This window comes from Pseudomonas sp. TE3895, from assembly GCF_056278855.1.
The window spans coordinates 2,071,991-2,129,661 of record NZ_JBWBQE010000001.1; the positions used below are offsets into that span (position 1 = coordinate 2,071,991).

Annotated in this window: 47 protein-coding genes (2 of these 47 running past the window's edge); 25 read left to right on the forward strand and 22 right to left on the reverse strand. The window is 63.2% G+C overall.

What is annotated here, in order from left to right; genetic code table 11:
* On the reverse strand, positions 1-869 hold the 5' portion of the coding sequence (xseA, locus tag ACZ889_RS09350) for an exodeoxyribonuclease VII large subunit (RefSeq protein ID WP_476257325.1). It extends 511 nt beyond the left edge of the window; 869 of the gene's 1,380 nt are visible here — the first part of the coding sequence; the start codon lies at positions 867-869; the stop codon falls past the left edge of the window.
* A 205-nt stretch (positions 870-1,074) separates the two neighbouring features.
* Positions 1,075-1,953 (reverse strand): LysR family transcriptional regulator, encoded by an 879-nt coding sequence (locus ACZ889_RS09355; RefSeq protein WP_476257326.1) that lies wholly within the window; start codon positions 1,951-1,953, stop codon positions 1,075-1,077.
* Between the two features lie 97 nt (positions 1,954-2,050).
* On the opposite strand from ACZ889_RS09355, the gene ACZ889_RS09360 reads away from it, so the two are divergent.
* The 4 genes from ACZ889_RS09360 to guaA all read left to right on the forward strand — a co-directional run bounded on the left by ACZ889_RS09360 (position 2,051) and on the right by guaA (position 6,623).
* Positions 2,051-2,806, forward strand: a complete 756-nt coding sequence (locus ACZ889_RS09360) for a sulfite exporter TauE/SafE family protein (RefSeq protein WP_180688768.1) — start codon at positions 2,051-2,053, stop codon at positions 2,804-2,806.
* 47 nt (positions 2,807-2,853) lie between these two features.
* A complete protein-coding gene (locus ACZ889_RS09365) occupies positions 2,854-3,411 on the forward strand; it encodes a hypothetical protein (protein ID WP_020193644.1) in 558 nt (185 codons plus the stop codon).
* An 86-nt stretch (positions 3,412-3,497) separates the two neighbouring features.
* Positions 3,498-4,967 (forward strand): IMP dehydrogenase, encoded by a 1,470-nt coding sequence (gene guaB / locus ACZ889_RS09370; RefSeq protein ID WP_180688767.1) that lies wholly within the window; start codon positions 3,498-3,500, stop codon positions 4,965-4,967.
* Between the two features lie 78 nt (positions 4,968-5,045).
* A complete protein-coding gene (gene guaA, locus ACZ889_RS09375) occupies positions 5,046-6,623 on the forward strand; it encodes a glutamine-hydrolyzing GMP synthase (RefSeq protein ID WP_003255024.1) in 1,578 nt (525 codons plus the stop codon).
* 93 nt (positions 6,624-6,716) lie between these two features.
* Here the strand turns inward: guaA and ACZ889_RS09380 are convergent, their stop codons facing one another.
* Positions 6,717-8,597 (reverse strand): LTA synthase family protein, encoded by a 1,881-nt coding sequence (locus ACZ889_RS09380; RefSeq protein ID WP_476258015.1) that lies wholly within the window; start codon positions 8,595-8,597, stop codon positions 6,717-6,719.
* A gap of 300 nt (positions 8,598-8,897) precedes the next feature.
* Here ACZ889_RS09380 and ACZ889_RS09385 point away from each other — a divergent pair, with 300 nt between their 5' ends.
* Together ACZ889_RS09385 and tadA are read left to right on the forward strand one after the other, a co-directional pair.
* Positions 8,898-10,277, forward strand: a complete 1,380-nt coding sequence (locus ACZ889_RS09385; protein ID WP_047605020.1) for a multicopper oxidase family protein — start codon at positions 8,898-8,900, stop codon at positions 10,275-10,277.
* On the forward strand, positions 10,277-10,756 hold the full coding sequence (gene tadA / locus ACZ889_RS09390) for a tRNA adenosine(34) deaminase TadA (protein ID WP_012051365.1): 480 nt from the start codon (positions 10,277-10,279) through the stop codon (positions 10,754-10,756). Before ACZ889_RS09385 ends, tadA begins: the two co-directional genes overlap by 1 nt.
* 93 nt (positions 10,757-10,849) lie before the next feature.
* Here the strand turns inward: tadA and mltF are convergent, their stop codons facing one another.
* Entirely contained in the window at positions 10,850-12,307 is a 1,458-nt protein-coding gene (gene mltF, locus ACZ889_RS09395; RefSeq protein WP_180688766.1) for a membrane-bound lytic murein transglycosylase MltF, read from the reverse strand.
* Positions 12,308-13,149: 842 nt separating this feature from the next.
* Between mltF and purL the strand changes: the two genes are divergently transcribed.
* Both purL and ACZ889_RS09405 read left to right on the forward strand, forming a co-directional pair.
* The gene (gene purL / locus ACZ889_RS09400) at positions 13,150-17,049 is read left to right on the forward strand and encodes a phosphoribosylformylglycinamidine synthase (RefSeq protein ID WP_012051367.1); all 3,900 of its coding nucleotides are present in this window, start codon (positions 13,150-13,152) and stop codon (positions 17,047-17,049) included.
* Positions 17,050-17,052: 3 nt separating this feature from the next.
* Complete coding sequence (locus tag ACZ889_RS09405; RefSeq protein ID WP_003255016.1) at positions 17,053-17,364, forward strand: YqfO family protein; 312 nt, start codon at positions 17,053-17,055, stop codon at positions 17,362-17,364.
* A gap of 41 nt (positions 17,365-17,405) precedes the next feature.
* Here the strand turns inward: ACZ889_RS09405 and tatC are convergent, their stop codons facing one another.
* The 3 genes from tatC to tatA are packed head-to-tail and all read right to left on the reverse strand — an operon-like array spanning position 17,406 to position 18,687.
* Positions 17,406-18,167, reverse strand: coding sequence for a twin-arginine translocase subunit TatC (tatC, locus tag ACZ889_RS09410; RefSeq protein ID WP_003255015.1), 762 nt, complete (start codon positions 18,165-18,167; stop codon positions 17,406-17,408).
* Positions 18,164-18,454, reverse strand: a complete 291-nt coding sequence (gene tatB / locus ACZ889_RS09415) for a Sec-independent protein translocase protein TatB (protein WP_003255013.1) — start codon at positions 18,452-18,454, stop codon at positions 18,164-18,166. Before tatB ends, tatC begins: the two co-directional genes overlap by 4 nt.
* Positions 18,454-18,687: a twin-arginine translocase TatA/TatE family subunit gene (gene tatA / locus ACZ889_RS09420; RefSeq protein WP_003255011.1), complete on the reverse strand. Its 234-nt coding sequence runs from the start codon at positions 18,685-18,687 to the stop codon at positions 18,454-18,456. Before tatA ends, tatB begins: the two co-directional genes overlap by 1 nt.
* 145 nt (positions 18,688-18,832) lie before the next feature.
* On the opposite strand from tatA, the gene gspK reads away from it, so the two are divergent.
* Complete coding sequence (gene gspK / locus ACZ889_RS09425; RefSeq protein WP_004575684.1) at positions 18,833-19,798, forward strand: type II secretion system minor pseudopilin GspK; 966 nt, start codon at positions 18,833-18,835, stop codon at positions 19,796-19,798.
* 304 nt (positions 19,799-20,102) lie between these two features.
* Here the strand turns inward: gspK and ACZ889_RS09430 are convergent, their stop codons facing one another.
* Together ACZ889_RS09430 and ACZ889_RS09435 are read right to left on the reverse strand one after the other, a co-directional pair.
* On the reverse strand, positions 20,103-21,059 hold the full coding sequence (locus tag ACZ889_RS09430; protein ID WP_476257327.1) for an RHS repeat-associated core domain-containing protein: 957 nt from the start codon (positions 21,057-21,059) through the stop codon (positions 20,103-20,105).
* 251 nt (positions 21,060-21,310) lie between these two features.
* On the reverse strand, positions 21,311-23,386 hold the full coding sequence (locus ACZ889_RS09435; protein WP_180688763.1) for a PhoX family protein: 2,076 nt from the start codon (positions 23,384-23,386) through the stop codon (positions 21,311-21,313).
* Positions 23,387-23,609: 223 nt separating this feature from the next.
* Here ACZ889_RS09435 and ACZ889_RS09440 point away from each other — a divergent pair, with 223 nt between their 5' ends.
* Genes ACZ889_RS09440 through ACZ889_RS09495 form a run of 12 tightly spaced genes read left to right on the forward strand, consistent with a single transcriptional unit; the run spans position 23,610 to position 34,037 of the window.
* Positions 23,610-25,250 carry a bifunctional UDP-sugar hydrolase/5'-nucleotidase gene (locus tag ACZ889_RS09440; RefSeq protein WP_476257328.1) on the forward strand — a complete coding sequence of 547 codons (1,641 nt, stop codon included), beginning with the start codon at positions 23,610-23,612 and terminating at the stop codon, positions 25,248-25,250.
* Positions 25,250-25,672 (forward strand): pilus assembly protein PilZ, encoded by a 423-nt coding sequence (locus ACZ889_RS09445; protein WP_070095972.1) that lies wholly within the window; start codon positions 25,250-25,252, stop codon positions 25,670-25,672. Before ACZ889_RS09440 ends, ACZ889_RS09445 begins: the two co-directional genes overlap by 1 nt.
* Positions 25,673-25,693: 21 nt before the next feature.
* Complete coding sequence (gene gspD / locus ACZ889_RS09450; protein WP_476258016.1) at positions 25,694-27,430, forward strand: type II secretion system secretin GspD; 1,737 nt, start codon at positions 25,694-25,696, stop codon at positions 27,428-27,430.
* A complete protein-coding gene (locus ACZ889_RS09455) occupies positions 27,430-28,878 on the forward strand; it encodes a GspE/PulE family protein (protein ID WP_004575679.1) in 1,449 nt (482 codons plus the stop codon). The genes gspD and ACZ889_RS09455 overlap by 1 nt, the downstream gene beginning before the upstream one ends.
* A gap of 3 nt (positions 28,879-28,881) precedes the next feature.
* On the forward strand, positions 28,882-30,084 hold the full coding sequence (gspF, locus tag ACZ889_RS09460; RefSeq protein WP_104886617.1) for a type II secretion system inner membrane protein GspF: 1,203 nt from the start codon (positions 28,882-28,884) through the stop codon (positions 30,082-30,084).
* A 17-nt stretch (positions 30,085-30,101) separates the two neighbouring features.
* On the forward strand, positions 30,102-30,536 hold the full coding sequence (gene gspG / locus ACZ889_RS09465; RefSeq protein WP_003254997.1) for a type II secretion system major pseudopilin GspG: 435 nt from the start codon (positions 30,102-30,104) through the stop codon (positions 30,534-30,536).
* Between the two features lie 2 nt (positions 30,537-30,538).
* The gene (gene gspH / locus ACZ889_RS09470; protein ID WP_180688761.1) at positions 30,539-30,970 is read left to right on the forward strand and encodes a type II secretion system minor pseudopilin GspH; all 432 of its coding nucleotides are present in this window, start codon (positions 30,539-30,541) and stop codon (positions 30,968-30,970) included.
* On the forward strand, positions 30,967-31,335 hold the full coding sequence (locus ACZ889_RS09475; RefSeq protein WP_014589890.1) for a type II secretion system protein GspI: 369 nt from the start codon (positions 30,967-30,969) through the stop codon (positions 31,333-31,335). The genes gspH and ACZ889_RS09475 overlap by 4 nt, the downstream gene beginning before the upstream one ends.
* Complete coding sequence (locus tag ACZ889_RS09480; protein ID WP_180688760.1) at positions 31,332-31,922, forward strand: type II secretion system protein; 591 nt, start codon at positions 31,332-31,334, stop codon at positions 31,920-31,922. The genes ACZ889_RS09475 and ACZ889_RS09480 overlap by 4 nt, the downstream gene beginning before the upstream one ends.
* Positions 31,919-32,995, forward strand: coding sequence for a type II secretion system protein GspL (gspL, locus tag ACZ889_RS09485; protein ID WP_257645125.1), 1,077 nt, complete (start codon positions 31,919-31,921; stop codon positions 32,993-32,995). The genes ACZ889_RS09480 and gspL overlap by 4 nt, the downstream gene beginning before the upstream one ends.
* Positions 32,992-33,378, forward strand: a complete 387-nt coding sequence (gene gspM, locus ACZ889_RS09490; protein WP_014859960.1) for a type II secretion system protein GspM — start codon at positions 32,992-32,994, stop codon at positions 33,376-33,378. Before gspL ends, gspM begins: the two co-directional genes overlap by 4 nt.
* Entirely contained in the window at positions 33,375-34,037 is a 663-nt protein-coding gene (locus tag ACZ889_RS09495) for a hypothetical protein (RefSeq protein WP_476257329.1), read from the forward strand. Before gspM ends, ACZ889_RS09495 begins: the two co-directional genes overlap by 4 nt.
* Positions 34,038-34,330: 293 nt before the next feature.
* On the opposite strand, the gene ACZ889_RS09500 is transcribed toward ACZ889_RS09495, so the two are convergent.
* The 3 genes from ACZ889_RS09500 to ACZ889_RS09510 form a co-directional block, all read right to left on the reverse strand.
* Positions 34,331-35,092 (reverse strand): siderophore-interacting protein, encoded by a 762-nt coding sequence (locus ACZ889_RS09500; protein ID WP_019750592.1) that lies wholly within the window; start codon positions 35,090-35,092, stop codon positions 34,331-34,333.
* Positions 35,085-35,630, reverse strand: coding sequence for a PadR family transcriptional regulator (locus tag ACZ889_RS09505; RefSeq protein WP_003254989.1), 546 nt, complete (start codon positions 35,628-35,630; stop codon positions 35,085-35,087). Before ACZ889_RS09505 ends, ACZ889_RS09500 begins: the two co-directional genes overlap by 8 nt.
* A gap of 89 nt (positions 35,631-35,719) precedes the next feature.
* Positions 35,720-38,869, reverse strand: coding sequence for a transglycosylase domain-containing protein (locus ACZ889_RS09510; RefSeq protein WP_476257330.1), 3,150 nt, complete (start codon positions 38,867-38,869; stop codon positions 35,720-35,722).
* 391 nt (positions 38,870-39,260) lie between these two features.
* Between ACZ889_RS09510 and ACZ889_RS09515 the strand changes: the two genes are divergently transcribed.
* Positions 39,261-40,679 carry an amino acid permease gene (locus ACZ889_RS09515; RefSeq protein ID WP_180688756.1) on the forward strand — a complete coding sequence of 473 codons (1,419 nt, stop codon included), beginning with the start codon at positions 39,261-39,263 and terminating at the stop codon, positions 40,677-40,679.
* 36 nt (positions 40,680-40,715) lie between these two features.
* Here ACZ889_RS09515 and ACZ889_RS09520 read toward each other — a convergent pair whose 3' ends face one another.
* The gene (locus ACZ889_RS09520) at positions 40,716-42,335 is read right to left on the reverse strand and encodes an FMN-binding glutamate synthase family protein (RefSeq protein ID WP_004575669.1); all 1,620 of its coding nucleotides are present in this window, start codon (positions 42,333-42,335) and stop codon (positions 40,716-40,718) included.
* 285 nt (positions 42,336-42,620) lie between these two features.
* Positions 42,621-46,901, reverse strand: a complete 4,281-nt coding sequence (locus tag ACZ889_RS09525; protein ID WP_476257331.1) for a DEAD/DEAH box helicase — start codon at positions 46,899-46,901, stop codon at positions 42,621-42,623.
* 136 nt (positions 46,902-47,037) lie between these two features.
* On the opposite strand from ACZ889_RS09525, the gene ACZ889_RS09530 reads away from it, so the two are divergent.
* A complete protein-coding gene (locus tag ACZ889_RS09530; RefSeq protein WP_476257332.1) occupies positions 47,038-47,451 on the forward strand; it encodes an NUDIX hydrolase in 414 nt (137 codons plus the stop codon).
* On the opposite strand, the gene metR is transcribed toward ACZ889_RS09530, so the two are convergent.
* Positions 47,435-48,352, reverse strand: coding sequence for a transcriptional regulator MetR (metR, locus tag ACZ889_RS09535; protein ID WP_003254981.1), 918 nt, complete (start codon positions 48,350-48,352; stop codon positions 47,435-47,437). The two genes, ACZ889_RS09530 and metR, sit on opposite strands and share 17 nt — an antisense overlap.
* Positions 48,353-48,547: 195 nt before the next feature.
* Here metR and ACZ889_RS09540 point away from each other — a divergent pair, with 195 nt between their 5' ends.
* Positions 48,548-49,543: an alpha/beta fold hydrolase gene (locus tag ACZ889_RS09540; protein ID WP_180688754.1), complete on the forward strand. Its 996-nt coding sequence runs from the start codon at positions 48,548-48,550 to the stop codon at positions 49,541-49,543.
* 17 nt (positions 49,544-49,560) lie between these two features.
* Here ACZ889_RS09540 and ACZ889_RS09545 read toward each other — a convergent pair whose 3' ends face one another.
* The 7 genes from ACZ889_RS09545 to ACZ889_RS09575 form a co-directional block, all read right to left on the reverse strand.
* On the reverse strand, positions 49,561-49,896 hold the full coding sequence (locus ACZ889_RS09545; RefSeq protein ID WP_010952237.1) for a GlpM family protein: 336 nt from the start codon (positions 49,894-49,896) through the stop codon (positions 49,561-49,563).
* 24 nt (positions 49,897-49,920) lie between these two features.
* Positions 49,921-51,249 carry a two-component response regulator AauR gene (gene aauR, locus ACZ889_RS09550; protein WP_003254975.1) on the reverse strand — a complete coding sequence of 443 codons (1,329 nt, stop codon included), beginning with the start codon at positions 51,247-51,249 and terminating at the stop codon, positions 49,921-49,923.
* Positions 51,246-53,150: a two-component sensor histidine kinase AauS gene (aauS, locus tag ACZ889_RS09555; protein WP_179052734.1), complete on the reverse strand. Its 1,905-nt coding sequence runs from the start codon at positions 53,148-53,150 to the stop codon at positions 51,246-51,248. Before aauS ends, aauR begins: the two co-directional genes overlap by 4 nt.
* A 68-nt stretch (positions 53,151-53,218) precedes the next feature.
* Entirely contained in the window at positions 53,219-53,953 is a 735-nt protein-coding gene (locus tag ACZ889_RS09560; RefSeq protein ID WP_020190711.1) for an amino acid ABC transporter ATP-binding protein, read from the reverse strand.
* On the reverse strand, positions 53,950-54,621 hold the full coding sequence (locus tag ACZ889_RS09565) for an amino acid ABC transporter permease (protein WP_003254970.1): 672 nt from the start codon (positions 54,619-54,621) through the stop codon (positions 53,950-53,952). The genes ACZ889_RS09560 and ACZ889_RS09565 overlap by 4 nt, the downstream gene beginning before the upstream one ends.
* A complete protein-coding gene (locus tag ACZ889_RS09570) occupies positions 54,622-55,368 on the reverse strand; it encodes an amino acid ABC transporter permease (protein WP_016488794.1) in 747 nt (248 codons plus the stop codon). It abuts the gene before it with no gap.
* Positions 55,369-55,513: 145 nt separating this feature from the next.
* Positions 55,514-56,431 carry a glutamate/aspartate ABC transporter substrate-binding protein gene (locus ACZ889_RS09575; protein WP_003254967.1) on the reverse strand — a complete coding sequence of 306 codons (918 nt, stop codon included), beginning with the start codon at positions 56,429-56,431 and terminating at the stop codon, positions 55,514-55,516.
* A gap of 332 nt (positions 56,432-56,763) precedes the next feature.
* Between ACZ889_RS09575 and ACZ889_RS09580 the strand changes: the two genes are divergently transcribed.
* Positions 56,764-57,671, forward strand: partial view of an NEL-type E3 ubiquitin ligase domain-containing protein gene (locus ACZ889_RS09580; RefSeq protein ID WP_476257333.1) — the 5' portion only. It continues 3,415 nt past the right edge of the window; only the first 908 of its 4,323 coding nucleotides appear in the window; it begins with the start codon at positions 56,764-56,766; the stop codon falls past the right edge of the window.

The following is a 57,671-nucleotide window of genomic DNA, read 5'->3' on the forward strand; positions in this document are numbered from 1 at the left end:
ATGCGCAGCAGCAGGCGCCGTTGCAGGCCATCCAGGCGTTGCCGAAGGCCGCTGTTGTCAGGGGCCAGCAGCTCGGCGGCAGCTGACGGGGTGGGCGCGCGCACGTCAGCCACGAAGTCGCTGATCGACACGTCGGTTTCATGGCCCACGGCGCTGACAATCGGCGTGACGCAGGCGGCCACGGCACGCGCCACGGCTTCCTCGTTGAAACACCACAGGTCTTCCAGCGAACCACCACCCCGCGCCAGAATCAGCGCATCGAAACCGAGGCTGTCGGCCAGGCGGATGGCGCGTACGATCTGCGCGATGGCTTCGCGGCCCTGTACCGCCGTAGGGATCAGGTTCAGCTCCACCTGCGGGGCACGGCGGCCGAACACGCTGATGATGTCGCGGATCACCGCGCCAGTGGGCGAGGTGATGATGCCGATGCGCTGTGGGTGAGCCGGCAGTGGCTTCTTTCGTTCGGTGCTGAACAGCCCCTCGGTACCGAGCTTTTCCTTCAGGGCCTCGAAAGCCAGGCGCAGCGCGCCATCACCGGCGGGCTCGACGGTGTCGAGAATCAGCTGGTAGTCGCCACGTCCCTCGAACAGCGAAACCTTGCCGCGCACCCGCACCGCCAGGCCATCGCGCAGCGCCTGGCGTACCCGCGTGGCGTTCTGCCGGAACAACGCGCAACGCACCTGGGCGCCGCTGTCCTTGAGGGTGAAGTACATGTGGCCGGACGCCGGGCGGGCGAGGTTGGAGATTTCGCCTTCCACCCACACGCTGCGGAAAACGTCTTCCAGCAGCACGCGGGCGCGGCCGTTGAGTTGGCTGACGGTAAGGACCTCGCGGTCCAGCCCGAGTCGTTCGAAAGGGTCTTTGATCATGGCTGGCATCATAAATGACATCGGCCCCGGTTGTCTGTCTTGCCCCTATTGTCAGCCTTGACCCGATCCTTGTGGGAGCGGCCTTGCGTCGCGAAAGGGCCGCAACGCGGCCCCGGCACTTCATGCGGCGAAGCTGAAAACCTGGGGCCGCATCGCAGCCCTTTCGCGACGCAAGGCCGCTCCCACAAGACCGCAACCGGTGCCTTCAGCCCTGCATCGTCGCCACGAACTGCCGCACCAGTTGCCCCGCATCACGGCGACAGGCCAGTGCCACTGTGCTCTGGCAATCACCCTCCAGCGCTACGAAGCTGACTGAAGCCGGGGCAATCTCGCACATGCACCGCGGCAACAACGCCACCCCAAACCCCGCCTGTATCAGCTGCAACTGCGTAGTCTTGCGCGACAGTACCTGCGCCGCCTGCGGGAAGAACCCTGCCCCCATGCACAACGAGGCAGACAGGTAGCTCAAGCCACCGCGATCCCGGTGCGGGATGGAAATGAAGCGTTCTTCCTTCAATTGTTCCAGTTGCACGTGCTGAGTACCCGCCAAGGGGTGCCCAGCGGCGACGGCCAGCAACAAGGGTTCGTCGAACAGTTCATGCAGCACCACGCCTTCATGCTGGCGCAGCACCGGCAAGCGCAACAGGCCGATATCCAGCCGTCCGGCAGCAATGTCTTCCAGTTGTGCCTCCGACGACTGCTGCGCAATCTCCAGCGAAACCCCTGGGTTGTGCTTCAGGTAGTTCCCAAGGCGAGCCAGAAGCCCGCCGGTCAGCGGCACGGTGCTGGAATGGTTCAGGCGCAAGCTGCCTTGCAACCCTTGGCCAATGTCACGGGTAACCCGCTCCGCCTGTGCCAGGTCAGCCAGCAAGCGTCGTGCCCGTTCAAGAAAGGCCTGACCGGCCAGCGTCAGGCGAGGCAGGCGCGCCGTGCGTTCGAACAGCGGCGTGCCCAGTTGCTGCTCCAGCTCCTTGATCTGCCGGCTAAGGGCCGACTGGGCGACGTACAGTCGCTCGGCTGCACTGCTGAAACTGCCGCACTCGGCGATCTCCACGAAGTAACGCAGCTGTCGGATTGACGTCATGTCATGCCTTTTCGAGATGGCTTTTGGGATAAAGGCATATTAGTCGGCATGGCTCATGGCTGGCTAACCTTTGCCTGTCTTCCCAGGAACTGCTGCCATGCTTGCCCAACTGTCGTTTTCCGGCCTTGACTGGCTGCCGATCCTGTTCGCCATTGCCGCGGCCTACGTCGTCTTCGGCATCGCCGGCTTCGGTACTGCACTGGTGGCGGGGCCGGTGCTGATTCACTTCATGCCGTTGTCACGCATCATCCCGTTGCTGGTGCTGCTGGATTTCGTGGCCGCGTTCGGCAACCTGCTGCCGTCGCGCCGGGATGTGGTACGCAGTGAATTGCTGCGGCTGCTGCCCTTCATGGCCTTGGGTTGTACGTTGGGCGTGGTGTTCCTGCTGCAACTGAAGTCCGACCTGTTGCTGCTGTTGATGGGGGTATTCGTGACTGCCTATGCAGTTTACGGGCTGGCAGTGAAAGTGAGGCCAGCCAGCCTGTCCGGCTTCTGGGCGGTGCCGATGGGCACGGCAGGCGGGTTGTTCGGGGCTTTGTTCGGCAGCGGCGGGTTTCTTTATGCTCTTTACCTGAGCGCACGGCTGGAGGTGAAGGAACAGGTACGCGCCACCCAGAGCGCGCTGATCAGCTGCAGTACGATAGTGCGTCTGTCGCTGTTCCTGATCGCCGGTGTCTATGCCGACCAAAGCCTGCTGCTGCTCGCCGCCTGTCTGCTGCCTGTCATGTTCATTGGCCTTTGGGTAGGGCGTCGGTTGACCAACCGGTTGTCCCGCGAAGCGTTCGTGCGCCTGGTGACCTGGCTGGTGCTGGCCAGTGGGCTGGCGTTGATTGGTCGCTACCTGAGCGCCTGAGCGGTAGAATTGCGTCATTACCGGCGTTTCTCAGGCTTGTCCCGTTCATGAACACCCAGAGCATCATCGTTCCAAAGCTGTCTACCGTCCCGGTGCATGAAGCCCGTGCCCGCGCCATCCTGCGCTGGCTGGTGCGCGAAAAGGTCGTCGAGGAGCAGCTGACCACCTGTGGCCGCACCGGTAACCGCATGGGCCATGCCCTGGCGGCAGGGGCGCGCAAAGTGGCCCTGCACCCGGAAAAACTGCCCTTCGACGAACCGGTCAACGGCCTGGAAGTGATGCTCAAGCGCTGCATCTATACCCCCACCGAAGGCTTCCTCGAAGAAGCCGGTTGCCCGGAGTGCCGGCGCGAGGTAGGCGAGCCGTTGTTCGAAAGCCTGGAAGAGTGGATGCCGGCAGTGAGCGACAACTTTACCTGCCCACTGTGCGGCTTCGAAGATGACATCAATGGCTTCATTTACCTGCAGCCATGTGCCTTTTCCAACCTGGGGTTCATCTTCAACAACTGGGGCGAGGCCGGGTTCACCCAGGCCTTTCTCGACAGCTTCGCCGACTGGCTCGACCAGCCGGTGGCCGTGGTGCAGGTAAAACTGCCACAAGCCTGACCGAAGGCCCTTATTTTGCATTGAGCGGCGCGCCATGCATGAGTATAATGGCGCGCTTCCATTTTTCCCGCCCGGGAGCCCCCGCGATGCTGCGTATCAGCCAAGAAGCCCTGACCTTCGACGATATCCTCCTTGTACCTGGCTATTCCGAGGTACTGCCCAATGAAGTCAGTCTCAAGACCCGTTTGACCCGTGGCATCGAGCTGAACATTCCGCTGGTTTCCGCTGCCATGGATACCGTGACCGAAGCGCGTCTGGCCATTGCCATGGCTCAGGAAGGCGGTATCGGCATCATCCACAAGAACATGACCATCGAACAACAGGCCAGCGAAGTGCGCAAGGTCAAGAAGTTCGAGGCTGGCGTGGTCAAGGACCCGATCACCATCGACGCCGATGCCACTGTGCGCGACCTGTTCGAGCTGACCCGCCTGAACAACATCTCCGGCGTGCCGGTACTGGCGAACGGCGACCTGGTCGGCATCGTCACCTCCCGTGACGTGCGCTTCGAAAATCGCCTGGACGCCAAGGTTCGCGACGTGATGACGCCGAAAGAGCGCCTGGTCACCGTCCGCGAAGGCGCCGACAAGAACGAAGTTCGCGAGCTGCTGCACAAGCATCGTCTGGAAAAAGTCCTGATCGTTGACGACAAGTTCAACCTCAAGGGCATGATGACCGTCAAGGACATCGAAAAGGCCAAGGCTTACCCGCTGGCCAGCAAGGACGACCAGGGTCGCCTGCGCGTCGGCGCCGCTGTCGGCACCGGCAAGGACACCGGCGAGCGCGTTGCTGCCCTGGTGGCGGCTGGCGTTGATGTCGTCGTCGTCGACACTGCCCACGGCCACTCCAAAGGTGTGATCGACCGCGTACGCTGGGTGAAAGAAACCTACCCGCAAGTGCAGGTGATCGGCGGCAACATCGCCACCGGCGCTGCCGCCAAGGCCCTGGCCGAAGCAGGTGCCGATGCGGTCAAGGTCGGTATCGGCCCTGGCTCTATCTGCACCACCCGTATCGTTGCCGGTGTCGGCGTGCCGCAAATCAGCGCCATCGCCAACGTCGCAGCAGCACTGGAAGGCACTGGTGTGCCACTGATCGCTGACGGCGGTATCCGCTTCTCCGGTGACCTGTCCAAGGCCATCGTTGCCGGTGCTTCCTGCGTGATGATGGGTTCGATGTTCGCCGGTACCGAAGAGGCCCCGGGTGAAGTCGAGCTGTTCCAGGGCCGTTCCTACAAGGCCTACCGCGGCATGGGCTCGCTGGGTGCCATGGCACAGGCGCAAGGCTCGTCCGACCGTTACTTCCAGGACTCCTCGGCCGGCGCCGAGAAGCTGGTACCGGAAGGCATCGAAGGCCGCGTTCCTTACAAAGGCGCCCTGGCCGCGATCATCCACCAGCTGATGGGCGGCCTGCGTTCGTCCATGGGCTACACCGGCAGCGCAACCATCGAAGAAATGCGCACCAAGCCGGAGTTCGTGCGCATCACCGGTGCCGGCATGGCCGAATCCCACGTGCACGACGTGCAAATCACCAAAGAAGCCCCTAACTACCGCGTAGGCTGAGGCTTCCAGCTACAACATAAAGCGGGGCTGTCATGACAGCCCCGCGTCGTTTCCGATTTCCACTGACGAGATTGAGTCATGGCCCTCGACATTCACGCTCACCGCATCCTGATCCTCGATTTCGGTTCCCAGTACACCCAGCTGATCGCCCGCCGCGTGCGCGAAATCGGCGTGTACTGCGAACTGCACCCGTTCGACATGGACGATGAAGCGATCCGCGAATTCAACCCGCGCGGCATCATCCTTGCCGGCGGCCCCGAGTCGGTCCACGAAGCCAACAGCCCGCGCGCTCCGCAAGCCGTGTTTGACCTGAATGTGCCTGTGCTGGGTATTTGCTACGGCATGCAGACCATGGCCGAGCAGATGGGCGGCAAGGTAGAAGGTTCCGACCTGCGTGAGTTCGGTTATGCCCGCGTGGACGTTGTCGGCAAGAGCCGCCTGCTCGACGGCATCGAAGACCACGTTGACGACGACGGCGTGCTGGGCCTGGACGTGTGGATGAGCCACGGTGACAAGGTCACCCAGATGCCTGGCAACTTCAACATTCTGGCCAGCACCCCAAGCTGCCCGATCGCTGGCATGTACGACGACGTCCGCGGCTACTACGGCGTGCAGTTCCACCCTGAAGTGACCCACACCAAGCAAGGGGGTCGCATCCTGTCCCGCTTCGTGCAGGACATCTGCGGCTGTGAAGCCCTGTGGACGGCGTCCAACATCGTCGAAGACGCCATCGCCCAGGTGCGTGCGCAAGTCGGTTCGGCCAACGTCCTGCTGGGCCTGTCCGGCGGCGTTGACAGCTCGGTAGTTGCCGCGCTGCTGCACCGCGCCATCGGCGACCAGTTGACCTGCGTATTCGTCGACAACGGCCTGCTGCGCCTGCACGAAGGTGACCAGGTGATGGCCATGTTCAAAGAGAACATGGGCGTCAAGGTGATCCGCGCCGACGCTGAAAAGCAGTTCCTGGACAACCTGGCCGGCGAAGCCGACCCTGAGAAGAAGCGCAAGATCATCGGCCGCACCTTCATCGACGTGTTCGATGCCGAAGCCAGCAAGCTGGAGAACATCCAGTTCCTCGCCCAGGGCACCATCTACCCGGACGTGATCGAGTCAGCTGGCGCCAAGAGCGGCAAGGCTCACGTGATCAAGTCGCACCACAACGTTGGTGGCCTGCCGGAGGAGATGAACCTCAAGCTGGTCGAGCCGCTGCGTGAACTGTTCAAGGACGAAGTGCGCAAGATCGGCCTGGAGCTGGGCCTGCCGTACGACATGGTCTACCGTCACCCGTTCCCGGGCCCGGGCCTGGGCGTGCGTATCCTCGGTGAAGTGAAGAAGGAATACGCCGACATCCTGCGTCGCGCCGACCACATCTTCATCGAAGAGCTGCGCAAGGCCGACTGGTACCACAAGACCAGCCAGGCGTTCGTGGTGTTCCAGCCGGTCAAGTCGGTCGGCGTCGTCGGCGACGGCCGTCGCTACGCCTGGGTCGTGGCCCTGCGTGCCGTCGAGACCGTGGACTTCATGACCGCGCGTTGGGCACACCTGCCGTACGAGCTGCTGGAAACCGTCAGCGGTCGAATCATCAACGAAATCGACGGTATTTCGCGCGTTACCTACGATGTGTCGAGCAAGCCGCCTGCCACTATCGAGTGGGAATGATCGGGTAGCCAGCCCAGGCTGGTACCCGCAGGACGGATACACCAGAAAGCCCGCATGATTGCGGGCTTTCTGGTTCTTGTTCGTTCAGATTGCTTATTCTTCTGGCTTTCTGGCAAATAGCGCTTTCTGGTAGGCGTTATAGGAAAGCAGCCTGCTCCTTACGGCGATGAACTCATCACCCTCCACGCGTTGCGGGTGCTTTTCCTGCGGGTCATCCTCAATATTGTATTTAGTCAGCGTGTCCGAACTGAATTCGTATATGTATTTGTACGGGTGCTCCACCAAGGCTGACGCCAGTTGGTCAAAGAACGTGGACATGAAGAATGTGCGTTTCCCCTGTTCTCTCAACAAGCTGATGCCTTGTACAGAGAGTGGGGATTCGGTCACATCAAAAAAATCGGCAACCGTGGGCGCAATATCGATCTGGTGACTGGTCGTTGAGGCGGGTTTGGGCAGTGACTTTCCATTACTCCAGAAAATCAGGGGTACGCTCACTTCTTCTTCGTGCATGGAAGCGTTGTGAATGAACAGACCGTGCTCACCAAATGACTCACCGTGGTCACCCACGAGCACGAATAATGTCGAGTCCAGAAGGCCTTGCTTGTCGAAGGATGTCAGCATTTCACCCAGCACGCTGTCTGTCTTGGCTATGCAGTCTTCATACTTTTCCAGCTCGCTCTGTAATGGGGGCCCTTGGCTGCATTGGTAGGGGTAGTGGGCTGCGCTTGGGAAGTAGAGCGCGATGAAACCCTTGCCATTCTTTTTGATGTTTTCCAGGTAAGCGATGCTGGACGAAAACAGCTGTTCATCACTTTCACCGAAGCTACTGGCGTTTTGTGAGCGGTTTTCGGCGGGGATGAGCTCCGAAACTGCGTAAGCATTCGACACACCGATGGATTTCAGGAAGCCCTCCATGTTTTCGAACTGCAGGTACAGCGAGCTGAAGGCGACGGCTTCCATGTTTTTCCTGTTCTTCAGCTCATGGATGACACTGGGTTGTAGCAGGTACATGGCTTCTTTGATTTCAATGTCAGGGTAGGCATGCAGCCCCGTCAGGATCGCGTGGTAGCCTTTGGACGAGTGAGGCACTGAGACGTACGATTTGAAGAGCATGCCCTCCCGAGCGAGCTTATCGAAGGTGGGGTACCGCTCGGCGGTTTTGATGTCGGGAGCAAACACGCTGTTCCAGCGCACTGACTCCAGAACGATGAAGACCAGGTTCTTGAAGTCTGGCGTGGGGTGAGATTGAAGTTTTCGGATTTCGTTGACGCTGGTCAGCGGGTAGGCGGGTTGTTCGAATGGCAGCGACGGTCTATGCGGCGCTGCGGTCAAGGAAGTGGTGTTTCTGAGTGTTGTGACCAGTGGGCTGATGACAATGTTTTCGTTCAGGTGATAGCGCGCGTCTTTGGCATGGATGGAGCCGAAGAGCAGGGCGCCGATCACCAGCAGTGATGCCCAGAGGTGTTGTCTTTTCTTTACTGTGCGGGTGCGCTGTTCTTTATAAGCGATGTAGGTTGCCAGCCCAGCGAAAGACCAGGTCGCCAGGTAAGCAAGAAAAAGCACAAAGACAATGAACCTGAATGTGTACCCGAAACCGGCAGATTGCGTGAGAAACACCTCGGCCCCGGAGGTCAGGTTGCTTGCGTTTTGCAGGCTGTAGCTTATCAGTTGCCAGTCCAGAGGCTTCAGCCATAGCTCCCGAACACGCATGTCCACCAGCAGGAACAGCAGCAAGGCGCCTGAGGCGATGCTCAACAGATAGAAGTTGAATTTGTTTCTGGTAATGGTGTTGGCGGCAATCACATAGAGGGCGACCACTAACAGCACGTCTTGAAGCAAGTACAGGGCAATATCGAAAACACCGGTCTCCACCCATCGATGGGAGAAAAACTCGATCATGATGATCTTCGGTGCCAGCAGCAGGCCTGCAGCGAGCAGGAGCGATATATGCAGTAATGAATTCCTGAGCCACATGGTGTCTACCTTCGCATTCACAGAGCCGGCGTCTTGTCTGAAGCGATAGGCGGGCAAAAGGCCAGCACCTGCGCACCCCGTTTTTAGACTTAAGCAGCCCACCCTGAATTCGGCAAGTCAGCCCCGGGGCGTTGGGTTGGTACCGAAGGGGGAGCGGGTTGCCACTGGCGATCGCGGCCGCTAACCGGTCGTGCGACAAGACTTCACTTAATATTTCGCAAATGCAGGTGTATCGTATTCGCCCTTCATCGCCAGCCCCTGCTGGCAGACTGATTGCGCAGAAACGAGGTACCCGCACCGATGTCCTTTACCCGTCGACAAATGCTCAAAGGCCTTACTGGTCTGGTTGTGGTAGGCCTGGGCGCCGGGGGCGCGGCGCGCTACTGGCTGGGCAAGGTCGAGGACGAGAATGCCGGGCACGACTACGAGCTGATTGCCGCCCCACTGGAAGTGGAGCTGGTGCCGGGTTTCAAGACCGAAGCCTGGGCCTTCGGCCCATCGGCACCTGGCACCGAACTGCGGGTACGCCAAGGCACCTGGTTGCGGGTGCGTTTCATCAATCGCCTGCCGGTCGAAACCACCATCCACTGGCACGGCATCCGCCTGCCGCTGGAGATGGATGGTGTGCCATACGTTTCGCAACTGCCGGTCAAGCCTGGTGAGTACTTCGATTACAAATTCCGCGTGCCGGACGCCGGCAGCTATTGGTATCACCCCCATGTCAGCAGTTCCGAGGAGCTGGGCCGCGGTCTGGTCGGGCCGCTGATCGTCGAGGAGCGTGAACCCACCGGGTTCCAGCATGAGCGTACGCTGAGCCTGAAGAACTGGCATGTGGACGAGCAGGGCGCATGGCTGCCTTTCAGCATCCCGCGCGAGGCCGCGCGCAACGGCACTGCCGGGCGGTTGATCACCATCAACGGCCAGGCTGACTCGATCACCGAGCTGCCGGCCGGCCAGGTGGTGCGGGTGCGCCTGCTGAACCTGGACAATACCTGGACCTACCGCCTCAACCTCAAGGGCAACTGCGAGGCGAGAATCTATGCCCTCGACGGCAACCCGGTGACCCCGCGTGCGCTGGACGAATACTGGCTAGGCCCGGGCATGCGTATCTGCCTGGCCATCCGCATTCCCGAGGCGGGTGAGGAAATCTCCCTGCGCGACGGTTTCGTGCGCCTGGGCACCCTGCGTTCGGTGGCCAGCAACGACGCGCCGAGTGACTGGCCGCCCGCGCTGCCGCCCAATCCGATCGCCGAGCCGGACCTGGAGAATGCCGAAAAGCTGAACTTCAATTTCGAGTGGGCGGCCAGCGTCTCTGTCACCCCTGATCCGGCCAAACCGTCGAGCATGTGGCAGATCAACGGCCAGGCCTGGGATATTACCGACAAGACCTGCGCCGACCGCCCCATCGCCACGTTGCAGAAGGGCAAGAGCTACATCTTCGAGCTTAAGAACATGACCCAGTACCAGCACCCGATCCACTTGCATGGCATGAGCTTCAAGGTGATCGCCTCCAACCGTCACGACATCAAGGAGCCGTGGTTCACCGACACCTACTTGCTGGGCAAGAACGAGCGCGCCCAGGTAGCACTGGTGGCGGATAACCCTGGGACCTGGATGTTTCACTGCCACGTCATCGACCACATGGAAACCGGCCTGATGGCCGCGATCGCGGTGGTCTGATGCGCCCGCAGATCATCGATCGCAGTCGCGATCAGGAATTCATGCGCCTGGCGCTGGCCTTGGCCGCCGAAGGCGCGGCGTTGGGCGAGGTGCCAGTGGGGGCGGTGCTGGTGCAGCATGGGCAGGTGATCGGCCAGGGTTTCAACCGGCCGATCATCGACAGTGACCCCAGCGCACATGCCGAGATGGTGGCGATCAGGGCGGCAGCCAGGTCGGCAAGCAACTACCGGCTACCCGGCAGCACCCTGTATGTGACCCTGGAACCGTGCAGCATGTGTGCGGGGCTGATCGTGCATTCGCGGGTGATGCGCGTGGTGTTTGGCGCGCTGGAGCCCAAGGCCGGGATCGTGCAGAGCCAGGGGCAGTTCTTTGGCCAAGGCTTTCTCAACCACCGGGTGATGGTGGAGGGCGGGGTGCTGGCGCAAGAGTGCGGGCAGATCCTCAGCGACTTCTTCAAGGCCCGCCGGGCCAAGGCTTGAGCTGCACCGGCCTCTTCGCGGGCAAGCCCGCTCCTGCAGGTTCTGCGCAAATCTTGTAGGCGCGGGTTTGCCCGCGAAGAGGTCCTGACAGGCTTACATCGGCGACGACTTATCCGCTGGCTTGTCCTTGTTGACCCCGGGCACATGCAGGTTGCCCTCGGCCACCTGGCCTTCGAGCTGCGGCTGGGTCACCCAGGTGAGGATGTCGTAGTAACGGCGGATGTTGGCCACGAAATGCACCGGTTCACCCCCACGGGCATAGCCGTACTTGGTCTGCCGGTACCACTGCTTCTGAGCCAGCCGCGGCAGCATCTTCTTCACGTCCAGCCACTTGTTCGGGTTCAGCTTCTCGCGCTTGGCCAGGGTGCGGGCGTCTTCCAGGTGGCCGCCACCGACATTGTAGGCGGCAAGGGCGAACCAAGTGCGGTCCGGCTCCTTGATGCTGTCGTCAAGCTCTTCCTTGATCTTCATGAAGTACTTGGCGCCGCCCTGGATGCTCTGCCTCGGGTCCAGGCGGTTGGACACACCCATGGCCTGGGCGGTGCGCTGGGTCAGCATCATCAGGCCGCGCACGCCAGTCTTGGAGGTGACTTCCGGCTGCCACATCGATTCCTGGTAGCCGATGGCGGCCAGCAGGCGCCAGTCGACCTGCTCGACCTTGGCGTAGCTCTTGAAGTGCTTCTCGTACTTGGGCAGGCGCTGTTGCAGGTGCTGGGCGAAGGTGTAGGCGCCGACATAGCCAAGCACGTCGACATGGCCGTAGTAGCGGTCCTTCAAGCGTTGAAGGGTGCCGTTTTTCTGTGCCTTGTCGAGAAATTCGTTGATTTCGTTGAGCAGGCTGTTGTCTTCGCCGGCTGCCACTGCCCAGCGCTGGTCGCGGGTTTCGCCCAAATCGAAGGCGACCCGCACGTTGGGGAAATACACCTGGTTCATCGCCAGTTCGTTGGAGTCCACCAGGGTCAAGTCGATCTGACCTTCGTCCACCATGCGCAGCAGGTCGACCACTTCGACGGCGTCGGATTCCTCATATTGCAAGGCAGGGTACTGCTTTTTCAGCTCGGCCAACTGGTCAGCATGGCTGCTGCCCTTGAGCACCATGATCTTCTTGCCGACCAAACCCTTGGCGCCGGTGGGGCGCGCGCGGCCGTTGCGGTAGATGACCTGCGGGGTCACCTCCAGGTAGGGATGGGAGTATTTCACCTGGGTTTTGCGCCGCTCACTGCTGACCAGGCCGGCGGCAGCCAGTACCGGGCCGGAGGGCTTGCCGAGGGAGTCGTAGAGCTCGTCCAGGTTGTCGGCGGTCTCGATCTGCAGCTTTACGCCGAGATCGTCGGCGAAATGCTGGACCAGTTCGTACTCGAAGCCGGTTTCGCCGTTACGGTCCTGGAAGTAGGTTGCAGGGCTGTTGCGTGTGATCACGCGCAGCACGCCATCCTCCTTCACGCGCTCGAGGGTGCTGGGTTTTTCAACGCAGGCACCTAGCAGCAGAAAGAGTCCGGTTGCGAGAAGCCATTTGGCGCAACGCTGGCGCAAAGCAGTGTGGGCGAACATAGGTTGCAGTATACGCAAAGGACTGGCCCAACCATATCTCGACAACGGTTAGCTTGTCTGGTAGCGGGTTGTGTGGTTGGGGAGAGGGAGGGGGAGGGGATTGCATCAAGGCTACCAGGTGCCCGGCTTGAGATATTCAGCGCCTGTGAGATCGAGCGCCGCAGGTGTCCGCCTTAAAATATTCAGCGCCTATGAGATCGAGCGCCGCCCGCGCGGCGCTTCGCGGGTAAACCCGCTCCTACGTTTGTTTCGGGCCAGTCCATCCTGTGCCTGGCGCGCGCGACCGCCTTGTTGGTACGACGCGATATCGAGATAGGCACCAAGGCGTTCGCGCGCGAATCCCACAGGCATAATTGGCCCGAAACAAACGTAGGAGCGGGTTTACCCGCGAAGCGCCGCGCGGGCGGCGCTCGATCTCACAGGCGCAGAATGTCTTAAGGCGGACACCTGCGGCGCTCGATCTCACAGGCGCAGAATGTCTTAAGGCGGACACCTGGCGGCGCTCGATCTCACAGGCGCTGAATATCTTAAGGCGGACACCTGCGGCGCTCGATCTCCCAGGCGCAGAATGTCTTGAGGCGGACACCTGCGGCGCTCGATCTCCCAGGCGCAGAATGTCTTGAGGCGGACACCTGGGGCGCTCGATCTCATAGGCGCAGAATGTGTCGAGCCGGACACCCGGCGCCGCTCGATCTCGTCTCAAGCCGGACACCGCTGAAAACTGACCCCGAAGTCCGGTTCCGCCGCCCGGCAGGCGTGGCTTAGAGCAGGTGCCGAAAGCCATCGAATTAGGCTAGAATGCACGGCCTCTAAGCACACCCCTTCCTGAGGCTGTCCCGACGATGTTGATCCTGCGCGGCGCTCCTGCCCTTTCTGCCTTTCGCCACGGTAAATTACTCGAGCAACTGAGCCAGAAAGTCCCCGCTGTTACTGGTTTGTATGCCGAATTTGCCCACTTCGCCGATGTTGACGGCGAGCTGACCGCCGACCAGCAGCAGGTGCTGGGCCGTCTGCTCAAGTACGGCCCGAGCGTGCCGGTACAGGAGCCGACGGGTCGTCTGTTCCTGGTGGTACCGCGCCTGGGCACCATTTCGCCATGGGCCAGCAAGGCCAGCGACATCGCCCACAACTGCGGCCTGCAGTCGATCCAGCGCCTGGAGCGCGGCATCGCCTACTACGTGGCCGGCACCCTGAGCGACGCTGACGCCGCCCTGATCGCCGCCGAACTGCACGACCGCATGACCCAGCGTGTGCTCAGCCAGCTGGAGCAGGCCGCTGACCTGTTCAGCCACGCCCAGCCCAAGCCAATGACCTCGGTCGACATCCTGGCCGGCGGCCGTGACGCCCTGGCCAAGGCCAACATCGACCTGGGCCTGGCCCTGGCCGAAGACGAGATCGACTACCTGGTCAATGCCTTCCAGGGCCTCAAGCGCAACCCGAACGACATCGAACTGATGATGTTCGCCCAGGCCAACTCCGAGCACTGCCGCCACAAGATCTTCAACGCCAGTTGGGATATCGACGGCCAGGCCCAGGAAAAAAGCCTGTTCGGCATGATCAAGAACACCTACCAGATGCACAACGAAGGTGTGCTGTCGGCGTACAAGGACAACGCCTCGGTGATCGTCGGCAACGTTGCCGGCCGCTTCTTCCCGAACCCTGAAACCCGCCAGTACGGCGCGGTGCAGGAGCCGGTGCACATCCTGATGAAGGTGGAAACGCACAACCACCCGACCGCCATCGCCCCCTTCTCCGGCGCCTCCACCGGCTCCGGTGGCGAAATCCGCGACGAAGGTGCGACCGGCCGTGGCGCCAAGCCCAAGGCCGGCCTGACCGGTTTCACCGTGTCCAACCTGCGTATCCCGGGCTTCGAGCAGCCGTGGGAGCAGGCTTATGGCAAGCCCGAGCGTATCGTCGACGCCCTCGACATCATGATCGAAGGCCCTCTTGGCGGCGCTGCGTTCAACAACGAATTCGGCCGCCCGGCCCTGACCGGTTACTTCCGTACCTTCGAGCAAGCCATCAACACCCCGCACGGTGAAGAAGTGCGCGGCTACCACAAGCCGATCATGCTCGCCGGCGGTATGGGCAACATCCGTGAAGACCACGTGCAGAAGGGCGAAATCACTGTCGGCGCCAAGCTGATCGTGCTCGGTGGCCCGGCCATGCTGATCGGCCTGGGCGGCGGCGCTGCTTCGTCGGTGGCTACCGGTGCCAGCTCGGCTGACCTGGATTTCGCTTCGGTACAGCGCGAAAACCCGGAAATGGAGCGCCGTTGCCAGGAGGTCATCGACCGTTGCTGGCAGCTGGGCGACAACAACCCGATCGCCTTCATCCACGACGTGGGCGCTGGCGGTATTTCCAATGCCTTCCCTGAGCTGGTCAACGACGGTGGCCGCGGTGGCCGCTTCGAGCTGCGCAACGTGCCCAACGACGAGCCGGGCATGGCCCCGCACGAAATCTGGAGCAACGAATCGCAAGAGCGTTACGTGCTGGCCGTCAGCGCGGTCGACTTCGAGCGTTTCAAGGCCATCTGCGAGCGCGAACGTTGCCCGTTTGCCGTGGTGGGTGAAGCCACTGAAGAACCGCACCTGACCGTCAGCGACAGCCACTTCGGCAACACCCCGGTGGACATGCCGCTGGACGTGCTGCTGGGCAAGCCGCCGCGCATGCACCGTTCGGTTACCCGCGAAGCCGAGCTGGGCGATGACTTCGACCCGAGCGAACTGGACCTGGACAGCGCCGTCCAGCGCGTGCTGAACCACCCGGCCGTGGCCAGCAAGAGCTTCCTGATCACCATTGGCGACCGCACCATCACCGGCCTGGTTGCCCGCGACCAGATGGTCGGCCCGTGGCAGGTTCCGGTGGCTGACTGCGCCGTTACCGCCACCAGCTTCGACGTCTACACCGGTGAAGCCATGGCCATGGGCGAGCGTACGCCGCTGGCGCTGCTGGATGCCCCGGCGTCCGGCCGCATGGCCATCGGCGAAACCCTGACCAACCTGGCGGCTTCGCGCATCGAAAAGCTGTCCGACATCAAACTGTCGGCCAACTGGATGTCCGCTGCTGGTCACCCAGGTGAAGACGCACGCCTGTACGACACCGTGAAGGCTGTCGGCATGGAGCTGTGCCCGGAGCTGGGCATCACCATTCCGGTCGGCAAAGACTCGATGTCGATGAAGACCAAGTGGAGCGACGAGGGCGTCGAGAAGAGCGTCACCTCGCCGATGTCGCTTATCATCACCGGCTTCGCCCCGGTCACCGACATCCGTAAGACCCTGACCCCGCAACTGCGCATGGACAAGGGCGAGACCGACCTGATCCTGATCGACCTGGGCCGCGGCAAGAACCGCATGGGCGCCTCGATCCTGGCCCAGACCTACGGCAAGATCGCTGCCCAGGCACCGGACGTCGACGACGCCGAAGACCTCAAGGCCTTCTTCGCCGTGATCCAGGGCCTGAACGCCGACGGCCACCTGCTGGCCTACCACGACCGTTCCGACGGCGGCCTGGTTACCACCGTGCTGGAAATGGCCTTCGCCGGCCACTGCGGCCTCGACCTGCAACTCGACCCGCTGACCGACAGCAAGGGCGAAGTGCCGGCCATCCTCTTCAACGAAGAGCTGGGTGCGGTGATCCAGGTTCGCCAGGATGCTACCCCGGACGTGCTGGCTCAGTTCAGCGCTGCTGGCCTGGGTGAAGAGTGCGTCGCGGTGATCGGCAAGCCAGTCAACAACGCTGAAGTGACCATCAGCCTGAACGGCGAAGTGCTGTTCGACGATGACCGTCGCATGCTGCAGCGCCAGTGGGCTGAAACCAGCTACCAGATCCAGCGCCTGCGCGACAACGCCGACTGCGCTGACCAGGAGTTCGACCTGCTGCTCGAGGAAGACAACCCGGGCCTGTCGGTGAAGCTGGGCTTCGACGTCAACGACGACATCGCGGCGCCTTACATCAAGAAAGGCGTGCGCCCGCAAGTGGCCATCCTGCGCGAGCAGGGTGTCAACGGCCAGGTCGAGATGGCTGCTGCCTTCGACCGCGCCGGCTTCGCCGCCATCGACGTGCACATGAGCGATATTCTCGCTGGCCGTGTCGACTTCGAAGCCTTCAAGGGCCTGGTCGCCTGTGGCGGCTTCTCGTACGGTGACGTGCTGGGCGCTGGCGAAGGCTGGGCCAAGTCGGCGCTGTTCAACGCCCGTGCCCGTGACGCCTTCCAGGCCTTCTTCGAGCGTACCGACAGCTTCGCCCTGGGCGTGTGCAACGGTTGCCAGATGATGTCCAACCTGCACGAGCTGATCCCGGGCACCGAGTACTGGCCGCACTTCGTGCGCAACCGCTCGGAGCAGTTCGAGGCACGCGTGGCCATGGTCGAAGTGCAGAAGTCCAACTCGATCTTCCTGCAGGGCATGGCCGGTTCGCGCATGCCGATCGCCATCGCCCACGGCGAAGGCCATGCCGAGTTCGCCAGCGAAGAAGCATTGCTGGAAGCCGATGTGTCCGGTTGCGTGGCCCTGCGCTACGTTGACAACCACGGCAAGGTCACCGAAGCCTACCCGGCCAACCCGAATGGCTCGCCGCGTGGTATCACCGGCCTGACCAGCCGCGACGGCCGCGTGACCATCATGATGCCGCACCCGGAGCGTGTGTTCCGCGCTGTGCAGAACTCCTGGCGCCCGGACGAGTGGCAGGAAGATGCCGCGCTGATGCGTATGTTCCGCAACGCGCGGGTGTGGGTGAACTAAGGCGTGTACAAGCTCGCCTTCTTCGTCCCCGCCAGCCATGTCGAAGTGGTCAAGGCCGCTGTGTTCGCTGCTGGCGGCGGGCGCATCGGTGACTATGAGCACTGCGCCTGGCAAACCCTTGGGCAGGGCCAGTTCCGCCCGTTGGACGGCAGCCAGCCGTTCCTCGGGCAAACCGGCCAGGTCGAGGTGGTGGAAGAGTGGAAGGTGGAGCTGGTGGTGGCTGACGAGCTGGTGGCCCAGGTCGTCGCTGCGCTCAAGCAGAGCCACCCGTACGAGACGCCAGCCTATGAAGTCTGGCGGCTCGCCGAGTTCTAGAACGCATCACGGCTATTCGCGGGCACGCCCGCGAAAGGGCCCTACAATCCAGCCACAATCTCCTTGCCTGGCTCCGGCCGCTTCAACATTCCACAAGCCAGCAACCCCACCTCGAACAGCACCCACATCGGCACTGCCAGCATCGTCTGCGAAAACACATCCGGCGGTGTCAGGATCATCCCCACCACAAAGCACCCGACGACCACGTAGGGCCTGCTGCGCCGCAATGTGGCCACATCGGCCAACCCTGCCCAGACCACGATGAACGTCGCCACCGGGATCTCGAACGCCAGCCCGAAGGCCAGAAACAGCGCCAGGATAAAGTCCAGGTACTGGCTGATATCGGTCATCATCGCCACGCCGTCCGGCGTCACGCTGGCAAAGAAACCGAACATCATCGGGAACACCAGAAAGAACGCGAACGCCATGCCGGCATAGAACAAAACGATGCTCGATACCAGCAGCGGCAGGGCAATGCGCCGTTCACGGCGGTACAGCCCCGGCGCCAGAAAGCCCCAGGCCTGATGCAGCAGCAGCGGCATGGCCAGGAACAGGGCGCACATCGCGGTCAGCTTGAACGGTGCCAGAAAGGGCGAGGTGACGCTGGTGGCGATCATGCTCGCGCCTTCCGGCAAAAAGCGCCGTAGCGGCTCGGATATGAGCGTGTACAGCGTCTGGGCAAAGGGGAACAGGCCGGCGAACACCAAGGCCACCAGCGCCAGGCAACGCACCAGGCGTTTGCGCAGGTCGCGCAGGTGTTCGGTCAGGGGCATGCTCGCGGCAGGGTCCATGGCAATACTCATGAAGCATTTTCCTTGGGCAGCACGGCCGTGGCCGCATCATTGGCCGGTTCCGCGTTCAGGCTGATGCCCTGGCGGATCTCCTGTTCCAGGCGTTGCAGAGGTGCCTGGTCGAGGTTGGGCATCTCGATTTCGCGCTCCACCTGCGTGCGCAAGGCGTGCATGGCCCGGCGCGCCTGGCCCAGGCCGCGGCCGAGGGTGCGGGCTGCCACCGGCAGGCGTTCGGGGCCCAGCACCAACAGCGCGACGACGCCGATCAGCAGCAACTCGCTGAAGCCTACCTCGAACATCAGGCCTGGCGGTCCGCTTGAGATTGCTGGGCAACTTGGCCGTTCAGCGGGCACTGTTGCTGCACGTGCGCCTGGTCAGCGGCGCTGGCGTCATTGTCACCACCCATGGACTTGCGAAAACCCTGGATCGCCTCGCCCACATCGCTACCCAGCCCCTTCAGGCGCTTGGTACCAAACAGCAAGAACACGATCAGCAGTACGATCACCAGTTGCCAGATTCCAATGCCACCCATAGCGACCACTCCTGTAAGGTCATGAAAAGGAAGGGCAATCCTGCCTTGCCTAGATGACGAGCACATGACGAACGGGCGCTGCCATCTACCTGAAACACCCCGCGTGTTGACTGGCGTTTTTATTCCGCGAGCGAGGCACGCACCGATGGGTGGAAGGCAACAGCAGGGTGCGGCCCTGTTGATGGTGATGGTGGTGCTGGCAATGCTGGCGGCGGGCATGGCCTGGCTGGTGGAAGATGGCCGGCGTCAGGTCGACGAAGTGCGCCTGCTGCACCAGCGAGTGCAGGTGCGGGCCATGGAGCAGGCCGGCCTGGCCTATGCCGGGCAGGCCCTGCGTGACCCCGCCTGGCGGCTCAGTCCGCTGTTCTGGCAAGCCTTGCGCGGGCAGCCGCTTAACTACGATTTTGGCGCTGGCCAGGCGCAGTTGCGGGTACGCGACCAGCACACCTGCTTCAACGTCAATGCGTTGCTGGGGGCCGATGGCGAACGCGCCGAGCGCCAGTTGCGTTATTTGCTGGGCAATGACATGGCGGCCGAACGCCTGGTCGATGCCCTGGCCGACTGGCTCGATGCCGACAGTGATGCCCGCCTGCAGGGCGCCGAGAGCGCCCAGTACCTGCGTCAGCAACCGCCACGGCTGGCGGCTGACCAGCCGATGCTCGACACCAGCGAGCTGAACCTGTTGCTGGAGCCGGACGCCAACCGCCAGGCGCGTTACCCGATGCTGTGCGCCTTGCCCCAGACCACGGGTTGGCGGCTCAACGCCAACGCGCTGGGGTTGGAGCATCTGCCCCTGCTGGAGGCGCTGTATGAAGGGCGTTACTCGCGTTCGCTGCTCAGCCGCATTGTCAGCGGCAGGCCGGCGTCGGGGTATGTGGACGCGGCTGCACTGCGTCAGGCGCTGGGGGCGGTGGATGACGAAACGTTCGAACGGTTGAGCGAAGGGCTGCTGCTCAACAGCGGGCATTTTCTGTTGCAGCTGTCGTTCGAGGAAGAGGGGCGGGTGATGCGCAGCGAGTTCCAGGTGGAGGCGCTGGGGGTGGTGCAATGGCATGCCCGTGTACCTGCGCAACAAGTGCGGGTGCGTAGCCGGGAGCCGATAGCCTGGTAACGTTCACTGACCTCTTAGCGGGCAAATCCGCCCCTACGCTGGTTCTGAAACCAGTGAGCCCCCGTAGGAGCGGGCTTGCCCGCGAAGAGGCCGGTACAGCCAGCAAAAGTTGGCTGACCGACACTTCAGTTCTCCGAGTGCTGAATTTGGACGCGCTGACCGGCACCTGCTTGCCGCTGGCATCCTTAAGGTGATCATCATTTCTTCTCCTCGACTCGTCGTGCAGCTGATTGCGTAGCGATACTTTTTGGGAACAAAGCGCATCACAAGCTCACACCATCGCGCACAATTTGTGCCACCGTCCTCAGTCGTTAAAACGAATATAAGGAGCATGGGGATTTTGAGTAGTGCCGCTTCGAATGCTTGATAGAACATCAAAGATGATGCCTCTGTCGAGATATACCTGAGTTGAGAGCGCGGTGGCAAGAGGGAGATATGTATTGGTTGTGCCAAGAATACTTTGAGTCGCAAGCCGTGTTGCAGTACCGACCATAACCCCTGCGGCAAAATTCTGGGCGCGGGTGATTACTTGTCCAGAAACCTCAGCTAGCTCATCGGAGCTATTAAGGACTCGGTTTCCTATTTGCGCGACTTCCTCGATGTAATCGACTTGTAGGGTAATGTGGGGTGAGTCTGGTGACGGTGTTTGTCCCCTTCTATGTAAATTGATACGTGGAGTTGGATTTTGCGAGTTTCTGTTGCCGATGGGTAACTGTGGTCTGTCTACAGAAAGCGTTGGCAACTGATTGGCCAGCCAACGCACACCTTGACTCACACCTTGACTCACCTTCTGCCGCAACCATTCCCAAAACTGTCCAGTCGGGTCATTCCGATTGATGGGGTCGTTCTGACAATAGCTGTATCCGTTAGGCCCACCTTTAAGAAATGGAGACTGAGTATCAGGCTGGAGAAAACGTCTTAATGTGGGGCTGTAGAATCGGTGTCCATTGCCAAGTGCGTAACAGTGCAGCACGTTATCGAGTCGCTGCCCGCTGTATGCGACAAGTTGTGATGATGGAACTGTGTGGAGAAAACCATAGGGTGTATAATTTTGTGGCAAGCCTTCAGGAATGCCACGCAAAGCAGAATTGGCATTGTCAGATTGTAGAATTTGGCCTGCTTGTGTGGGGATCTCTAACTCTGCTAATGCCATGCCATTGCCCCACAACAGGTGGCGGGGGCTGTCACTTGCTTCACAAACCAATCGGTCACCTTGGAAAAAGAAATGCTTCTTTTTTGACTGTAGCGTTGTTGAGCGCATATGCGTCATCCGCAGAGTTGTAGGTGGTCGAATGATTTTCTACAGGCGGGCGGATGTCTACTGGCAGATTTATCAGGTAGCTTGAATACTGCCACTGTGTGTGCGGTTTCGAGGGGAAGTGGAAGGAAAGATTTTGCTGGATTGCTATGCAGCCCATCGCGACACAAGGGCGGCTCAGGGGGATTCGATCCCTTCGAAGAGCGGCCTCGCGTTGCGATTGGGCCGCAAAGCGGCCCCGGTACCCCGGTCTATCAAGCGGTCCCGATCTCCCCACCATCAATACGCTGGATCACCACCGTCGAAGCCCGCGGCCGTACGGTAGCCCCAGCCGGCGTCGCATCGGTTGCCTTGTCGGTATACGGCCAGTTCTCCGGGTGTTGGATGTTGACGAACAGCGTCTTGTTGTCCGGGGTAAAGGTAATACCGGTCACCTCGCAACCGTTTGGCCCGACAAAGAAGCGCCGCAGGTCCACCTGGTTCTGTGCGTTCACCGGCACCTGCTTGCCGCTGGCATCCACCAGGTCGGTAGGGATCACCGCCAGCAACTGGTCGTTGGTGTAGTCGGTCAAGGTGGTTTCGCCGTTGTCGGTCTCGAACCACAGCACGCCGCGGCTATCGAAGCTCATGCCGTCGGGGCTGGCGAACTGGTTCAGTTCGGTCAGGCCGGAGCGGTTGATGTCGGCGGTGCCGGCAGCGTTGGCGCCGAACACGAAGATGTCCCAGGTAAAGCTCAGTTGGTCGTCGCTGTCGTGCCAGCGAATGATGTGGCCGTGTCGGTTCGGGCCGCGTGGGTTCGCTGCATCGACCTTCTCCGGGGTGCGTGCACTGTTGTTGGTCAGGGTCAGGTATACGTCGCCGTTCAGCGGGTTGACCGTGGTCCATTCCGGGCGGTCCATCGGCGTTGCGCCCACGGCATCGCCAGCACCACGGGTGTTGAGGATGATGCCCGGCAGGTCACCATACAGCGCGCCCAGGGTGCTGCCGCCGGTGGTGGCGGTGGCCACGTCCAGCAGCAGCCATACGCCGGTGCCGTCGGCATTGAAGCGGGCCACGTAGAGTTTGCCTTGGTCGAGGTACTTGGCGCCGGTGGCCAGGCGGTCGGCCGGGTTGGCATCAGCGGCGTCCCACACGGCGGTGGACACCCACTTGTACAGGTACTCGTTGTTCGAGTCGTCACCCATGTACCACACCAGCGGCTTGCCGGCGACGGGCAGGCCGGGGGCGCAGCCCTCGTGGCGGAAGCGGCCCAGCGCAGTGCGTTTGGTGGCCAGGGTGCTGTTATTGTACGGATCGATCTCGACGATGTAACCGTAGGTGCTGGCTTCGTTGCGGTAGTCGTCGGTGGCGCTGGCGCCTTTGACGGTAACGTCGAAGCGGGCGAATTCGTCGTCCACTTCGCTGGCGTCACCGGCAGCGGTTTCCCACTTGTACTGGCCGCTGGAGGTGCCCACGCCAATGCGGCGCTGGTCCTCGGGGCGGGTGCCCTTGTTGACGAAGATGCCCGGCCAGTTCTCTTCGCAGGTCAGGTAGGTGCCCCACGGGGTGTAGCCGTTGCCGCAGTTGTTGTTGGTGCCACGGCAGTGGGTGCCAGCAGTGGAGTATTTGGTCTTGACGTGGTCGGTGCCACGCAGCGGGCCGGTGATTTCCATGCGTGAAGCCGTGGTGAAGCGACGGTTCAGCGGGTCGTTGTCGACCACTTGCCAGCGGCCGTTGATCTTCTGCAGGCGTACAACGCCAGCACCGTGAGCGTTGATTTCCTTGCGCACTTCTTCAACCGGGCGCTTGCCGTTGACATCGGTAGTGGGGCCGGCCGGGTGCAGGGCGGCAGTGTCGATGTACTCGAAATTGATTGCCAGCAGGCCGTCTTCCGAGCTGCCGTTGATGGGGAAGAAGTGCATGCCGTCGTGGTGCATGCCCATGGCGTTGGCCTGGTCGGTCGAGGTGTTGCTGCCGTCGGACTTCCACGGGTTGCCGTTGCTGTTCAGTGGCGTCCCCCAGGGCGCCAGCACGTAGGCGCTGTAGCCGGCGGCGACTACACAGGCGTCGGTGCGCGAGCCTGGGATGGACTGAAAGCCCAGTGCCAGTTTCGGCACTTCCGGCTCGGTGACTGGCGGTTCGGTCACCGGGGGCTCGGTGACCGGATCATCGTGATCGGAACCACCACCGTCGAAGCAGCCTGTCAGGCCGGTACCGGCGATCATGGCGATGGCGGCGCCCAGGCTGCCGCGCATGACGCTGCGGCGGCTCAGGTAGGCGTCCATGACGTTGGCCATCGGCAGGTTGCCGCTTTGGTTCCGGTCCAGGTTGTCGCCGGTATCTCGACTCATCAGGGTGTCCTTGTGTTGGCTGAGTTGGAGGAAACCGCGACTTTAAGGCGCAAGTGTGATGATTCCTTGGCAGAAATGTTAACGAGCTTTTAAAACTGCCAGTTCTTAGATTTGTGGTCTACAGATCAAATTGGAATTGCTGTCGGATTTCTGCCATCAAACTGTAATGCCAACGCCGCAACATCCGGGTCCCTGATGGACGTGGATAAGGATGGCGGATGCGATGGCGAGCAGTGTGCACAGGCGCGAAGTGATCGGCTGGATGGGTATCGGTGCCTTGGCACCGCTGCTCGGCGCCTGCACAGCCTTCCCAGGGCAGCAGGGCGGCAACGCCCAGCTCGACTTGCTGTACGTCGCCGATACCCTCGATGCCCGCCAGCCTGGCCAGGCGGTGGTACCGGCTACCCGGTTGGGGCCGGTCAGCCACTTGGGCCGTGCGCCCTGGATGACCGGCCGCAGCGCCAGTATCGCCTACCCGCAACTGGCGCCGCTGCTCGATGCCCGCCAGGCAACGACAGCCCAGCTGGGCGGTTATGCGGTGCTCGCGGCGTTGCTGGAACAACTGCGTGGCGAGGCCGGTGCGGGCAACAGCCTGACCCTGGAAAACGGCCAGGGCTGGAATGGCAGTGGCCTGGCCTACCTGACCCAGGGCGAAAGTGGTGTGCAAGGCAGCCAGCTGCTGGGCATCGAAGCGCGGGTCAGCAGCGACGAGCGTGTGCTGTGGCCACAACGCAGCACGGGCCTGTATCGCCAGGCCAGCGCCATTACCCTCGGCGCCGGGCTGGCTGACGCACAACGCCAGGCACTGGGTGTGCAAGCCCTGCACGTTTTCGAGCGCGGCGGTGCCCGTATCGCAGTGGTCGGCGTGACCGACCCGTATGCCCAGGACCAGAAAGCCTCACTTAAACAGTGGTACCAGTCTCTGCTGCCGGTATTCGAACAAGCCCGACACGAGGCTGACCTGGTGGTGGCCATGGCCGATGCAGGCACGGGCCCCGGCCTGTGGCTGGCTGAACGGGTGCCGCAAATCGACGTGCTGTTGTGCGCCCGTGGTCAGGACCTGTGGCCCGCACCGGTCGAGGTCACCCAGGCCAGCGGTCGGCGCGTGCCGGTGCTGTTTGCCGGCTGCCGGGGCAGCGGTGCCTTTCGCCTGCGCTGCCAGCGTGTGGCCGGCCAGTGGCAGTTCGACGGGCGTTTTTTCCCGGCCTTTGAACAGCAACTGGCGCCTGCCGCGCAGCTGCGTGTCGCGCAATTGCAGGCGCAATTGCACCAGCAACGGGCCGGCCACGCGGCCTGGCTCGACCAGCCGCTGGCCCGCGCGCCCCAGGCCTTGTGGCGCCGCGATACCCGTGGCGGCAGCTGGGACTGCCTGCTGCATCAAGCCTTGGCCGACGATAGCAGCATGCCCGTGTTGTTGCCGGGCCTGCGTTATGACTACCCGCTGGCAGCAGGGGCGCCCATTACCCGCGAACACCTGATCAGCCTTACCGGTGGCTACCCGGCGCCAGTGGTCGAGGCACCGGCCAGGCAGGTCGAACAAGTGCTGGAAAACGCCGCTGAACAATTGTTCGGTGACCCGCTGCTGCTGGACAACAGCCAGGACCTGCCGCGCTGGCAGGGCCAGGCCTGGAGCGTCAGCTACAGCCCACAAGGCAAGCGCATCACGGGGCTGGAGCCGGTGCAGGGCCTGTGCCGCACCTTTGGCCTGCAATTCGAAAGCCAGGCCGGCGAGCCACTGTGGCAGCGGGTCGAAGCCTGGCTGGCCCGTCAGCCTGACAACTGGCAACTGGCGCCGCTGCAACTGCCCGAAGTGCGTTACGTGCAGGGGCACCCAGGCTGGCATCCACGGCAGTTGGCCTCGTGATGCTCACCTCGCGTCTGCTCACCGGCGCTGGCCTGACCCTGGCCGGCTGGCTGTCTGCGCAGTGTGTGCTGCAGTTGAGCCGGCAGCCACACCCGGCCAAGGCGTCTGCGGTGGCTGACAGCCTGCTGCCCGGGCTGATGGTCGGTCACTGGCAGGCGCCGCCCGACGACGGCGCCATCACCATTACCCGTCTGCCGCTGCAATACCTCGGCGGCCTCAAGGCCCAGCCATTGGCCGCCAGTGTGGTGGTGCTGCGCTACGGCGAGCAAGTGCGCACCCTGGCCCGCGGTCAGCGCCTGGCGCCAGGGATCGTGCTGCAGGACATCGACAGCGATGGCCTGATTTTCAACAACCAGGGGCGGCGTGAGCGCCTGCCCTGGCCGCCACGCCCCGCCGTGACCGGCTTCAAGCGGCAAGGATGAACGATGCCTGTTAGATACTGCATGGCGGCTGCGCTGAGCCTGGCCTTGTCCATGGCCTATGCCCAAGAGCCGGTGTTCGATGACAACGGTACGCCGATGTACGAAGTGAATTTCGTCGATACCGAACTCGGCGAGTTCATCGACAGCGTGTCGCGTATCACCGGCACCACCTTCATCGTCGACCCCCGGGTCAAGGGCAAGGTCACCGTGCGCACTGTCGACCTGCACGACGCCGACGCTATCTACGACATCTTCCTGGCCCAACTGCGCGCCCAGGGCTATGCCACCGTCGACCTGCCCAACGGCAGCGTGAAAATCGTGCCCGACCAGGCCGCGCGCCTGGAGCCGGTGCCGGTAGAGGCGGGCGGGCAGCAGGGCGAGGGCAGCGACAGCGTGGCCACCCGCGTATTCAGCGTGCGCAACGCCGCCAGCGAACAGGTACTGGGCATCCTCAAACCGCTGATCGACCCGCGGGTAGGGGTGATTACACCGTACCCGGCGGCGCACCAGTTGGTGGTGACTGACTGGCGCAGCAACCTCGAACGCATCGCCAGCCTGCTGCGCCAGCTCGACCGCCCTCAAGAGGCACCGGGCAGCGGCAGCACCCAGGTGATCTACCTGCGCCATGCCAATGCTGGTGAAGTGGTCAAGGTGCTGCGAGGGCTCAGCCAGGAAGGGGCGGTGCCGGCTGAAGGCGCGGGCGAGGCAGAGGGCAAGGACCGGCCGGTGATGCCAGCCTCCGGTGGCCCGGGTATCCGCCTGGAATACGAAGAAGGGACCAATGCCGTGGTCATGGTCGGCCCCGACAGCGAGCTGGCAGCGTACCGGGCGATTGTCGAGCAACTGGACATTCGCCGTGCCCAGGTGGTGGTCGAAGCGATCATCGCCGAGGTGTCCGACAGCAGCGCCCAGGAGCTGGGCGTTCAGTGGCTGTTCGCCGACGAGAAGTTCGGTGCCGGTATCGTCAACTTCGGCAGTAACGGGGTGAATATCGCCAGCATTGCCGGGGCCGCCGCCAATGGCGACAACGAGGCCCTGGGTGACCTGTTGTCCACCACCACCGGTGCCACGGCGGGCATCGGCCATTTCGGCGGGGGCTTCAACTTCGCCATGTTGGTCAACGCGCTGAAGGGCAAGAGCGGCTTCAACCTGCTGTCCACGCCCACCTTGCTGACCCTGGACAACGCCGAGGCATCGATCCTGGTTGGCCAGGAAGTGCCCTTCGTCACCGGCTCCGTGACGCAGAACAACGCCAACCCGTACCAGACCATCGAGCGCAAGGAAGTCGGGGTGAAGCTGCGCATCAAGCCGCAGATCAATGTCGACAACAGCGTGCGCCTGGACATCGTTCAGGAGGTGTCGTCGATTGCCGACACCAGCTCGGCCAGCGACGTGATCACCAACAAGCGCGAGATCAAGACCAAGGTCATGGTCGAGGACAACGGCCTGGTGATACTTGGCGGCCTGATCAGCGACGAGTTGAGTACCAGCAACCAGCGTGTGCCGCTGCTCGGCGACATTCCTTATCTTGGCCGGCTGTTCCGCTCCGATGCCACCAGGAACACCAAGCAGAACCTGATGGTGTTCATCCGCCCGCGCATTCTGCGCGACGGCCCGAGCCTGGCGGGCCTCAGTGAAGACAAGTACCGCACCCTGCAGCAGACCACACCGCTGCAATTGCCGGACCTTGCAGAGGGCGCGCGGCTGTTGCAGGTATTCCCCGCCAGCCGCGCACGCCTGGAAGGCGGTGACTGGTGATGCTGCCCTATCGCCAGGCACGGCAGAGCGGAGTGGCCATGGCCCCGGCAGAGCAGGGCTGGCAGCTATGGCTGCGGCCCGACGCCGACAATGCCCAGTTGCAGGAGTTGCTGCGTGTGCATGGCCAGCCAAGCCTGCTCGAATACCTGGAACCTGCGCTGTTCGACGAGCGCCTTGGCCAGCTGTACCAGGCCGGCGATGCCGCCACCGAAGCGCTGATCGAAGGCATTGGCGACCAGGTCGACCTGGATAGCCTGATGAGCGAGATGCCGCGCATCGAAGACCTGCTTGAAAGCGACGACGAAGCCCCGGTGATCCGCCTGATCAACGGCCTGTTCGGCCAGGCGCTGCGGCTGCGCGCCTCGGACATCCATATCGAGACCTTCGAGCAGAGCCTGGTGGTGCGTTTGCGGGTCGATGGCCACCTGCGTGAGGTGCTGCGCCCTCCACGTGCGTTGTCGGCCATGCTGGTATCACGGATCAAGGTCATGGCCCGCCTGGACATTGCTGAAAAGCGTCAGCCCCAGGACGGCCGCATCACCTTGCGCGCGGCGGGGCGCGAAGTGGACGTACGGGTCTCGACCTTACCCGGCATCCACGGCGAGCGGGTGGTGATGCGCGTGCTCGACAAGCAGGCCAGCCTGCTGGCGCTGGATAACCTGGGCATGCCGGCAGCGGTATTGCAGGGCCTGCGCAGTTGCCTGGCGCGGCCCAACGGCATCGTGTTGTCCACCGGCCCGACCGGTTCGGGCAAGACCACGACCCTGTACGCCAGCCTGAACAGCCTCAACGATGGCAGCCGCAACATCCTCACCGTCGAGGACCCGGTGGAGTACGCCATCGCCGGCATTGGCCAAACCGCCATCAACCCGCGTGCCGGGCTGACATTTGCCAGTGGCCTGCGCGCCATCCTGCGTCAGGACCCTGATGTGATCATGCTCGGCGAAATCCGTGATCAGGAGACTGCGCAGATCGCCGTGCAGGCCAGCCTCACCGGCCACCTGGTGCTGTCGACCTTGCACACCAACAGCGCGGTAGGCGCAGTGACCCGCCTGCGCGACATGGGCATCGAGCCCTTCCTGATCGCCTCGTGCCTGCGCGGCGTCCTGGCCCAGCGCCTGGTGCGGCGTTTGTGCGGCTGTGCGGTGGCGCACCCGCTACAGGCCGCCGAGCGCGAGCTGTGGCCCGAGCTGGCGGCACTGGACAGCACTTATCACGCCGTGGGCTGCGAGCAGTGCCAGGGCAGCGGTTATATCGGGCGACTGGGGCTGTACGAATTTATCGAACTGGACGCTGGGCTCATCGGCTTGTTGTACGACGGCGCCAGTGAGCTGGCCATGCAAGATTACCTGGCTGATCGGCGCCAGAGCCTGGTGGCGATGGCCAGCGATTGCCTGGCCCGCGGCGAGACCAGCCTGGCTGAAGTGCTGCGCGTGGTGCAGGGCTAAGGCATGCCGACCTATCGCTACCAGGCCGTTGACCTCGCCGGCAAATCGCACAAGGCCAGCCTGCAGGCTGACAGTGAACGCCACGCCCGCCAGCTGCTGCGCGAGCAGGGCCTGTTCGCCCGCCAGTTGCAGCGCCATGAAGCCGGCAGCCGACAACCCCGACGCCAGCGCTTGAGCCGCGCCCAGTTGTGTGAGCTGACCCGTCAGCTGGCCACCTTGACCGGGGCCGGCATTCCCTTGGTCGATGCCCTTGCCACCCTTGAACGGCAACTGCGTCAACCCGCCTTGCACAGTGTGCTGGTGGCCTTGCGCGGCTCACTGGCCGAAGGCCTGGGCCTGGCCCGCAGCCTGGCCCGGCAGGGCGCACCGTTTACTGGCCTGTACTGCGCGCTGGTCGAGGCCGGCGAACGTTCCGGGCACCTGGCCCAGGTGCTGACCCGCTTGGCCGACCACCTGGAGCAGGTGCAACGCCAGCAACACAAGGCCCGCACAGCGCTGATCTACCCCGCTGTGCTGATGGGTGTGTCGCTGGCCGTGGTGATTGGCCTGATGACGTTCGTCGTGCCCAAACTCACCGAGCAATTCGCCCATGCCGGGCAAAGCCTGCCGCTGATCACCTCGTTGCTGATCGGCCTGAGCCAGGGGCTGGTGCACGCCGGGCCGTGGTTGTTAGGGGTGGCGCTGTTGCTCGGGGGGCTGGCTGGCTGGTTGTTGCGCAAACCGCACTGGTGCCTGCGTCGCGACCAGCTGCTGCTGCGCCTGCCGCGTATTGGCAACCTGCTGCAGGTGCTGGAAAGCGCGCGCCTGGCGCGCAGCCTGGCGATTCTCTGTGGCAGTGGCGTGGCCCTGCTCGAAGCCTTGCAAGTGGCCACCGAAACCATCGGCAACCGGCGTATCCGCCTGGCCATGGAGCAGGTGCGCCAACACGTGCAGGGCGGCACCAGCCTGCACCGTGCGCTGGATGCCAGCCAGCAATTCCCGCCGCTGCTGGTGAACATGGTCGGCAGCGGCGAGGCCAGCGGCACCCTGGCGGACATGCTCGAGCGCGTGGCCGACGACCAGGAGCGCGGCTTTGCCCGCCAGGTCGATACCGCCATGGCGCTGTTCGAACCCCTGATGATCCTGGTGATGGGCGCCGTGGTGCTGTTCATCGTGCTGGCGGTGCTGCTGCCGATCATGCAACTCAACCAGGGCCTGCAATTGTGACGACAAGGAGTATTGCCATGCAGCATCGACGTAACCGCCAACGCGGCTTCACCCTCATGGAAATCATGGTGGTGATCTTCATCATCGGCCTGCTGATTGCCGTGGTGGCGCCCAGCGTGCTGGGCAACCAGGACAAGGCCATGAAGCAGAAGGTGATGGCCGACCTGGCCACCCTGGAGCAGGCGCTGGACATGTATCGCCTGGACAACTTGCGCTTCCCCAGCAACGAACAGGGCCTGGCCGCGCTGGTGAAAAAGCCGGCTCAGGAGCCGCTGCCTCGGGCCTGGCGCAGTGATGGCTACGTGCGTCGCCTGCCGGAAGACCCGTGGGGCACCCCGTACCAGTACCGCATGCCTGGGGAACATGGCCGGGTCGATGTGTACTCGCTGGGTGCCGATGGCCTGCCGGGTGGAGAAGGCCAGGATGCCGACCTGGGTAACTGGGCGCTGTAACGGTGCGTCATCAGCGCGGCTTCAGCCTGATCGAACTGTTGGTGGTATTGGCCATTGCCGGGCTGATGACCGGGCTGGCAGTGGCCGGCCTTGGCAACGGCCAGGCCAGTGTCGAGCAGGCCCTGCAACGGCTGGCGGTCGAGGTCCGCGGCCAGGCCGCGCTGGCCCGGCATGCCGGGCAACTGCGCGGGCTGCGTTGGAATGGCCAGCGACCGGAGTTCGTCCGCCGCGAGGGCGATGCCTGGGTGGTCGAAGCGGTCCCGCTCGGCGACTGGCCCAAGGGCCTGCACCCGGACTGGCCGGCCAGCCCGCAACCGCGCGTACTGTTCACGCCGCATGGCTGGGCGCAGGCGGGTAGCGTGCGCTGGCGCTGGGCCGATGGCAGTCAGCAATGGGCCTGGAGCCGCACCGATGGCATGTGGGTCGTGCCATGAAGCAAGCACAGCGTGGTTTCACTCTGCTGGAGGTGACCGTAGCCCTGGCAATCGCTGCCGTGCTGGCGGTGATCACCAGCCAGGTACTGCGCCAGCGGCTGGCAGTGCAGGACAACCTGCAACAGCACCGCCTTGGCCTGTTGTGCGCGCGTGAGCTGCAAGCCCGCTTTGCCGTCGAGCAGTACTGGCCTGCCGAAAACCAAGTAGCCGGCGAGCTCGGCCAAGGTGGCCAATTGTGTCACTGGCAACTGCAACTGCGCCGCACCGGCGTGCGCGACCTGCGCCGTGGCGAACTGCAATTGTTCGCCGACCGCGACCAGCGCCTGCCACTGGGCCAGTACACCGTGTTTCTGGAGCGCCCATGAAACACCGCCAAACCGGCCTGACCCTGATCGAACTGATGGTCGCCCTGGCCCTGACAGCCGTGCTCGGCATCATGCTGGCCGCCCTGGTCAACGGCTGGCTGAAGGTGCGCGAACGCCTGCAGGACACCACTCGGCAAACCTCGGTGCTGGACTTTTGCCTGGCCCTGGAGCGCCGCTTCGACAGCCCGGTGCTGCGCCGTGTCTACGACCAGCGTCTGCCGCTGGCCAGCCGTTGGCTGGACTGGCAGCCCGCCAGCAACCAGTTGCTGTGGGTCGCCAGTACCGGCCTGCCGGCAGCCGAAGGTGGCTCGCGCCTGCAACGCCAGCGTCTGCGGTTCGAGGCCCGCGAGCAACGTCTGTTGCTGGAAAGCTCGGCGGACTTGTACGCCGCTGTCACCCCGCGCTGGGTACAGCGCGAACGACTCGACCAGGTCAGTGCCATGAACGTTCTGTATTACCAGGGCGGCCGCTGGCTGGCCTGGCCTTCTGACCAACCGGTGCACCCAGGCCGTGGTGTGCGTCTGGAACTGCTGCGTGATGGAGCCCCCTATGTCTGCACCTTCGCCCTTCCATGGGGGCGCTCATGAAACTTGAATGGCGGCGGCGTACGCCGGCCCAGGCGTGGCTGCTGCTGCGCCCGGGTGCTGTCTGGCATTGGGCGCTGGTTCAGGACGGTATTTTGCAAAGCGAGGGGCAGGGCGAGCCACCGGCCAACCCGCAGGCCCATGTTGCGCTGGTTCTGCCTGCCGAGGCGTGCAGCCATTTTCGCGTGCCGGCCCCGCCCGGGCTCAAGCGCGAAGAGTGGCCTTTGCTGCTTGAGGATCGCTTGCTGCAGGCCCCGCATGAGGTGGCCTGTGCTTGCCTGGCCCGTGAACCCGGGTACCTTCGTCTGCTGGTAGTGGCGCGTCAGCAGCTGGATGACTGGCGTGGCCAATGTGCCGAATGGGGCTTGCAGACGGTACGTTGCTGGGCGGAGCTGCAGCTGCTGCCATCGCCCGAGCCAGGATGCGCCTGGCAATGGCAACGCACCCCCGGCATGTTGCTCTACAAAGGCTTGGCCGAAGATGGACAGGAGCACTGGCTGGCGTGGCCTGATGCCTTGGGTGGCGTGCCGCAGCCACCGTGGGCAGGGCTGCACAAGACGTCGCTGAGCGGCAATTGGCCAACCGTATTTGCGCCGCTCGCCACATTGCCTGGCCTGTTCGAGCGCGCCCGCAAGGTGCGCTCGTTGCCGGCGGTCTCCCGCCAGCAGCAGCGGCTGCTGGCAGCTTGCCTGGTGCTGGCCACCGTTTGGGGTGGCCTGTGGGTGAGCCAGCAATGGCGTCAGGCGCAACTCTGGCGCAACCAGGTCGTTGCCGTGACCGGCGAGCAGGCCAGCCCTCGGCACGCGGCACAGGCCCTCAAGCGCCTGCGCGAGAGCGTACTGCAGCAGCAACTGCGTACACGTCAGCTAGACGACCTGCAGGCTCGCTTGCAGACCTGGCTGCGTGCCAACCCCGGCTTGCGCCTGCAAGCGGTGCGCTTCGATGGTCAGCGTTGGCACCTGCGCCTGGAGGGCGAGGGCAGTGCGCCGCCATGGCGTGATATGGCGGCTGCCGCTGGCGCCACAGTGCAGGTTCAAGATGGCCAAGTGATCTTCGACCTGGGAGCAGCCTCATGAACCGCGACTGGCTACAGCGTCATCGCTTCACGTTCGCCTGGGGACTGATCGCCCTGCTGCTGGCCTTCCTGGCCCTGCGCGAAGGCGTTGCGCAATGGCGCGTGCTTGGCCAGTGGCGTGTGCTGGCCGAACAGGCGGCCAGCCTGCAAGGCGGGCCCGGTTTGAACCTGGAGCGGCTACGTCAGTCGGCCCAGGCCCGTGGGGTCGAACTGACCGAAGTCGATACGCAAGGCAAGGCCTGGCAACTGCGTGGGCAGGTGGCCGATGAGCGCATGCTGCAAGGCTGGGTGCAGAGCCTGCGTGCAGAAGGCGCATTGCCGTTGCAATGGGGGCTGGAGCAGCAGGGCAAGGCTTTGCGATTCGACCTGGTGGTGCAGCCATGAGCCGCAGTGCAGCAATGGCCTGGGTGCTACTGGTATTCGTGCTCACGCTGTTTATCGAGCTTCCGGCCAATTGGGTGGTGCGTGCGTTCGGCCTGCCGGTACGCGATGTCGGTGGAAGCCTCTGGCAAGGGCAGGCACAACAATGGGGGCCGGTCGGGCCTTTGCGCTGGACGGTGCAGCCCTGGCGCTTGCAGGCGAATGCGCAAGTGGGGTTCCAGGGCCAGGCCTGGCAGTTGCGTGCAGAAGGCTGGCCCTGGCAGTGGCGGCTGGAGGCATCAGCCAAGGGGGCTTTGGCGACGGTCTCGACGGATTACCGACTGGCCGGCCAGTGGCAGGGTGTGTTGAGGATGGAGGGGGCAGGGCGCCAATGCCAGGCCAGTGAAGGCCGCGTGATCGTAACCGACCTTGCCCTGAGCGACCCTTGGTCCCTAGGCCTTGGGCACGGCTGGCTGGAAATGGATTGCCGCAGTGGCTGGCACCTGCGCGGGCAGTTGGCGCAGCAAGGGCAACATCAACTGGCCGTGGATGCCGACCTGCCAGGACGCCAGGCGCAGGTGGTGTTCCAGCTGCAGCCTGAAGCGCAGTTGACGCCATTGTTGCGTGGGGCTCAATGGCTCGGGCCGCAGGCCCTGGCGGGGCAGCGAGACCTTCGTTGGTAAGTAACAACGTGGCGCGGCCTCCTGTAGATGCTCTGTGGGCGGTCGAGCTTTTCTGAGGTGCTCGGGGCTGAAGCGCTTGGTCGTATCGATGGTGCATACCCGCGAAGCAGGCGGCGCGTTGCGTGGCACCGGCTGCGCCGGTGTTTGCGGGTGAACCCGCTCCTACAACGGCCTGTGCCCAACCGCCGATTTGTGCCCAACCGCCGATTTGTGTCCAACCGCCGAGTTGTGTCCATCCCCGATCAGTGTAGGAGCGGGCTTGCCCGCGAAGACGGCAGATCAGGCAATCACGATCACTCGTCGTCGGCAGTCCCGTTGGCCCGCCAATAGGCTGCAGCCTTTAGCGCGTCTTCCTTTACCCCTTTCTCCAGCAACAACGCCTTGGCCTGGCGAGTCAGGGCTTTTTCCAGCGCTACCCAGGCATACAGCCGGCCTTGCGGCAAGCTCAGGTTCCGCACCAGCTCCAACAAGTCTTCCCCTTGGCGACGTACCCAGATCACTTCCACCTGCGCCTTGCTTGGCAGCGGCTGGCGCTCGTGCTCGTCTTCGATCTGGATGACTGCCAGCACCTGGCGGCCCGCCGGCAACTCCTCCAGCCGACGGCCAATGGCCGGGATGGCAGTTTCATCACCGATCAGCAGGTAGCTGTCGAAAATGTCCGGCACCACCAGCGAGGCCCGTGGCCCTGCGATGTCCAGGGTTTGCCCGGGCGCGGCTTGCGCGGCCCAGGTAGAGGCAGGGCCGTCGCCGTGCAGCACGAAGTCGATGTCCAGCTCATGTGCCACCAGGTCGATGCGCCGTGGTGTGTACTCGCGCATGGTGGGCCGCGCGCCACCGTCCTTACCCAGGTTACGGGCCTCGATGGCCTGTTGTTGCTCCGGCGTTTCGGCGAACAGCAGCTTGATATGGTCGTCGCTGCCCACGCTGGTAAAGCCTTGCAGCTCGGCACCCCCCAGGGTGATGCGGCGCATGCGCGGGGTCAGCTCGGTGACCCGCAGCACCTGCAGACGGCGCTGGCGGATCTCGTGGTTTACGCGGTGAATGGTGTCACTCATGGGGCGTCTCCCTGAAAGGTTCGGTGGGCCCGGAGGCGATGGCCTTGGCGGTATGGTTGAGCAAGTCACGGACCCGTTCGATTTCTTCCACTGTCCAGCGGCCGCTGTGCATGTGCAATGCATGGCGCAGGTTGCCGACCGCTTCATGAATCTCTGGCGGGCGGTCGTGGCCGCGCAGGGCGCGTTTGCTGACCTCGATGCGCATGCGCACGCCATCCAGGGCCACTGCCTGATCCGCCAAGGCGCTGCGGCCGGCATCGGTGATGGCATACAGGCGTTTGCTGCCTTGTACCTGGCCGCTGATCAGTTCGGCCTCTTCAAGGAAGTTCAGCGTGGGGTAGATCACCCCAGGGCTTGGGCTGTAGCTGCCGTCGAACAGATTTTCAATCTGGCGGATCAGGTCGTAACCGTGGCCGGGCTGCTCGGCCAGCAAGTCCAGCATCAGCAGCTTGAGGTCACCCGGGGCGAAGACACGCGGGCCGCGCTCGCCACGGGCGGGGCGCCGCTCGAAGGGATCGTGAGGGGGATGTTCGCGCATAAGGATAGGGCTCCGTCGTTTGCGATATATCGTAAGATATTACTCAAGATATATCTAAAGACAAGCCCTTCAATGCTGATGATTATCATCTACTGCGTCGATGTGTTCCCTGCCGGTGGCGGTGTGTGCAGGGCAACCTGTGGCGGCTTGCACTCATTCGGATTGCCCGGCTGCAGGTATGGCATGAGGATCGGTGCCATGCCCTTGAGCACCTGCACTGGCAGCGCCGAAGTAAATTTGAACGCTTCTGCCGTGCGACCCGGCACGAAGGCGGTCAGCGTGCCGAAATGGTTGTCGCCAAGGAAGAACACGAAGGTGGCGGTGCGGTTTAGCGAGCGCGAGCCGATCAGCCGGCCGCCGGCGCCGAAACTCTCGATTCGGTTGTCGCCGGTACCGGTCTTGCCGCCCATCACCAGTGGCGTGCCGTCCTGCAGCTTGAAGCTGCCGGAAATACGCCGCGCGGTACCTGCATCGACCACTTGCGACATGGCGCCTTTGAGTGCACGCGCCACTTCGACTGGCAGAATTCGCACGCCCCGGTCCGGGTCTGTGATCAACTTGGTCTCGTAGGGTGTGTTGGCTGCAAAGTGCAGGGTGTCGATGCGCAGGGTAGGCAGGCGAACACCGTCGTTCTGGATGATCCCGACCAGTTCGGAGAGGGCAGCGGGGCGGTCGCCGGAGCTGCCGATGGCGGTGGCCAATGAGGGCACCAGGTGGTCGAATGGATAGCCCACGCGTTTCCAGCGTTGGTGGATATCGAGGAAGGCTTCGATTTCGACCATGGTGCGGATGCGGCTGTCACGGGCGCCCTGGTGGCGGCTCTTGAACAGCCAGCCGTATACCTCCTGGCGTTCGAAACGACTGGCGTTGATCATCTCGGTCAGTGTCGAGCTCGGGTTCTTCAGCAGGTAGCCAAGCAGCCACAGGTCCAGCGGGTGGACCTTGGCGATGTAACCCTGGTCGGGCAGGTCGTACTTGCCGGGGCCGTAAGCTACGTACATCTCGGACAGACGGCCATCGGTCAGTTTGCCCAGCACGACCTTGTCACCCTTGAGGTGGGCACGCACGAACGCGTTGAAGGTTTCCTGGCTTGCCTCGGGGAACAGGTAGCGGTGTACCGCCGCCAACCGCTGTGGGGTCACGCGCATGCTGTCGAGGAAGGTGTCCAGGCGTTGTTGCGAGGTTTTACGCTGGTACTTCTTCCAGAAGCGCATCAGGTAGTTGGTGCCTTCCTTGTCGGCAAAGCGCGCAAGGTACTCCTGGCGGCGCGGGTCGGCATCGTCCTTGAGCAGCGGCACGCGGTTGTACGGCTGCTGGTAAGTCACGTAGCGCACCAGGTCACGCATCAGGCGGATGAACGGCAGGTTGATCGACTCGCGCAGTGCATCCTTGAGTGTCGGGTTGCGGTTGTTGTCTTCCTTGCGGAAGTTGTTGAACACATGCATCCCGCCACCGGTGAAAAACGCTTCACCGGTGTTGGCCGAGTACTTGCGCTCGAGCGCGGCGTCGAGCATGGCGTCAAGGCTCTGGTTCTTGCTGTTCTGCGCCAGCCATTCCAGCGACCATTGCGTGATGCGGTCGAGTTCGGCCACTTCGACCTTCTTCAGCTCGGCGGCAGGTTTGCCAGCGTACTTGTCGTGCAGCTCGGCGATAATTTCAAGGTAGGTGGTCAGTACCCGCAGCTTGGCGGTTGAGCCCAGCTCCAGCTTGCTGCCTTCGTTGATGTCGAAGGGCTGGTTGGTGCTGTCGGTCTGCACGCGTACCCGCGAGCCATCGGCGGTGCGTTCGAACAAGGTGAAGCTGTAGCTCACCTGGTCGGTGGTCTTGGCAGTGAGCAGCCGCTCGCCGATCAGGCCTATCTGTGCGGCAAACTCCGGGTCGGCAAGGTTTTTCAGGTACTGGCTGACCTGCAGCTGCAGGTCGGCCTGCAAGGTACTGGTGGCTGACAGGTCGAGGCGGTCGAGGTCGTACAGCGGGCGATTGAGCATGGCCGACAGGCGGTTGCGCGCCAGGCTGATGCCCTTGTTGGTGATGATCGGTACGATGGTCGGCTGCGCGACCCAGTCGCGGTACACCGCCTTGCTGGCCAGCGCGGCATCGGCCAGCGGCTGATCGATGACCTTGTTGGCGGCAAGCAGCCGAATGTGCGAATCGGTGAGCTCGGCCAGCTCGACCCGGCCCTTGGACAAGTAATGCGAGGGGCGGCGCTGGGCAATCATCAGCGACAGCACCTGGCGCAGGGCCAGGCCACGTGCGGCCATGCTCTGGGGGTCGGTGGCGGTGGCGTTCAGGGCCTGGTTGACCTGGTCGAAGTCGGCGCCGTACCACACCCGCAGGCCCTCGGCCATGCCATGTACCTCACCATGCCCAGGCACAGCCGACAGCGGTACGCTGTTGAGGTAGTCACGCACGATGCGCTGGCGTGCCTCGGTGGTGTCGGGGCCGCCCTGGTAGGCACGCACGCTGGCAGAAATCATCTGCCGGATCTTCTCCGCGCCCGACACCGTCAGGCCGTCGGGTGAGTGGCGATATTTCTCCAGCTGTGTGGCCAGGGTGCTGCCGCCGGCAGACTGGCCGGGCAGGGCCAGGTACTTGGCGACCTGGCTGTAGGCGGCCTTGGCAAAGCGTGGCCAGTCCACTGCCGGGTTGTTACGTGGGTCCTGGGTATCCAACAGGTCGCGGTTTTCGATGAACAGCAAGCTGTTGACCATCACGGGAGGGATCGCTGCAAAGTCCGGGTACAGGTGCTGGGGGTAGTTGTACTGGTACAGCGTGTCGCCACGGCAGTCGGTGATCGACAGGCCAGCCTGGATTTTCTCGATATAGGGCGCGAACAGCCCATGATCGACGTAGTTCATCAATGCGGGTGAGAACTTCACCTGTTCGCTGATGAGGTAGTCGCGCTTGAGCAGGCGTGGCAGGAATTCCCCCAGGGCGCTATAGCCCAGGCGTTTGTCGAACGGCCCGTCACCGGGGTAGATGATGGCATCGCTGGGACCGGGTTGCAGCGAATAGGTCAGTGTACTGGCCAGTTTGCTGAACTCGCGCGATTGCAGTTCGGAGGTACGGAATTCGTCATACGCGGCAACAGCGATGGCTACCAGTGCCACCAGCAGGATGAGGATGATCAGCCGCCACCATAGCCGACGCTGACGGGGGGACTTGGGTTGTGGCGTCTCGGCCGGAGGTATCTCGGGTGCTTCCGTTCTGCTTGGTTCCGATTGCCACAGTGCGCCCATAATCTTCTATCCGGCCAAGTATTTTCGTCTTGCTTGTCTGAAGCTTAGACGTTGAGTGGATAGGGTGAAAAATTTGTAAGAAGAAGGAAAAAGTCATGTGGGGCTATGCGGCTTTGGTGTGGGTTCCTTCAACGGACGATGTTGCTATGGTGCCCCGGCGATTTTTGGGGCGTGTGGCGGCCCCAGAGTTCTAGCCAAATTTCTGCATATATACAGTGAAAACTCCTACAACGGTCTTCCTATACTGCTCGCCCCCTTCGCCTTGCCGGGCGCTCTACTCCGGCACACGGGCCGGTCCACAAGGCCAGCCTGGCAAGCCAATGCCACGCCTATCGGCTTGGTCGCGGCGGCACGAAGGTCAAATCCAATAACAAAATGAGGTTGTATTGCTATGCCAGTCGGCAACCACTCTGCCCACGGCCAGGCCACAGAAGGCGGCCCGCTCAAGCGTGAACTGGGCGAACGGCACATCCGCCTGATGGCGCTGGGCGCCTGTATCGGTGTCGGTCTTTTCCTCGGTTCGGCCAAGGCGATCGAAATGGCCGGTCCGGCCATCATGTTGTCCTACATCATCGGCGGCCTGGCCATCCTGGTGATCATGCGCGCCCTTGGTGAAATGGCCGTGCACAACCCTGTCGCCGGCTCGTTCAGCCGTTATGCCCAGGATTACCTCGGCCCATTGGCGGGCTTCCTGACTGGCTGGAACTACTGGTTCCTGTGGCTGGTGACCTGTGTTGCCGAAATCACGGCAGTGGCCATCTACATGGGCATCTGGTTCCCCGACGTTCCGCGCTGGATCTGGGCCCTGGCGGCGCTGGGCAGCATGGGCGCGGTCAACCTGGTGGCGGTGAAGGCTTTTGGTGAGTTCGAGTTCTGGTTCGCGCTGATCAAGATCGTCACCATCATCGCCATGGTGCTTGGCGGCATCGGCATCATTGCCTTCGGCTTTGGCAATGACGGTGTGGCAGTGGGGATCTCCAACCTGTGGAGCAACGGCGGCTTCATGCCCAATGGTGTGACCGGCGTGCTGATGTCGCTGCAGATGGTGATGTTCGCTTACCTGGGCGTGGAAATGATCGGCCTCACCGCCGGTGAAGCACGCAACCCGCAAAAGACCATTCCGCAGGCCATCGGCTCGGTGTTCTGGCGCATCCTGCTGTTCTACGTCGGCGCGTTGTTCGTAATCCTGTCGATTTACCCGTGGAACGAAATCGGTAGCCAGGGCAGCCCGTTCGTCATGACCTTCGAGCGCCTCGGCATCAAGACCGCCGCCGGCATCATCAACTTCGTGGTCATCACGGCGGCGCTTTCGTCGTGCAACGGCGGCATCTTCAGCACCGGGCGTATGCTCTATAGCCTGGCGCAGAACGGCCAGGCGCCGGCGGCCTTCGCCCGCACCTCGAAGAACGGCGTGCCACGCAATGCGCTGCTGCTGTCGATCGGCGCGTTGCTGCTGGGCGTGCTGGCCAACTACCTGGTGCCAGAAAAGGTCTTCGTCTGGGTGACCTCGATCGCCACCTTTGGTGCGATCTGGACCTGGGTGATGATCTTGCTGGCACAGCTGAAGTTCCGTGCCGGCCTTACCACGGCCGAGCGCAAGGCACTGAAGTACCGCATGTGGCTGTGGCCGCTGAGCTCGTATCTGGCACTGGCCTTCCTGGTGCTGGTGGTCGGGCTGATGGCGTACTTCGAGGATACGCGTGTGGCCCTGTACATCGGCCCGGCGTTCCTGGTGTTGCTGACAGTGCTGTATTACACGTTCCGCCTGGCGCCGAAAAACGCACAAGGTGTGGCGAGTACAGCCTCCTGACCTGACGTGGGGCCGCTTTGCGGCCCCAGCGTTCTCTCAGGCCGCCACTTCGCTGTGCGGCTCGAAACTGTCCGCCCGGGCCAGTTGCCACATCCGCGAATAGAACTGCCCGTTCACCTCGCCGGTCAGCAGCTCGCCTGGCTTCAAGAACACATGCATCTGCGAGAACAGCTTGATTTCGGTGGCCGAAATGCGCCGCACCAGGTGCTTGGCCTCCAGTTGTGCCGGATGCTCCAGGCCTGCCGCCGCCAGCATTTCTGCCAAGGCACGCAACGTGTTGTGATGGAAGTTCAGCACCCGCTGGGCTTTGTCGGGCACCACCAGCGCACGCTGGCGTAGCGGATCTTGCGTGGCCACACCGGTCGGGCACTTGTTGGTGTGGCAGCTTTGCGACTGGATGCAGCCGATGGCAAACATGAAGCCGCGTGCCGAGTTGGCCCAGTCGGCGCCAATGGCCAGCACGCTGGCGATGTCGAAGGCGCTGACAATCTTGCCGCTGGCGCCCAGCTTGATCTTGTCGCGCAGGTTCAGGCCGACCAGGGTGTTGTGCACGAACAGCAGGCCTTCACGCAGTGGCACGCCGATATGGTCGGTGAACTCCACGGGCGCTGCGCCGGTGCCGCCTTCCTTGCCATCGACGACGATGAAGTCGGGCAGGATGCCGGTTTCCAGCATGGCCTTGGCGATGCCCATGAATTCCCACGGGTGGCCCAGGCAGAACTTGAACCCCACTGGCTTGCCACCGGACAGCTCACGCAACTGGGCGATGAACTGCATCATTTCGATCGGTGTCGAGAAGGCGCTGTGGCGCGACGGTGAGATGCAATCCTCGCCCATCAGCACGCCACGGGTTTCGGCAATTTCCTGGGTGACCTTGTGTTTGGGCAATATGCCGCCATGGCCGGGTTTGGCACCCTGGCTCATCTTGATCTCGATCATGCGCACCTGAGGGCTGCGCGCCTGGGCGGCGAAACGTTCGGGATCGAAGCGCCCATCTGGCGTGCGGCACCCGAAGTAGCCGCTGCCCAGTTCCCACACCAGGTCACCACCGTGCTCGCGATGGTAGGGGCTGATGCTGCCCTCGCCGGTGTCATGGTGGAAATTGCCCAGCTTGGCGCCCTGGTTGAGCGCACGGATGGCATTGGCGCTGAGTGAGCCGAAACTCATGGCCGAAATGTTGAAGATCGACGCGGAGTACGGCTGGCTGCACTGCGGCCCACCGACGATGACACGGAAGCTGGCCGGGTCGGCCAGCGGTGCCGGGCGCATGGAGTGGCCGATGAACTCGAAACCGGATTCATATACGTCGATCAGGGTGCCGAAAGGTTTGTCCGAGGCTTCGTTCTTCGCCCGGGCATACACCAGCGAACGCTGGGCGCGAGAGAAGGGCAGGGCATCGCTGTCGGACTCCAGCAGGTACTGGCGGATTTCCGGGCGAATGGCCTCGACCAGATAGCGGATGTTGCCGAGAACCGGGTAGTTGCGGCGTACGGCGTGGCGCTGCTGCAGCAGGTCGAACAGGCCGATCAGGCTGAGAATGCCTGTGGTCAGGGTGAACGGCCACAGCCATTCGTGGTGGCTGAAGGGGAGGCTCGCCAGGGTGAACAGCACACAGGCGGCGAAGAAGGCATAGCGACTGAGAAGTGACAGGCTCATACAGGGTCCTTGCGATGGCGCGGTCAGGCTCAGGGCCTGGGGGCAAACCCCGACCATAGCCAAGTTGCCGGGCGCTGCAAAATAAAATCGAGGTAGCGAAAATCATTCTCGACCCGAGCCAAATTGCCTGGGCGCAGCGCAGATCGGTGGTGGGCACACATTGATGATTGGGCGCAGGCCGTCGTGTAGGAGCGGGTTTACCCGCGAAAGGGCCGGGCCTGCTGGCCAATTTCTACCCGCCGGTCAGCGTTGCCGCCGCCACCGTATTCGCGGGTAAACCCGCTCCTACAGGGGGGCGCGCAGCAGTTTTTGCCGCCAGCTTTCCTGCTCCTGTGCGGACGCCTCGACCAGATACGCGTAACGCCCGGCCATCCGCACCGCCACCGGTATTCCGTCGCGATACAGAAGCCGGTTGCCAATCACTGCCGGCACTTTCGCCCCGGGCAGCAACGAGCCGATCAGGTTCAGCGGGTCACCGGCGCTCACCACCTGCAGCGTTCCGTCCGGTTCACGTCGTCTCACTTGCCGCAGCAATACTACCGCCTCAGGCAAGGCGAACTGTTCACCGGCCAGCCCGGCAATGAAGCGCCCGCCCCGGATCTCGCCACGCGCTTCCAATCGGTGATAGCAGCGCAGCAGCTCACGCCAGGGCGGCAGTACATCACTCTCGCGCGCCAACAGCCGCCAGCAGATCACGCCATAGCGACGCAGCAGCGTGCGGGCAATGTGCTCCAGGCGCTGGTCGTGATCCGGGGGGGCATCGCTGCGGCGCAGCAGGGCCCAACGTCCGGCATGCGCCATGCTGCTGGAAAGCGGCGGGTGGCCTCGGCGGCTGTTACGTGAGCTGCGCTTGGTTGCAGGCGTGATCAGGCTGCGCAAGCCAGTGAAACTGTCCGCCCCGGCCAGGCCCGAGCCCACCAGCTCCTGCAGTGCAGTTTCCAGTTCACTGGGCAGCAGGTGTGCCTCATGTGCCAGTTCATCGAAGAACAGCGCACCCTGGGTTTTCAGCGCTTCGTGCACACGTTGCGCACGTAGGCCAAGGGCGTCGACAGCAGGTGCGGGCGCCAGGCTGCGCCACGTGTTCAACTGGTCCCGCGGCAGCAACACCAGAGGGGTACTGGTCAACGTGCTGCTCGCCACTGTTGCCGCCAGCCGGCTCCAGGCAAACTGGCCGCTTCGGCAGGCTTCGTCGAGCCAGTGCGGACTGTAGTCTTTGATACGCGCCGGCAGCAGTTCCGCCTCCCAGGCCGCTGCGGCGCTGGGGAACCCTTGTAACTGGCCCAGCACTTCGGCCACCGCCTGCGGACCACGCAGGCGCTCGTCAGGCGCCAGGTGCTGCCAATCGAACAGAAAGCGCATGAAGTCTTGCAGGCTGACCGGTTCGATCTCGCGGCGCAGGCGTTTGACCGTGTAGCGGTGGATGCGCGCCAGCAAGTGGCGTTCGCACCATTGCAAGTCAGTTGCACCTGGGCTGAAATGCCCGCGCAGCACATAGCCTTCGGCTTCCAGGCGGGCCAGAGCCTGCTCGATATCGGTTACCGGTTTGCCCAATGGCGCAGCGATCTGCGCCAGGGTCTGTGGGCCATGGCCGCTCAGGCGGGCGCGCAGCAGTTCGCTCAGTGCGTGGTCGGGCTCGATGGGCTGGTCGAAGCCAGCGAGCCGTTCGAGCGGTGGCTCCCTGTGCGCTGTGGGGTACAGTGCCAGCAGCAGGTTCAGGCGTTCGCGGGCCAACCAGAGCTTGTCATCGGGCAGGCGCAAGGCACGCCCGGCCTTGGCCAGCTGCCTTAGCAGCAAATCCCAGCAGGGGTTGGCATCTACCTCGACCTGACCGATGGCACCCAGGCTCATCAATGCCTCGTGCATTTCGTCGGGATTGGCCGGCTGTGGCCAGGCCTCGGCCGCGACGGCAGCAATGGCATCAGCGTCCAGCGCGCCCAGGTCGTCGCTACTGTGCACGTCGTTCCAGCGCCGGTTGAGTACCGCCTGGGTACGTCGTTCTTCCAGTGGCGCATCGTCCAGAAAGGCATAAGGCCGGGCGTTGAGAATCGCTGATGCCAGCGGCGAGGGGGCGGGCAAGTCCCGGCACAGCAAGCGCACTGCACCGCTTTCCATGCGCCGCAGCAGGGCCAGCCAGCCTTCGCTGTCCATTGCCTCGTGCAGGCAATCGTCAAGGGTTTGCTCGACCAGCGGATGGTCGGGAATCTGCCGCTCGCCGACGATGTTCTCCAGGCAGGCGATCTGGTCGGGGAACACGGCGGCAACCAGGTCCTCACTCTTCATGCGCTGGATTTGTGGCGCCACCTTGCGTCCGCCCACAAAGCGCGGCAGTGCCATGGCCACGCCTGCATTCCAGCGCCAGCGCACGCCAAACAGCGGTGCATCGAGCAGGGCCTGGATGAGAATCGGCTCGGCGCTGCGGCTGTTCAGGTAACGCCACACTTCGTCCAGCTCGAAACTGTGGCTGGTCGACAGAGACAGCACGATGGCGTCCTCGCTGGCGGCAGCCTGCAGTTCGAAGTTGAAGGTGCGGCAGAAGCGCTTGCGCAGGGCCAGGCCCCAGGCGCGGTTGATGCGGCTACCGTAGGGTGAATGAATGATCAGTTGGGTCCCGCCGGACTCATCGAAAAAACGTTCCATCACCAGCGTATCCTGCGAGGGCAGGGCGCCAAGCACTTCACGGGTGCGGGCCAGGTAGTCGAGCAACTGGCCCGCACAAGCTTCGTCCAGTTCGAAGGTCGCCTGCAACCAGGCCAGTACCTCCACCGTGTCGCCGCCTGCCATCGCCAGTTGCTGGTCGATTCGCGCCTGCAGCCGGGCCACGGCGGCAGACAGCTCGTCACTGCGCCCCGGCGCTTCACCCAGCCAGAACGGAATGGTCGGTGGCAGGCCATGAGCATCCTCTACCCGCACCCGGCCCGGCTCGACGCGCAGAATGCGATAGGAGGCGTTGCCCAGCTGGAAAATATCGCCAGCAATGCTTTCCACGGCAAAGTCTTCATTGACGCTGCCGATGTTCAGCGCCTGCGGTTCCAGCAACACGGCGTAGTCGGCGTTGTCGGGGATGGTGCCGCCGCTGGTCAGCGCGGTTAGCTGGCTGCCACGTCGGCCACGCAGCGTGCCGCTCACTGCGTCACGGTGCAAGTAGGCACTGCGCACACCCTGGCGGCCGTTGTAGCCCTCGGCGAGCATGCGCAGCAGGGCCTGGTAATGGTGCTGGTCAAGCTCGGCGTAAGGTGTGGCCTGGCGCAGGCAATCCAGCAGTTCCTGTTCGTGCCAGGCCTGGTTGCTGGCTTCTGCGACGATCTGCTGGGCCAGTACATCCAGCGGTGCCCGGGGGATGTGCAGTGCGTCCAGTTCGCCCTGTCGAACGCAGTCAAGCAAGGCAACGCATTCGATCAGGTCATCGCGTGAGGTGGGGAACAGGCGCCCCTTCGGCACACCATCGACCTGGTGTCCAGCGCGGCCAACCCGTTGCAGGAAGGCGGCAATCGAGCCCGGCGAGGCGATCTGGCAGACCAGGTCGATATCGCCGATATCAATGCCAAGCTCCAGCGATGCGGTCGCTACCAGCACCCGGAGCTGGCCGCTCTTGAGCCGCTGCTCCGCATCCAGGCGCAGCGCTTTGGACAGGCTGCCATGGTGTGCGGCAACCGCCTCCTTACCCAGCCGGTCGCTGAGGTGGCGGGTGATGCGTTCGGCCAGGCGCCGGGTATTGACGAATACCAGCGTGGTGCGGTGTTCACGGGCAAGGGTGGCCAAGCGGTCATACACCAGGCCCCAGACATCGGTGGCCATCACCGCCCCCAGCGGTACCGGCGGCACTTCGAGGGCCAGGTCACGCTTGCGGGCATGGCCGATATCGACAATGGCGCAGGGGCGCCCGCTACCCACCAGAAACTGTGCCACCCGTTCGACCGGGCGTTGGGTAGCGGACAGGCCGATACGCCGCAGTGGCTTTTTGCACAAGGCTTGCAGGCGTTCCAAGGTCAGGGCCAGATGGGCGCCACGCTTGTTACCGGCCAAGGCATGGATTTCGTCGACGATTACCGTGTGCACATGGGCCAGGCCTTCACGGCCAGAAGCCGAGCCCATCAGCACGTAAAGCGATTCGGGGGTCGTCACCAGAATGTGCGGGGCCAGCTTGCGCATGGCGGCGCGTTCCTTCTGCGGAGTATCGCCGGTGCGTACCGCCGTGGTGATGCGTGGGGCGTTCAGGCCTTGCTCTGCAATGGCTTGGCTGATGCCTTCGAGCGGGGCCTGCAGGTTCAGACGAATGTCATTGGACAGGGCCTTCAGAGGTGAAACGTAGATCACCAGGGTCTGTGCAGGCAGTTCGCCCTGGTGCTTCATGCCTTCACGCAGCAGCTCATCAAGCACGGCCAGAAAAGCGCTCAGGGTCTTGCCTGAGCCCGTTGGCGCGGCCAGCAGCATGGATTGCCCGGCGTGGATCAACGGCCAGGCCTGTGCCTGGGCATCGGTGACCGTGGCGAAGTGGCGGCGGAACCAGGTGCTGACGGCAGGGTGGAACAGCTCGAGCACCGGGTGGTGTTTGGCGGGCAGGTTCATGTGTTGTTTATGGAGGGTGTGCAACAGGTTGGCAAGGGGCCGCTCGTCTGCCAGGCCGACACAGAAATGACCGGCCTTGTCAGGCCAATGACCCCATGGGATCCTCGCGGGTCATTTTATTCAGCGAGCCCACTTCATGCCCAACATCATCCGCATCGCCGCCGCCCTGCTGATCGACCCTCAGGGCCGCACGCTGCTGGTGCGCAAGCGTGGCACCGAGGCTTTCATGCAGCCAGGCGGCAAGATCGATGCCGGTGAAACGCCGGTGCAGGCGCTGGTGCGCGAGTTGCAGGAGGAACTGGGCCTGCGCATCGACCCGGCTCAAGCCATGCACCTGGGCCAGTTCAGTGCCCCCGCCGCCAACGAGCCAGGCTTCGAAGTGCAAGCCGAGCTGTTCCGTGTCGACAGCGCCGCTGCCGTGGTGCCGGCCGCAGAGATCGAGGAGGTGGTCTGGCTGGCTGCAGATCAGGCACCCGTCATGCCACTGGCTCCCCTGACCCGCGACTTGATCCTGCCGCTGTATCGCCAGACGCTCAACGCACCGCGCTGACACCGTCGAGGGTGGCGAACGAGGTGTCCTTGGCCGTCAGCAAAAAGTCGCGCATGTACGGGGCATCGAGCATGTCGGTGCGTACGGCGGCATAAAGCGTGGCAAACAGGCCTTTCTCGCCCAGGCGTTTGCCCTTCACATAGCCGCGCGAGCTGTACTCGTGCAGCGCCCAATGCGGCATGCCGCATACGCCACGGCCGCTGGCCACCAGCTGCATCATCATCACCGTCAGCTCCGAGGTACGCACGGCGGCTGGCTCGATATCGGCCGGCTCCAGGAAGCGGGTGAAGATGTCCAGGCGATCGCGCTCCACCGGGTAGGTGATCAGCGTCTGGTCGAGCAAGTCTTGCGGCACGATGTAAGGCTTGCTGGCCAGCGGGTGCTGGTTGGCCACTGCCAGCATCGCCTCGTAGGTGAACAGCGGCACGTAAGTGATGCCTGCCAGGTCCACCGGGTCGGAGGTCACCACCAGGTCAAGGTCGCCGCGGGCCAGGGCCGGTAGCGGGGCGAAGGCAAAGCCCGAGGCCAGGTCCAGTTCCACTTCCGGCCAGGCATCACGGAACTGGTCGATGGTCGGCATCAGCCACTGGAAGCAACTGTGGCATTCAATAGCCATGTGCAGGCGTCCGGCAGTGCCTCCGGCCAGGCGTGCGATGTCACGTTCGGCACTGCGCAGCAACGGCAGGGTGGCATCAGCCAGTTGCAGCAGACGCAGCCCGGCGCTGGTGAAGCGGATTGGCTTGGTCTTGCGCACGAAAATCGGGAGGCCCAGGCGCTCTTCCAGCTCCTTGAACTGGTGCGACAACGCCGACTGGGTCAGGTGCAGGCGTTCGGCGGCCTCCACCAGGCTGTCGGCCTCGCGCAGGGCATGAAGGGTTTTCAGGTGACGGATCTCCAGCACAGATGACTCCGGGGTGTGGAATTGAAGAAACAGGGAATGAATTGAGTTTCTCTCATGATGCGGCATCTGTCGACTGGGCGATCGTCGCACCGCCTGGCGGGAGTCATGAAACTGTCACCGAACTGTGGCAGCGCGCCCGAACAGAATTCATCAGACTCGCGCTCTACTGGGGATCTGCATTCTGGTGTTTCTTTCATGCGGGCTTTTTGGCTTTTTCTTTTCTTTCTGTTCAGCGCACCGGCGAGTTTCGCCGAACAACGCTGTGACGCCCAGGTGCCGGTGCAGCGTGCCGAACTCGGTGCCGTCAGCCTGGTGTACCAGAGCGTCGGTGCGCCACGCGACCCGGCCTTGCTGCTGGTCATGGGCTTGGGCGGGCAGCTGATTCATTGGCCAGATGATGTGGTCGAGGCATTGTGCCGCCAAGGTTTTCGGGTGATCCGCTATGACAACCGCGATGTCGGCCTGTCACGCTGGAACCAGGTGCCACCGCACGCCAACCTGACGCTCGAACTGTTGCGTTACAAGCTGGGCCTGCCCGTGTCGGCGCCCTATACGCTGACTGATATGGCCGATGACGGCTTGCGCCTGATGGACGCGTTAGGCGTGCGCCAGTTTCATGTATTGGGGGTGAGCATGGGCGGCATGATTGCCCAGCACCTGGCGGCGATGGCGCCTGAGCGTGTGCGCAGCCTGACGCTGGTCATGTCCAGTTCAGGGGCGGCGGGGCTGCCGGCGCCGGCCCCGGCGTTGGTGCAGTTGCTGGCCCGGCGCAGCGCGCCGAACCGTGAAGTGGCTATCGAGCAGCAGGCCGACCTGCTGGCGGCCTTGGGCAGCCCCGAGGTACGAGACGACCGCGAAGTGTTGCTGCACCAGGCGGCGCAGGCCTACGACCGGGCGTTCAACCCTGACGGGGCCAAGCGCCAGATCATGGCGATACTGGCCGAACCGAGCCGCGTCGAGTTGCTCAACCAGTTGCGAGTGCCGACCCTGGTGGTACACGGCACGGCTGATCCGTTATTGCCGGTGATGCATGGCGTGCACTTGGCGGCGCATATCCGGGGCAGCCAGTTGCGCTTGATCCCGGGGCTGGCGCACCGTTTCCAGGAGCCGTTCAAGGCGCCGTTACTGGGGGCGGTGTTGCCTTATTTGCAGGCGCACAGGCAAGAGGTCACGCACATCGCAGGGCTCTGAATCGGCGCCGATTTCGCTCAGTGCATCCGCACCCACACAGTCACCAGCACGGTCGCGGCGATCAGCCAGGCCACCGTGGCCAGCGCCATCGAAGCCTCGAGGCGCAAGCGGTCGACCAGTACATACAGAGTTGCCAGGTACACGAAATACGGAATGATCGACCACATGCCAAACAGGATGGTGGTCTTCAGGTCGGCAATGCTGCGCCCCTTGCCGACGATGTAGTGGGCAATCAGGGCGAAGGTGGGGAACAGCGGCACCAGCCCTGCGATGTAGTAGTTGCGCGTTTTCGACAGCACCGCCAGCAACAGCACCACGCCTGCGCCCAAGGCCGCTTTGAATACCAGGTCCACGTTGTTTTCCAGTTTGGGTTCAAGTCAGCCGAGGCCGTATTTTTTCACTTTGTCGAACAGCGTGGTCTTGGCCATGCCCAGCTCCTGGCTGGCCTGGCTCAGGTTGCCACCCGTGCGTTGCAGGGCATCAGTGAGCAGGTTGCGTTCGAATGCTTCCACCGCCTCGGCAAAAAGCAGGCCTTGGTTGGCACCACCGCTGGGGCCTTTCTTGAATGCTGGCAGGCCGAGGGCATAGCGTTCGGCCACGTTACGCAACTCGCGCACGTTACCCGGCCAGTCATGGGCCATCAGGCGCGACAGGGTCTGGCTGTCCAGTGTCGGTGTTTCGCGGTCGAAGCGCAGGGCCGACTGCTGCAGGAAATGTTCGAACAACTGCAGGATGTCTTCACGGCGCTCACGCAGCGGCGGCAGCTCCAGGGTGACCACGTTCAGCCGGTAATACAGGTCGCTGCGGAACTGGCCGCTCTGGCCCAAGGCATCGAGGTCGGCCTTCGTCGCGGCGATCACCCGGCAATCCACCGGGATGCTCTGGTTCGAGCCCAATCGCTCCAGGGTGCGCTCCTGCAGCACGCGCAGCAGCTTGATCTGCAGGTTGATCGGCATGCTCTCCACTTCATCGAGGAACAGCGTGCCGCCATTGGCGTGTTCGATCTTGCCGATGCGGCGTTTGCCGGCACCGGTGAAGGCGTTGGCCTCGTGGCCGAATATCTCGCTTTCAAACAGGTTTTCCGGCAGGCCTCCACAGTTCAGCGCCACGAACGGGTGGCTCTGGCGGCGGCTGAAGTCGTGCAGGCAGCGTGCGACCAGCTCTTTGCCGGTGCCGGTCTCGCCTTCGATCAGCACGTTGGCTGAGGTGTCGGCGACGTTGGCGATCAGTTCGCGCAAGTGCTCCATGGCCGGTGAGCGACCAATGATGCGTCCCTCCAGACTGCTCTGTTCGGCCAGCTGGCGGCGCAGGGCCACCACTTCGCGTGACAGCCCGCGCTGTTCCAGCGCGCGGCGTACCACGTCGACCAGGCGCTCGGGGGAGAACGGTTTTTCCATGAAGTCGTAGGCGCCGTTACGCATGGCGCCTACGGCCATGTCGATATCGCCATGGCCAGTGATCAGCACCACCGGCAGGCTGCGGTCACGGGCCTTGAGGCGATTGAGCAGCTCCAGGCCATCAATACCCGGCAGGCGGATATCGCTGACGACAATGCCGGCGAAATCGTCGCCGATGCGCTCCAGCGCCTGTTCGGCGCTGCCCACGCCCTCGCAGGCGATATCCTCCAGGGCCAGCGCCTGCTGGCAGCCGAGCAGCACATGCGGGTCGTCTTCGACAATCAGGACGGTAAGAGGCGCTTGGTTCATGGATGCTCTGCCGATTCGCTAGGGGGGGAAACCAGGGGCAAGGCCAGGACGAAGGCCGTGCCGCCGGTGGCGGGATGCTCGACGTTGAGGCTTCCCTTGGCGGCGGCGGCAAGGCTCGCCGACAGGGTCAGGCCCAGGCCCAGGCCATGCTCGCCCGGTTTGGTGGTAAAGAAGGGTTCAAACAGGTGCTTGCGCGCTTCGGCGTCGATACCGTGGCCGTTGTCGCGCACCTGCAAACGGTACTTGTCGCCCTGCAACTCGCCTTCCAGCCACAGCTCAGGCTGCGGTTGCGCGGCCATCGCGTCAAGGGCGTTGCCGATCAGGTTGACCAGAATCTGCTCCAGGCGGGTCTGGTCGATGGCCAGTTGCTGGTCCTCGAACTGGTGGTGCAATTGCAAGTGACAGGCACTGACGCGGTTGGCCAGCACCTGCAGGGTGGCCTCTACCGCCTTGGCCAGTGAAGCCTGGCCGCTGTCATCGCCGCGCCGGGCGAACGAGCGCAGGCTGGCGGTGATGCGGCCCATGCGGTCGATCAGGTCATTCATGGTGCGCAGGTTGGTGCTGGCAGTTTCCAGCGCCCCGCGCTCGAGGAAGCGCACTGTATTGCCAGACAAGGTGCGCAGCGCAGCCAGTGGCTGGTTCAGCTCGTGGGCAATGCTGGTGGACATCTGCCCGATGGCGGCCAGCTTACCTGCCTGCACCAGCTCATCCTGGGCGTGGCGCAAGGTCTGCTCGGCATGCCGGCGCTCGCGAATCTGGCCCTTGAGGCGTTCGTTGCTGGCGCGCAGGTCGGCGGTGCGTTCGGCAATCCGTCGCTCCAGCTGGCTGTTGGCCTCTTCAAGGGCTTCGCGGGCCGCCAGGCGGGTGGCGATCACTTTGCGCCGCTCGTTCCAGGCAATGCCGAGGATCGCCAGCAAGGCAAAGGCCACGCCCACCAGAATGCCCTGCACCATGGATTCGCGACGCAGGTCCTGCAGTGGGGTCAGCAGGGTGAAATGCCAGGGCGTGTCGACCAGGCGCCTGGTTTGCGCCAGGTAGGCCACCTCGTGCGGTTTGCCATGAGCGGTTTCGGTGTTGGCCGGGAAGGTCAGTTTTTCCACACCATCGGCCAGGGTTTCCCGGGCCAGGGGCTGCAATTCGTTCAGCGGCCACCAGTAGTACTGCAGGCTTCGCGCCAGGCGCTCCTTGATTTGCGGGGTCAGCGGGCGCACCGACTTAAGGCGCCGGGCCGGGTCGCTGGAGAGAATGATGATGCCATTCTCGTCGCTGACGAACGCCTCCAGGCGGGCACGCTGCCAGCGCTCCTCGAGGGTGTCCAGGCGCACCTTGATCACCGCAACGCCTATGATCTTGCCGTGCTCCTCAAGGCCATGGGCCAGGTAATAGCCAGCCTCGCCAGTGGTACTGCCGATGCCGTAGAACCGCCCTGGCTCGCCGCGCACGGCAGTCTGGAAGTAGGCGCGGAACGACAGGTCTTCACCCAGGAACGAGTCGGCATCGCGCCAGTTGCTGGTGGCCTGTACCCGGCCATTGGTGTCGAGGACGAAGATGGCCCGACTGCGACTGCGACGGTTCAGGCCTTCAAGGTATTCGTTGACCGTCTGGCGTGAGGCGCCGTCCGGGTCGGTGAGCAGGTGCGAGACGCTGTCTTCCAGCTCCAGCAGGCTCGGCAAGTAGGTGTACTTGCTGATTTCGCTTTCGACCGTGCGTGCGTGCAGCTCCAGCTGGCGTTCGCCGTTTTCGCTGAGGGTGCGGATACCATTGCTCTCGCTGATCAGGTAGCCAGCCATTCCCAGGCCGACCATCATCAGGATGATCAGTGGTGGTAACAGCAATTGACGGATCAGGCGGGAATTCACGGCAGGCTTGGCAGGGCGAAGTAGCGAGGGATCGCATTTCATCACAGTGGCCTTGTTACGACCAGCTTCCGCTGCCTGGTGGGTCCGTGGCAGCGGAAGCTGTGGCCGGGTCAGTGCTGCAGAATCTTGCTGAGGAAGTGCTGGGTGCGCTGGTCGCGGGCGCTCTGGTCACCGAAGAACTCTTCCTTGGTGCAGTCTTCGATGATGCTGCCCTTGTCCATGAAGATGACCCGGTTGGCGACTTTGCGGGCAAAGCCCATCTCGTGGGTTACGCACATCATGGTCATGCCTTCGTGGGCCAGTTGCACCATCACGTCCAGTACCTCGCTGACCATTTCCGGGTCCAGTGCCGAGGTGGGTTCGTCGAACAGCATGACGATCGGGTCCATCGCCAAGGCGCGGGCGATGGCCACGCGCTGCTGCTGGCCACCGGAGAGCTGGCCGGGGTGTTTCTTGGCATGGGCACTGAGGCCTACACGCTCGAGCAGCGCCAAGCCCTTCTTGGTGGCTTCCGCCTCGCTGCGGCCCAGCACCTTGCGCTGGGCAATGGTCAGGTTCTCGGTGATGGTCAGGTGCGGGAACAGCTCGAAGTGCTGGAACACCATGCCCACGCGCGAGCGCAGCTTGGGCAGGTTGGTCTTCGGGTCGGCAATCGAAGTGCCATCGACCACGATGTCGCCCTTCTGGAACGGCTCCAGCGCGTTGACGCACTTGATCAGGGTGGACTTGCCCGAGCCCGACGGGCCACAGACCACCACCACCTCACCTTTCTTGACCTCGGTGCTGCAGTCGGTCAGTACCTGGAAGTCGCCGTACCACTTGTTGACGTTCTTGATGGAAATCATACGGTGATCCTTTTTTGCAGGCGCTTGACCAGCCACGAAGCGGAGAAGCTGATGAGGAAGTAGACGACGCCGGCGAAGATCAGGAACTCATGGGAGCGCCCGATGATGTCGCCGTTGGAGCGTGCCGAGTTGAGGAAGTCGACCAGGCCCACGGTGTATACCAGCGAGGTGTCCTGGAACAGGATGATGCTCTGCTGCAGCAGCAGCGGGGTCATCTTGCGGAAGGCCTGGGGCAGGATGATCAGGCGCATGGTCTGCGCGTAGTTCATGCCCAGCGCTTGTGCGGCGCCCATCTGGCCCTTGGAGATCGACTGCACACCGGCGCGGACGATTTCGCAGAAATACGCGGCCTCGAACATCATGAAGGCAACCACGCAGGAGGTGAAGGCACCCACCGGGGTATCTTCGCCGGTGATCCAGCGCAGCACGAACGGGACCGCCAGGTAGAACCAGGTGATCACCAGCAGCAGCGGGATCGAGCGGAAGTAGTTGACGTAGGCACCGGCCACGTTCGACAGCAGTTTGCTCGACGACAGGCGCATCAGGGCCAGGATGGTGCCCAGCACGATACCGCCGATGACGCCCATGACCATCAGTTTGAGGGTCATGACCATGCCCTCCCAGAGGGCAGGCAGGGCGGGGATGATTTCGCTGAAATCCATTTCCATTTACTTGCCCCCCACGGAGATCAGGCCAGGCACGGCGACTTTCTTCTCGACCATGCGCATGAGCAGCATCAGGCCCATGTTCAGGGTGAAGTAGATCAGCGTGGCCAAAGTGAACGCCTCGAACAGGTTGGCGGAAAACTCTGCGGTCTGTTTGGTCTGCGCCAGCAGCTCCATCAGGCCGATCAGCGACGCCACCGAGGAGTTCTTGAATACGTTGAGGAACTCGGAGGTGAGCGGCGGAATGATGATCCGGTAGGCTTGCGGCAGCAGCACATTGTTGTAGATCTGCGGGAGGCTGAAGCCCATGGCGCGGGCGGCAGCTTCCTGGCCTTTGGGCAGCGCCTGGATACCGGTACGCACTTGCTCACAGACGCGCGCGGCGGTGAACAGGCCCAGGCAGACGACCACACTGATCAGCGCTGAAGTGGTCGGGTTGAGGTCCTGCTTGAACCATTCCTGCAAGCCTTCTGGCAACAGGTCCGGTACCAGGAAGTACCAGATGAACAGTTGCACCAGCAGGGGCACGTTGCGGAACAGTTCCACGTAGGCGGTGGCGATACCCGATACCAGGCGGTTCGGTACGGTACGCATGACACCGAGGAGCGACCCCAGCAGCAGCGCGATGATCCAGGCGGTGATGGCGATGGCGATGGTCCAGCCCAGGCCGGTGATGTACCAGTCCAGATAGGTTTCGCTGCCCACGCCGGTGGACTTGAAGAACACGCCCCAGTCCCAGTTGTAATTCATCGGGATTTCCCCTCAGACGGTTGTTTCACGGGCACCTTCGAGCATCCGGGGGCGCAAGGCGCCCTCGGATGAAAGGTTAGACACTAATGAGTGGCCTGCAGAATTGATTCGTGCTTGTGAGCACCAGGCCACTATTTGCTGAGGATCAGGACTTCTTCTCGTCCGCAGCCTTGTCGGTCGGCTCGGCGATCAGTTTTTTCAGCTCTTCGCTCATCTGGAAGTTGAGGTTCAGGCCTTTAGGCGGGATCGGCTGCATGAACCACTTGTCGTAGCTCTTGTTGACTTCGCCCGACTTGAAGTAGGCAACGATGGCGTCGTCGACCGCTTTCTTGAACGCAGCGTCTTCCTTGCGCACCATGCAGCCGTAGATTTCGTACGACTGTGGCGTACCGGTGATGACCCAGTCGGATGGCTTGCGCGCCTTGGCCATTTCACCGGCGAGCAGGGCGTCGTCCATCATGAAGGCCACAGCGCGGCCGCTTTCGAGCATGTTGAAGGCTTCACCGTGGTCCTTGGCGGAAATCACGTTCATCTTCATCTGCTTGTCGGCGTTCATCGCCTTGAGGATGCGCTCGGAGGTGGTACCAGCGGTGGTCACCACGTTCTTGCCGGCCAGGTCCGGGAAGTCTTTGTATGCAGGTTGACCGTCCTTGACCTTGGTCAACAGGCGGGTACCGACTTCGAAGATGCCGACCGAGAAGCCGACTTGCTGCTGGCGCTCGACGTTGTTGGTGGTGGAGCCGCACTCCAGGTCGACGGTGCCGTTCTGCACCAGCGGAATACGGGTTTGCGAGGTGACCAGGTTGTAACGGACCTTGATGTCCGTGCCCAGTTGCTTTTTCAGCGCGTCGACGACGGCCAGCTGGATGTCATGCGAGTAACCGACGGGCTCGGGTTTGCCGGCCAGGTAGGAAAATGGAATGGAGGAGTCGCGGTGCCCCAGTGTGATGGTGCCCGATTCCTTGATCTTCTTCAGGGTGCCGGTGAGCTCCTCGGCCATGGCCGGCGAAGCGATGACTGCAGCCGCGATGGCTGCGCCCAGCAATTGACGAACGATACGCATCAAATTTTCCTCGACGTGTTTGTTTTTTTTATGGAGCCGTTGGCGGACTCTTCGTTCAACGAATACAGCAAGAAGCGGGTGCATTCGGCTACCAAGTGTAGAGCATGACTCGTGCCAAGCCCTGCTGTCGACCTTAAACCGCTTGTATTGCTCGCGCTTGACAGTCTCGCCATCTCTCCGGGGTTCGCCAGGCCGAATAAATAGCATTTGCTCGTTCGGTTATCCGAACGCATGGGCTGCCGCACATCCAGGTATCGCGTGTGGTAACTATGCAGTGCGCGGCAAGGGCGCAGACGTAGTGTGCTCTGCTCTTTGCCTGGAGAGCTCCACAGATGTCATCGCACCGGCCCCCGAACGATTCCATCGATAGCCTGATTGCCCAAAACTTGCCTGGATGGCTAGTCGACCACGCGCAACCGGAAAGGCTCGATGCGTTACGAAACGCCCTGCGGCGGCAGGCGAACTGCAATGCGCGGCTTGGCCCGATCCTCCAGGCCATCCCTTCTTTGCAGGCCTACGCAGCAGCGTTGCTCAAAACGAAACTGCGCAAGAGCGGCTTCAGCAACCCGGACGTGACGGGCTGGAGGGTACGGGTCTCGCAGCGGCTGTTGCTGCCCAGCGCTTCGCCTGTGTTGCTGCGGCCCACCTATGTTCGCCGCTCCAGGCGCTCATTGCTGGAGGCGGCGCTGCATAACTATCATCGCAGGGAGACACGCCCCGGGCTCACGCTCAAAGGTGAACTGGTCGATGGCAATGGTAACCGCCTGCCGATGAGCTTCCACGCGTTTGCCTCCGCATGTCGCGAGGTCGACGCAGGGGGCAAGTACCAGGCGTTGCTCACCCACCATCTACAGCCTGAGGATGGCCCGGAGGATGAGCCGGGCCAGGCCGTTTCCCGCTTGCACGGGCTGTTCGAGGCGAGTTTCAAGGCCCATTTCGAGGTGGCGATGCGGGTCGCTGCGTTGAAACAGGACATTGACGAGCGCACGTATTTTTTTCTGTTGCCACTTATTGCCGAAAAGCCGGTGGTGCCTGCGCTGGTGGGCACTGTGGTGCCCCGACAGTTGTACCTGCTGGGCCGCCCGGTTCAAGGCGTGCTGACGCTGGAAGTGCGTCCGTCAGCTGATGTCGCAGTGGAGTCGGTGGTGCTCTGGGTACCCGATGACCCTCTTCAGCCCGTCTCCCGTCATGCCAGCTGGGATGCACTCGACAACTACCTTGGAAAGCGCTTCCGTGCGCC

Coding starts and splice junctions, on each gene's coding strand:
- ACZ889_RS09355 (WP_476257326.1), bottom strand. CDS start 1,953: ATGACGTCAATCCGACAGCTGCGTTACTTCGTGGAGATCGCCGAGTGC.
- ACZ889_RS09360 (WP_180688768.1), top strand. CDS start 2,051: ATGCTTGCCCAACTGTCGTTTTCCGGCCTTGACTGGCTGCCGATCCTG.
- ACZ889_RS09365 (WP_020193644.1), top strand. CDS start 2,854: ATGAACACCCAGAGCATCATCGTTCCAAAGCTGTCTACCGTCCCGGTG.
- guaB (WP_180688767.1), top strand. CDS start 3,498: ATGCTGCGTATCAGCCAAGAAGCCCTGACCTTCGACGATATCCTCCTT.
- guaA (WP_003255024.1), top strand. CDS start 5,046: ATGGCCCTCGACATTCACGCTCACCGCATCCTGATCCTCGATTTCGGT.
- ACZ889_RS09380 (WP_476258015.1), bottom strand. CDS start 8,597: ATGTGGCTCAGGAATTCATTACTGCATATATCGCTCCTGCTCGCTGCA.
- ACZ889_RS09385 (WP_047605020.1), top strand. CDS start 8,898: ATGTCCTTTACCCGTCGACAAATGCTCAAAGGCCTTACTGGTCTGGTT.
- tadA (WP_012051365.1), top strand. CDS start 10,277: ATGCGCCCGCAGATCATCGATCGCAGTCGCGATCAGGAATTCATGCGC.
- mltF (WP_180688766.1), bottom strand. CDS start 12,307: ATGTTCGCCCACACTGCTTTGCGCCAGCGTTGCGCCAAATGGCTTCTC.
- purL (WP_012051367.1), top strand. CDS start 13,150: ATGTTGATCCTGCGCGGCGCTCCTGCCCTTTCTGCCTTTCGCCACGGT.
- tatC (WP_003255015.1), bottom strand. CDS start 18,167: ATGAGTATTGCCATGGACCCTGCCGCGAGCATGCCCCTGACCGAACAC.
- tatB (WP_003255013.1), bottom strand. CDS start 18,454: ATGTTCGAGGTAGGCTTCAGCGAGTTGCTGCTGATCGGCGTCGTCGCG.
- tatA (WP_003255011.1), bottom strand. CDS start 18,687: ATGGGTGGCATTGGAATCTGGCAACTGGTGATCGTACTGCTGATCGTG.
- gspK (WP_004575684.1), top strand. CDS start 18,833: ATGGGTGGAAGGCAACAGCAGGGTGCGGCCCTGTTGATGGTGATGGTG.
- ACZ889_RS09430 (WP_476257327.1), bottom strand. CDS start 21,059: ATGCGCTCAACAACGCTACAGTCAAAAAAGAAGCATTTCTTTTTCCAA.
- ACZ889_RS09435 (WP_180688763.1), bottom strand. CDS start 23,386: ATGAGTCGAGATACCGGCGACAACCTGGACCGGAACCAAAGCGGCAAC.
- ACZ889_RS09440 (WP_476257328.1), top strand. CDS start 23,610: ATGGCGAGCAGTGTGCACAGGCGCGAAGTGATCGGCTGGATGGGTATC.
- ACZ889_RS09445 (WP_070095972.1), top strand. CDS start 25,250: ATGCTCACCTCGCGTCTGCTCACCGGCGCTGGCCTGACCCTGGCCGGC.
- gspD (WP_476258016.1), top strand. CDS start 25,694: ATGGCGGCTGCGCTGAGCCTGGCCTTGTCCATGGCCTATGCCCAAGAG.
- ACZ889_RS09455 (WP_004575679.1), top strand. CDS start 27,430: ATGCTGCCCTATCGCCAGGCACGGCAGAGCGGAGTGGCCATGGCCCCG.
- gspF (WP_104886617.1), top strand. CDS start 28,882: ATGCCGACCTATCGCTACCAGGCCGTTGACCTCGCCGGCAAATCGCAC.
- gspG (WP_003254997.1), top strand. CDS start 30,102: ATGCAGCATCGACGTAACCGCCAACGCGGCTTCACCCTCATGGAAATC.
- ACZ889_RS09475 (WP_014589890.1), top strand. CDS start 30,967: ATGAAGCAAGCACAGCGTGGTTTCACTCTGCTGGAGGTGACCGTAGCC.
- ACZ889_RS09480 (WP_180688760.1), top strand. CDS start 31,332: ATGAAACACCGCCAAACCGGCCTGACCCTGATCGAACTGATGGTCGCC.
- gspL (WP_257645125.1), top strand. CDS start 31,919: ATGAAACTTGAATGGCGGCGGCGTACGCCGGCCCAGGCGTGGCTGCTG.
- gspM (WP_014859960.1), top strand. CDS start 32,992: ATGAACCGCGACTGGCTACAGCGTCATCGCTTCACGTTCGCCTGGGGA.
- ACZ889_RS09495 (WP_476257329.1), top strand. CDS start 33,375: ATGAGCCGCAGTGCAGCAATGGCCTGGGTGCTACTGGTATTCGTGCTC.
- ACZ889_RS09500 (WP_019750592.1), bottom strand. CDS start 35,092: ATGAGTGACACCATTCACCGCGTAAACCACGAGATCCGCCAGCGCCGT.
- ACZ889_RS09505 (WP_003254989.1), bottom strand. CDS start 35,630: ATGCGCGAACATCCCCCTCACGATCCCTTCGAGCGGCGCCCCGCCCGT.
- ACZ889_RS09510 (WP_476257330.1), bottom strand. CDS start 38,869: ATGGGCGCACTGTGGCAATCGGAACCAAGCAGAACGGAAGCACCCGAG.
- ACZ889_RS09515 (WP_180688756.1), top strand. CDS start 39,261: ATGCCAGTCGGCAACCACTCTGCCCACGGCCAGGCCACAGAAGGCGGC.
- ACZ889_RS09520 (WP_004575669.1), bottom strand. CDS start 42,335: ATGAGCCTGTCACTTCTCAGTCGCTATGCCTTCTTCGCCGCCTGTGTG.
- ACZ889_RS09525 (WP_476257331.1), bottom strand. CDS start 46,901: ATGAACCTGCCCGCCAAACACCACCCGGTGCTCGAGCTGTTCCACCCT.
- ACZ889_RS09530 (WP_476257332.1), top strand. CDS start 47,038: ATGCCCAACATCATCCGCATCGCCGCCGCCCTGCTGATCGACCCTCAG.
- ACZ889_RS09540 (WP_180688754.1), top strand. CDS start 48,548: ATGCGGGCTTTTTGGCTTTTTCTTTTCTTTCTGTTCAGCGCACCGGCG.
- aauR (WP_003254975.1), bottom strand. CDS start 51,249: ATGAACCAAGCGCCTCTTACCGTCCTGATTGTCGAAGACGACCCGCAT.
- aauS (WP_179052734.1), bottom strand. CDS start 53,150: ATGAAATGCGATCCCTCGCTACTTCGCCCTGCCAAGCCTGCCGTGAAT.
- ACZ889_RS09560 (WP_020190711.1), bottom strand. CDS start 53,953: ATGATTTCCATCAAGAACGTCAACAAGTGGTACGGCGACTTCCAGGTA.
- ACZ889_RS09565 (WP_003254970.1), bottom strand. CDS start 54,621: ATGGAAATGGATTTCAGCGAAATCATCCCCGCCCTGCCTGCCCTCTGG.
- ACZ889_RS09570 (WP_016488794.1), bottom strand. CDS start 55,368: ATGAATTACAACTGGGACTGGGGCGTGTTCTTCAAGTCCACCGGCGTG.
- ACZ889_RS09575 (WP_003254967.1), bottom strand. CDS start 56,431: ATGCGTATCGTTCGTCAATTGCTGGGCGCAGCCATCGCGGCTGCAGTC.